Annotated in this window: 51 protein-coding genes (1 of these 51 running past the window's edge); 35 read left to right on the plus strand and 16 right to left on the minus strand. The window is 60.2% G+C overall.

What is annotated here, in order from left to right; translation table 11 throughout:
- Window positions 1-271: 271 nt before the first annotated feature.
- Window positions 272-481: a cold shock domain-containing protein gene (locus ACTJK7_RS22560; RefSeq protein WP_007954750.1), complete on the plus strand. Its 210-nt coding sequence runs from the start codon at window positions 272-274 to the stop codon at window positions 479-481.
- 123 nt (window positions 482-604) lie between these two features.
- Here the strand turns inward: ACTJK7_RS22560 and ACTJK7_RS22565 are convergent, their stop codons facing one another.
- The 4 genes from ACTJK7_RS22565 to ACTJK7_RS22580 all read right to left on the minus strand — a co-directional run bounded on the left by ACTJK7_RS22565 (window position 605) and on the right by ACTJK7_RS22580 (window position 5822).
- A complete protein-coding gene (locus ACTJK7_RS22565; RefSeq protein ID WP_236196198.1) occupies window positions 605-982 on the minus strand; it encodes a hypothetical protein in 378 nt (125 codons plus the stop codon).
- 75 nt (window positions 983-1057) lie between these two features.
- The gene (locus tag ACTJK7_RS22570; protein ID WP_064378977.1) at window positions 1058-1867 is read right to left on the minus strand and encodes a putative RNA methyltransferase; all 810 of its coding nucleotides are present in this window, start codon (window positions 1865-1867) and stop codon (window positions 1058-1060) included.
- Window positions 1867-3018 (minus strand): succinyl-diaminopimelate desuccinylase, encoded by a 1152-nt coding sequence (gene dapE / locus ACTJK7_RS22575; RefSeq protein WP_064378978.1) that lies wholly within the window; start codon window positions 3016-3018, stop codon window positions 1867-1869. The genes ACTJK7_RS22570 and dapE overlap by 1 nt, the downstream gene beginning before the upstream one ends.
- 212 nt (window positions 3019-3230) lie before the next feature.
- Complete coding sequence (locus tag ACTJK7_RS22580; protein WP_440780701.1) at window positions 3231-5822, minus strand: glycosyltransferase; 2592 nt, start codon at window positions 5820-5822, stop codon at window positions 3231-3233.
- Window positions 5823-6096: 274 nt separating this feature from the next.
- Between ACTJK7_RS22580 and tcdA the strand changes: the two genes are divergently transcribed.
- Complete coding sequence (gene tcdA, locus ACTJK7_RS22585) at window positions 6097-6915, plus strand: tRNA cyclic N6-threonylcarbamoyladenosine(37) synthase TcdA (RefSeq protein ID WP_039762445.1); 819 nt, start codon at window positions 6097-6099, stop codon at window positions 6913-6915.
- Between the two features lie 139 nt (window positions 6916-7054).
- Here tcdA and ACTJK7_RS22590 read toward each other — a convergent pair whose 3' ends face one another.
- The 4 genes from ACTJK7_RS22590 to ACTJK7_RS22605 form a co-directional block, all read right to left on the minus strand.
- Entirely contained in the window at window positions 7055-7462 is a 408-nt protein-coding gene (locus ACTJK7_RS22590) for a SufE family protein (protein ID WP_108559806.1), read from the minus strand.
- The gene (locus ACTJK7_RS22595) at window positions 7459-8664 is read right to left on the minus strand and encodes an aminotransferase class V-fold PLP-dependent enzyme (RefSeq protein ID WP_108559808.1); all 1206 of its coding nucleotides are present in this window, start codon (window positions 8662-8664) and stop codon (window positions 7459-7461) included. The genes ACTJK7_RS22590 and ACTJK7_RS22595 overlap by 4 nt, the downstream gene beginning before the upstream one ends.
- A gap of 125 nt (window positions 8665-8789) precedes the next feature.
- On the minus strand, window positions 8790-9824 hold the full coding sequence (gene dapD, locus ACTJK7_RS22600) for a 2,3,4,5-tetrahydropyridine-2,6-dicarboxylate N-succinyltransferase (protein ID WP_011332675.1): 1035 nt from the start codon (window positions 9822-9824) through the stop codon (window positions 8790-8792).
- Between the two features lie 31 nt (window positions 9825-9855).
- Window positions 9856-10218 carry an ArsC family reductase gene (locus tag ACTJK7_RS22605; protein WP_003222107.1) on the minus strand — a complete coding sequence of 121 codons (363 nt, stop codon included), beginning with the start codon at window positions 10216-10218 and terminating at the stop codon, window positions 9856-9858.
- A gap of 181 nt (window positions 10219-10399) precedes the next feature.
- Here ACTJK7_RS22605 and ACTJK7_RS22610 point away from each other — a divergent pair, with 181 nt between their 5' ends.
- The gene (locus ACTJK7_RS22610) at window positions 10400-12031 is read left to right on the plus strand and encodes a Na+/H+ antiporter (RefSeq protein WP_011332677.1); all 1632 of its coding nucleotides are present in this window, start codon (window positions 10400-10402) and stop codon (window positions 12029-12031) included.
- Between the two features lie 24 nt (window positions 12032-12055).
- Here the strand turns inward: ACTJK7_RS22610 and ACTJK7_RS22615 are convergent, their stop codons facing one another.
- From ACTJK7_RS22615 to map, 5 genes are all read right to left on the minus strand, one after another.
- Window positions 12056-12727 carry a hypothetical protein gene (locus ACTJK7_RS22615; protein ID WP_108559810.1) on the minus strand — a complete coding sequence of 224 codons (672 nt, stop codon included), beginning with the start codon at window positions 12725-12727 and terminating at the stop codon, window positions 12056-12058.
- A 182-nt stretch (window positions 12728-12909) separates the two neighbouring features.
- Window positions 12910-13644: a M12 family metallopeptidase gene (locus ACTJK7_RS22620; protein WP_108559812.1), complete on the minus strand. Its 735-nt coding sequence runs from the start codon at window positions 13642-13644 to the stop codon at window positions 12910-12912.
- 165 nt (window positions 13645-13809) lie between these two features.
- Window positions 13810-15009 carry a succinyldiaminopimelate transaminase gene (gene dapC, locus ACTJK7_RS22625; RefSeq protein ID WP_108559814.1) on the minus strand — a complete coding sequence of 400 codons (1200 nt, stop codon included), beginning with the start codon at window positions 15007-15009 and terminating at the stop codon, window positions 13810-13812.
- A gap of 43 nt (window positions 15010-15052) precedes the next feature.
- Window positions 15053-17755 carry a [protein-PII] uridylyltransferase gene (locus ACTJK7_RS22630; RefSeq protein ID WP_064379009.1) on the minus strand — a complete coding sequence of 901 codons (2703 nt, stop codon included), beginning with the start codon at window positions 17753-17755 and terminating at the stop codon, window positions 15053-15055.
- A 40-nt stretch (window positions 17756-17795) separates the two neighbouring features.
- Window positions 17796-18578, minus strand: a complete 783-nt coding sequence (gene map, locus ACTJK7_RS22635; RefSeq protein WP_039769663.1) for a type I methionyl aminopeptidase — start codon at window positions 18576-18578, stop codon at window positions 17796-17798.
- 374 nt (window positions 18579-18952) lie between these two features.
- Here map and rpsB point away from each other — a divergent pair, with 374 nt between their 5' ends.
- The 23 genes from rpsB (at window position 18953) to ispD (ending at window position 45088) form a co-directional block, all read left to right on the plus strand.
- Complete coding sequence (gene rpsB / locus ACTJK7_RS22640; protein WP_008052780.1) at window positions 18953-19690, plus strand: 30S ribosomal protein S2; 738 nt, start codon at window positions 18953-18955, stop codon at window positions 19688-19690.
- Window positions 19691-19880: 190 nt separating this feature from the next.
- A complete protein-coding gene (gene tsf / locus ACTJK7_RS22645; protein WP_108559815.1) occupies window positions 19881-20744 on the plus strand; it encodes a translation elongation factor Ts in 864 nt (287 codons plus the stop codon).
- Between the two features lie 211 nt (window positions 20745-20955).
- Entirely contained in the window at window positions 20956-21699 is a 744-nt protein-coding gene (gene pyrH / locus ACTJK7_RS22650; RefSeq protein ID WP_011332683.1) for a UMP kinase, read from the plus strand.
- Window positions 21696-22253, plus strand: coding sequence for a ribosome recycling factor (gene frr, locus ACTJK7_RS22655; RefSeq protein WP_011332684.1), 558 nt, complete (start codon window positions 21696-21698; stop codon window positions 22251-22253). The genes pyrH and frr overlap by 4 nt, the downstream gene beginning before the upstream one ends.
- A gap of 14 nt (window positions 22254-22267) precedes the next feature.
- On the plus strand, window positions 22268-23023 hold the full coding sequence (uppS, locus tag ACTJK7_RS22660) for a polyprenyl diphosphate synthase (RefSeq protein WP_064379010.1): 756 nt from the start codon (window positions 22268-22270) through the stop codon (window positions 23021-23023).
- Window positions 23023-23829, plus strand: coding sequence for a phosphatidate cytidylyltransferase (locus ACTJK7_RS22665; RefSeq protein WP_011332686.1), 807 nt, complete (start codon window positions 23023-23025; stop codon window positions 23827-23829). Before uppS ends, ACTJK7_RS22665 begins: the two co-directional genes overlap by 1 nt.
- Window positions 23826-25016, plus strand: coding sequence for a 1-deoxy-D-xylulose-5-phosphate reductoisomerase (ispC, locus tag ACTJK7_RS22670; RefSeq protein ID WP_108563649.1), 1191 nt, complete (start codon window positions 23826-23828; stop codon window positions 25014-25016). The genes ACTJK7_RS22665 and ispC overlap by 4 nt, the downstream gene beginning before the upstream one ends.
- A 53-nt stretch (window positions 25017-25069) precedes the next feature.
- Window positions 25070-26422 carry a sigma E protease regulator RseP gene (gene rseP, locus ACTJK7_RS22675; protein ID WP_323151103.1) on the plus strand — a complete coding sequence of 451 codons (1353 nt, stop codon included), beginning with the start codon at window positions 25070-25072 and terminating at the stop codon, window positions 26420-26422.
- A gap of 74 nt (window positions 26423-26496) precedes the next feature.
- Window positions 26497-28872, plus strand: a complete 2376-nt coding sequence (bamA, locus tag ACTJK7_RS22680; RefSeq protein WP_440780702.1) for an outer membrane protein assembly factor BamA — start codon at window positions 26497-26499, stop codon at window positions 28870-28872.
- Window positions 28873-28917: 45 nt separating this feature from the next.
- Window positions 28918-29421: an OmpH family outer membrane protein gene (locus ACTJK7_RS22685; RefSeq protein WP_003222140.1), complete on the plus strand. Its 504-nt coding sequence runs from the start codon at window positions 28918-28920 to the stop codon at window positions 29419-29421.
- A gap of 3 nt (window positions 29422-29424) precedes the next feature.
- On the plus strand, window positions 29425-30480 hold the full coding sequence (gene lpxD, locus ACTJK7_RS22690; RefSeq protein WP_064379013.1) for a UDP-3-O-(3-hydroxymyristoyl)glucosamine N-acyltransferase: 1056 nt from the start codon (window positions 29425-29427) through the stop codon (window positions 30478-30480).
- A gap of 106 nt (window positions 30481-30586) precedes the next feature.
- The gene (gene fabZ / locus ACTJK7_RS22695) at window positions 30587-31027 is read left to right on the plus strand and encodes a 3-hydroxyacyl-ACP dehydratase FabZ (protein WP_003222142.1); all 441 of its coding nucleotides are present in this window, start codon (window positions 30587-30589) and stop codon (window positions 31025-31027) included.
- Window positions 31024-31800, plus strand: a complete 777-nt coding sequence (gene lpxA / locus ACTJK7_RS22700) for an acyl-ACP--UDP-N-acetylglucosamine O-acyltransferase (RefSeq protein ID WP_108559817.1) — start codon at window positions 31024-31026, stop codon at window positions 31798-31800. Before fabZ ends, lpxA begins: the two co-directional genes overlap by 4 nt.
- Before the next feature lie 2 nt (window positions 31801-31802).
- Window positions 31803-32933, plus strand: coding sequence for a lipid-A-disaccharide synthase (gene lpxB / locus ACTJK7_RS22705; protein WP_108559819.1), 1131 nt, complete (start codon window positions 31803-31805; stop codon window positions 32931-32933).
- Between the two features lie 11 nt (window positions 32934-32944).
- On the plus strand, window positions 32945-33571 hold the full coding sequence (gene rnhB / locus ACTJK7_RS22710; RefSeq protein WP_064379016.1) for a ribonuclease HII: 627 nt from the start codon (window positions 32945-32947) through the stop codon (window positions 33569-33571).
- Between the two features lie 76 nt (window positions 33572-33647).
- Complete coding sequence (gene dnaE / locus ACTJK7_RS22715; RefSeq protein WP_108559821.1) at window positions 33648-37169, plus strand: DNA polymerase III subunit alpha; 3522 nt, start codon at window positions 33648-33650, stop codon at window positions 37167-37169.
- Window positions 37170-37308: 139 nt separating this feature from the next.
- The gene (locus ACTJK7_RS22720) at window positions 37309-38256 is read left to right on the plus strand and encodes an acetyl-CoA carboxylase carboxyltransferase subunit alpha (protein WP_064379018.1); all 948 of its coding nucleotides are present in this window, start codon (window positions 37309-37311) and stop codon (window positions 38254-38256) included.
- Window positions 38257-38402: 146 nt separating this feature from the next.
- Window positions 38403-39731, plus strand: coding sequence for a tRNA lysidine(34) synthetase TilS (gene tilS / locus ACTJK7_RS22725; protein ID WP_323151104.1), 1329 nt, complete (start codon window positions 38403-38405; stop codon window positions 39729-39731).
- Between the two features lie 274 nt (window positions 39732-40005).
- Window positions 40006-41637: a CTP synthase gene (locus tag ACTJK7_RS22730; RefSeq protein ID WP_011332696.1), complete on the plus strand. Its 1632-nt coding sequence runs from the start codon at window positions 40006-40008 to the stop codon at window positions 41635-41637.
- A 5-nt stretch (window positions 41638-41642) separates the two neighbouring features.
- Complete coding sequence (kdsA, locus tag ACTJK7_RS22735) at window positions 41643-42488, plus strand: 3-deoxy-8-phosphooctulonate synthase (protein ID WP_007954807.1); 846 nt, start codon at window positions 41643-41645, stop codon at window positions 42486-42488.
- A gap of 156 nt (window positions 42489-42644) precedes the next feature.
- On the plus strand, window positions 42645-43934 hold the full coding sequence (eno, locus tag ACTJK7_RS22740) for a phosphopyruvate hydratase (protein ID WP_007954808.1): 1290 nt from the start codon (window positions 42645-42647) through the stop codon (window positions 43932-43934).
- Window positions 43935-44105: 171 nt separating this feature from the next.
- A complete protein-coding gene (ftsB, locus tag ACTJK7_RS22745) occupies window positions 44106-44384 on the plus strand; it encodes a cell division protein FtsB (protein WP_003222158.1) in 279 nt (92 codons plus the stop codon).
- Window positions 44381-45088, plus strand: coding sequence for a 2-C-methyl-D-erythritol 4-phosphate cytidylyltransferase (ispD, locus tag ACTJK7_RS22750; RefSeq protein WP_440780703.1), 708 nt, complete (start codon window positions 44381-44383; stop codon window positions 45086-45088). The genes ftsB and ispD overlap by 4 nt, the downstream gene beginning before the upstream one ends.
- Here the strand turns inward: ispD and ACTJK7_RS22755 are convergent.
- A complete protein-coding gene (locus tag ACTJK7_RS22755) occupies window positions 45085-45981 on the minus strand; it encodes a LysR substrate-binding domain-containing protein (protein WP_108559828.1) in 897 nt (298 codons plus the stop codon). The two genes, ispD and ACTJK7_RS22755, sit on opposite strands and share 4 nt — an antisense overlap.
- Before the next feature lie 116 nt (window positions 45982-46097).
- On the opposite strand from ACTJK7_RS22755, the gene ACTJK7_RS22760 reads away from it, so the two are divergent.
- The 8 genes from ACTJK7_RS22760 (at window position 46098) to rpoS (ending at window position 53305) form a co-directional block, all read left to right on the plus strand.
- A complete protein-coding gene (locus ACTJK7_RS22760; RefSeq protein ID WP_440780704.1) occupies window positions 46098-47210 on the plus strand; it encodes an S-(hydroxymethyl)glutathione dehydrogenase/class III alcohol dehydrogenase in 1113 nt (370 codons plus the stop codon).
- A 55-nt stretch (window positions 47211-47265) separates the two neighbouring features.
- On the plus strand, window positions 47266-48111 hold the full coding sequence (gene fghA / locus ACTJK7_RS22765) for an S-formylglutathione hydrolase (RefSeq protein ID WP_011332701.1): 846 nt from the start codon (window positions 47266-47268) through the stop codon (window positions 48109-48111).
- Window positions 48112-48154: 43 nt separating this feature from the next.
- Window positions 48155-48628: a 2-C-methyl-D-erythritol 2,4-cyclodiphosphate synthase gene (gene ispF / locus ACTJK7_RS22770; RefSeq protein WP_007954821.1), complete on the plus strand. Its 474-nt coding sequence runs from the start codon at window positions 48155-48157 to the stop codon at window positions 48626-48628.
- Complete coding sequence (truD, locus tag ACTJK7_RS22775; protein WP_108559832.1) at window positions 48625-49683, plus strand: tRNA pseudouridine(13) synthase TruD; 1059 nt, start codon at window positions 48625-48627, stop codon at window positions 49681-49683. Before ispF ends, truD begins: the two co-directional genes overlap by 4 nt.
- A complete protein-coding gene (surE, locus tag ACTJK7_RS22780; RefSeq protein WP_108559834.1) occupies window positions 49671-50420 on the plus strand; it encodes a 5'/3'-nucleotidase SurE in 750 nt (249 codons plus the stop codon). Before truD ends, surE begins: the two co-directional genes overlap by 13 nt.
- Before the next feature lie 41 nt (window positions 50421-50461).
- Window positions 50462-51097, plus strand: a complete 636-nt coding sequence (locus ACTJK7_RS22785; protein WP_170844894.1) for a protein-L-isoaspartate(D-aspartate) O-methyltransferase — start codon at window positions 50462-50464, stop codon at window positions 51095-51097.
- A 212-nt stretch (window positions 51098-51309) separates the two neighbouring features.
- A complete protein-coding gene (locus ACTJK7_RS22790; protein WP_108559836.1) occupies window positions 51310-52191 on the plus strand; it encodes a peptidoglycan DD-metalloendopeptidase family protein in 882 nt (293 codons plus the stop codon).
- A gap of 106 nt (window positions 52192-52297) precedes the next feature.
- Complete coding sequence (gene rpoS / locus ACTJK7_RS22795; protein ID WP_007954831.1) at window positions 52298-53305, plus strand: RNA polymerase sigma factor RpoS; 1008 nt, start codon at window positions 52298-52300, stop codon at window positions 53303-53305.
- Window positions 53306-53793: 488 nt separating this feature from the next.
- Here rpoS and fdxA read toward each other — a convergent pair whose 3' ends face one another.
- Together fdxA and mutS are read right to left on the minus strand one after the other, a co-directional pair.
- A complete protein-coding gene (gene fdxA, locus ACTJK7_RS22800) occupies window positions 53794-54117 on the minus strand; it encodes a ferredoxin FdxA (protein ID WP_007908827.1) in 324 nt (107 codons plus the stop codon).
- 163 nt (window positions 54118-54280) lie between these two features.
- Window positions 54281-56863 carry a DNA mismatch repair protein MutS gene (mutS, locus tag ACTJK7_RS22805; RefSeq protein ID WP_440780705.1) on the minus strand — a complete coding sequence of 861 codons (2583 nt, stop codon included), beginning with the start codon at window positions 56861-56863 and terminating at the stop codon, window positions 54281-54283.
- Window positions 56864-57073: 210 nt separating this feature from the next.
- Between mutS and ACTJK7_RS22810 the strand changes: the two genes are divergently transcribed.
- Window positions 57074-57671, plus strand: partial view of an XRE family transcriptional regulator gene (locus tag ACTJK7_RS22810; protein ID WP_045121746.1) — the 5' portion only. 137 nt of this gene lie beyond the right edge of the window; the window shows 598 of its 735 coding nt (coding positions 1-598); its start codon is at window positions 57074-57076; its stop codon lies off the right edge, out of view.

The raw sequence follows: 57671 nt of genomic DNA on the forward strand, positions 1-57671 counted from the left end.
CAACCATTTCCAGCGGCCTGCGCCTTGCCTGGTCCGCTTTAAGGCGACAACGCGGCGCGAAAACTCATGAAGAACGCCCCCTTAGTTTGCCGTATTGGGCGAAAATCGGCAAAAAAGCGGCGAAGTAATCTCCTGTTGAGAGTTTTGCCGCCTGTCATATACTCGGCGATCTGTCGCCGGGGCCCTTTTATGGACGTCGGACGCAGGTTGACGTTCCTCAAAGGCTTTCCTGCGAAAAGCCTGTTCAATAATAAAAAAGGAGTATGAACAGATGGCAACACGTGAAACCGGCAACGTGAAGTGGTTCAACGACGCCAAGGGCTACGGCTTCATTCAGCGCGAAGACGGGGTGGACGTGTTCGTGCACTACCGCGCGATCCGCGGCGAAGGCCACCGTTCGCTGACCGAGGGTCAGCAGGTTGAATACGCGGTGGTGGAAGGGCAGAAGGGGTTGCAGGCTGAAGACGTTGTAGGCCTGTAATGATCGTTCCCACGCTCTGCGTGGGAATGCCTCAATGGACGCTCTGCGTCCGCTTTGGGACGCGGAGCGTCCCGGGCTGCATTCCCCCGCAGAGCGTGGGAACGATCAAGCTCGAAGCTTCTTTTACGCAGTTTTCCAGGTGATTTCTTCTTCACCGTCGGCGCTGATCCGGATCCAGCGATCCGCCGTCTCCTCACCTTCTTCCTCGACCCACGTCCCCGGTGCGCAGCGCACTTCAACTTTCAGCGCGGCAAAGGCTGCCCGGGCGCAGGCGATATCGTCGTCCCATGGGGTCGCGTCGCTTTCCAGGTACAGGCTGTTCCACTTGCCCACGGCTTTCGGCAGCCAGGTCACCGGGATGTTGCCGGCCTTGCACTTCCAGGTCTGGCCTTTCTGCACCCATTCGCTGCAAGGGCCGAGGGCGGCACCCAGCCAGGCGGAAATGGCCTTGTGGTCGACGTCGGCGTCTTTCAGGTAAATCTCGATGTCCGGTTGGCGCATGGATGTCCTCACTGCGGGTCTGAAAAATCCATTCGCGGATTTAGCCGGCCCCGGGTCGTTGCCCGAGACCAAAGGTTATTGAAGAACGAAATAATCGTAGCGCATCGAGACAGTGGTCACGAACGGCTCGGCCTGTTCGATGACCGCCGCGCGGCGCTCGGCACTGGCGCGCCAGCCGTGGGGTGTCATCGCCAGCAGGTTGGCGCGATCCTCGGGCTTGTCCAGCGTCAGCTTGAATTCCAGGGTTTCACTGTGCGCCAGTGCCATGCCTTCCGGCACCAGGGCCAGATGCTTGTCGTCGGTGTACTCGCGTACTTCGTCGTACAGGCGTTCGCGCAGTTCCATCAGGTGGCCGCTGGTCGGGCCGACTTTCATCAGGCCGCCGCCAACACTGAGCAGGCGCTTGGCTTCTTCCCAATCCAGCGGACTGAAAACGCTGGCCAGAAACTGGCAGCTGCCGGAGGCCAGTGGCACCCGGGCCATGCTGGCGATCAACCAGGTCAGCGCCGGATTGCGTTTGCAGGCGCGTTTGACCGCTTCCTTCGAGATGTCCAGCGCGTAACCGTCGGCGTCGGGCAAAGCCTCGGCGATCTGCGCGGTGTAGTAACCCTCGCCACAACCGATATCGACCCAGCGCGCCGGCGCGTAACCGGCTGCCAGCTCCGCCAGACGCTTGGCTACCGGCGCGTAATGTCCGGCGTTCAGAAAGTCGCGGCGGGCCTCGACCATCGCCTGATTGTCGCCGGGATCGCGGCTGTTCTTGTGCTGCACCGGCAGCAGGTTCAGGTAACCCTGGCGCGCGCGGTCAAAGCGGTGGCCGGCAGGGCAGACCACGCCGTTATCCACCGCGTTCAGCGGTTCACTGCAGATCGGGCACGCGAGCATCAGGCGAGCAACTTGATCAGGGTCTGGTAGTAGATTTCGGTCAGCACGTCGAGATCGGCCGCCAGTACGCGCTCGTTGACCTGGTGGATGGTCGCGTTGACCGGGCCCAGCTCAACAACCTGCGTACCCATGGTCGCGATGAAACGACCGTCGGAGGTGCCGCCGCTGGTGGATGCCTTGGTCTCGCGGCCGGTGATGTCCTTGATGCTCGAAGACACCGCGTCGAGCAGTGCGCCCGGTTCGGTGAGGAACGGCAGACCGGACAGCGCCCAGTCGATGTGCCAGTCCAGGCCATGCTTGTCGAGGATGTCGGCGACGCGTTTCTGCAGGCCTTCGACGGTCGATTCGGTGGAGAAGCGGAAGTTGAACACCGCCACCAGGTCGCCCGGAATCACGTTGGTCGCGCCGGTGCCGGAGTTGACGTTGGAAATCTGGAAACTGGTCGGCGGGAAGAAATCGTTGCCGTGATCCCAGTGCTCGGCAGCCAGCTCGGCCAGGGCCGGGGCAGCGAGGTGGATCGGGTTCTTCGCCAGGTGCGGATAGGCCACGTGGCCCTGCACGCCGCGCACGGTCAGTTTGGCGCCGAGGGAGCCGCGACGACCGTTCTTCACCACGTCGCCCACCAGCGTGGTGCTCGACGGTTCGCCGACGATGCACCAGTCCAGACGTTCGTTACGGGCGGCCAGACGCTCGACCACGGCCTTGGTACCGTGATGCGCCGGGCCTTCCTCGTCGCTGGTGATCAGGAACGCAACCTTGCCCTTGTGATCCGGGTAGTCGGTGACGAAACGCTCGGCCGCTACGGTCATCGAGGCCAGGCTGCCTTTCATGTCCGCCGCGCCACGGCCGCAGAGCATGCCGTGCTCGTCGATCACTGCGTTGAACGGGTCGATCTGCCAGGCAGTCACCGGGCCGGTCGGCACCACATCGGTGTGGCCGGCGAAGCACAGCACCGGGCCGTCGCCTTTGCCGTGAGTCGCCCAGAAGTTATCCACATCTTCGATGCGCATCGGTTCCAGCTGGAAACCGGCATCGCCCAGGCGCTGCATCATCTGCTTCTGGCAATCGGCGTCGACCGGCGTCACGGACGGACGGCGGATCAGGTCGATGGCGAGTTGGAGGGTCGGCGAAAGGTCGGCGTGGGCCGTCATGGAAAACTCCGAAAGCTGTAAATGTGGGAGCGAGCCTGCTCGCGATGACGATGTCCTGTTCAAAATAAGTGTTGAATGTGACGGACTCATCGCGAGCAAGCTCGCTCCCACAGGTCTAGGGGCAGGCCATCGGGGCCTTGGCCCTGCAAAATGGCGGTTATCTTAAAGCAAAACGGCGACCATTGGCCGCCGTTTAGTGCATCGGTGAGGATTTAGACCACCGGTGCCGGTTCAGGCGCCGCCGAAGGTTTCGGCAGCGACGACAGGAACGCCATGATCAGCGCCGCCACGTACGGCAGCGACTGAACCAGCAGCATGGCCACCCAGAAGCGCATGTCGTTGCTCGGAATGCCCTGCACCAGGAAGATCCCCAGCGCCGCGCCCCACAACAGCAGCATGATGAACAGCTCTTCCCGGGCCTCGGAAATCGCCACCCAGAAACCATGGTTGTCGGCGTTTTTCGGGGTGCGGAAGAACGGAATGCTGCTGGTGAAGAAGCCGTACAGCACCGCTTTGGCGATGGTGTGCGACAACGCCAGTCCGGCCAGGGCCGCGCAGAACGCATCCTTGAGGTTCACGCCCACGGCGCGACGGTAGAGGAAGATGATCTTGCCGACCTTGAACACGAACAGCGCCAACGGCGGGATCGCGAAAATCAGCAGCGGCGGATCGACCCGTTGCGGCACGATGATCATCGCCGCCGACCACAGCAGCGCGCCGATGGTGAAGAAGATGTTCATGCCGTCCGCGACCCACGGCAGCCAGCCCGCGAGGAAGTGGTAACGCTGGCCGCGCGTCAGCTCGGTGTCCTTGCCGCGCAGCAGACTGCGGGTGTGACGCTTGATGATCTGGATCGCACCGTAGGCCCAGCGGAACCGCTGCTTCTTGAAGTCGATGAAGGTGTCCGGCATCAGACCCTTGCCATAACTGTCGTGGTAATACGCCGCCGACAGTCCTTTCTCGAATACCCGCAGACCAAGCTCGGCGTCTTCACAGATGCACCAGTCGGCCCAGCCCAGTTCTTCCAGAACCGAGCGTCGGGTCATGGTCATGGTGCCGTGCTGGATGATCGCGTCGCGGTCGTTGCGGGTGACCATGCCGATGTGGAAGAAGCCTTTGTATTCGGCGTAGCAGAGCTTCTTGAAGGTGCTTTCGTTCTGGTCGCGATAGTCCTGCGGCGACTGCACCACGGCGATTTTCGGGTCGGCGAAGTGCGGCACCATGTGCTTGAGCCAGTTCGGATGCACGCAGTAGTCGGAGTCGATCACCGCGATCACTTCGGCGTCCTTGGCGGTGTGCGGGATCAGGTAGTTCAGCGCGCCGCCCTTGAAACCGGCCAGAGGCGAGACGTGGAAGAACTTGAAGCGCGGGCCGAGCGTTTCGCAGTAGTCGCGCACCGGTTCCCACACCGCCGGGTCCTTGGTGTTGTTGTCGATGATCAGGACTTCGAAGTCCGGATAGTCGAGGTTGGCCAGGGCGTTGAGGGTCTGTTTGACCATCTCCGGCGGCTCGTTGTAGCAGGGCACGTGGATCGAGACTTTCGGGCGGTAGTCGGAATCGCCGACCACCGGCAGGAATTCACGCCGGCGTTTGTGAATCCACACCGCTTCGGCCAGTTCGTGGGCCTCGGTCAGCAACACGATGAACACCCCGAGCGCACCGAGCGCCAGCAGGAAACCCACCGTCAGGCTGAACCACGTGCTGTATTGCTGGCTGTAGTCGTAGCCGATCCACACCAGCACCGAACCGCAGAGGAACGCGATAAAGGTCAGGAAGGTACGGCCGCGCTGACGCAGGGCCGAGCCGTCGATCATCAGCAGGGTCAGCGACAACAGCGCCAGCACCACCGAACCGATGGCCAGCACGCGCCATTGCGGGATCGCCACCACCGGGCCTTCGAAGTTGAATTTCTGCTGGCGCGCGGCGTTGAACACGCCCCAGTAGGCGCCGACCGAACCTTCGTCGCTGGCCTTCCACGGCTGGTCAAACGCTTCGATCACGAAGTAGTTGAAGCCCTGGCGGTTGAGCTTGTTGACCAGTGTGCGCAGGTAGATCGCCTGATCTGCCGGCGACGCATCGGCGCCACCGCGCATGCGGCCGTTGCTCGGCCAGCCCACTTCGGACAGCAGCAGCGGTTTTTTCGGGAACATCTTTTTCAGGTCGCGGGCGCGGTCGAAAACGAACTGCCCGGCCTTGTCCACCGGAATGAATTCCCAGTACGGCAGAACGTGGGCGGCGATCAGGTCGACGTGCTTGGCCAGTTCCGGGTGCTCTTCCCAGACGTGCCACTGTTCGGAGGTGGTCACCGGCACTTTCACGGCCGCGCGCACACGGTCGAGCAGCACGCTGAGTTCCTGGGCGGTGATTTCCTTGCGGAAGATCGCTTCGTTACCGACGACTACGCGAACCACGCTGCGCGAAGTGTTGGCCAGTTCGATGGCGCGGGTGATTTCCCGCTCGTTGCGTTCCTGGTCGGGGCTGATCCAGATCCCGAGGGTCACGCGAAGGCCGAATTCTTCCGCCAGTTTCGGGATGTCCTGCAGAGAGCCGTCGACCGAGTAGATGCGGATGTTGTCCGTCAGCTTGCTCATGATCTCCAGGTCGCGGCGCATTTCATCGTCGGACGGATACTGATCCTTCTGTGGGAACTGTCCCTGCTGGAACGGTGAATAGGAGAAACCGGAGATCTGCTCCGGCCAGTTCGGCGCGGAGACGGGGCGGTTGATCAGCGCCCAGAAACCGGTGAACAGGGCGGCGATTGCCAGAACCACCACCAGGTTGAGTCCAAATTTACGCGATGACATAGCTGTGTCGGGTTCCAAAGGCTGTGGAACGAAGGGTCGGCTGGTTGACGCCAAGAGGGCGCGCATCCTACACCGGCAGTTCGCTGAGTCCTACAAGAGACAGGGAAATGCCGGACGTTGGGCAATCCAACCTGACTTAAGTTCTTTCGTTTCAGCGTGTAAGACAAATCTTTGTTACGTGCAGCTTTAATTAAAGCAGGCGCGTTCGCCGTTCATAGCGCAAAGATGCTCTTGGCCGCCGACGGCCCTATAATGCGCGCCGGTTTTCAGGGTAATGGTCATGAGTACAGAAGATCCGCGGTTTGCAGGCATCGCCCGTTTGTATGGCATCGAAGGCCTCGAGCGCCTGCGTGCAGCCCATGTGGCGATTGTCGGCGTTGGCGGCGTCGGTTCCTGGGCGGCGGAAGCCATGGCCCGTTGCGGGGTGGGCGAGATTTCGCTGTTCGACCTCGACGACGTCTGCGTCAGCAACGCCAACCGCCAGCTGCACGCGCTCGACAGCACGGTCGGCAAGCCCAAGGTCGAGGTGATGGCCGAGCGTCTGCGCGGGATCAACCCGGACTGCACGGTGCACGCCGTGGCGGACTTCGTCACCCGCGACACCATGGCCGAATACATCACGCCGAACATCGACTGCGTGATCGACTGCATCGACGCGGTCAACGCAAAAGCTGCGCTGATCGCCTGGTGCAAACGGCGCAAGATCCAGATCATCACCACCGGCGGGGCCGGCGGGCAGATCGATCCGACGTTGATTCAGGTCTGCGACCTCAACCGTACGTTCAACGATCCGCTGGCTTCGAAAGTGCGTTCTACGTTGCGCCGCGATTATGGTTTCTCGCGCACCGTGACCCGCCATTACAGCGTGCCGTGCGTGTTCTCCACCGAACAACTGCGCTATCCGAAACCGGACGGCAGCATTTGCCTGCAGAAGAGTTTTGTCGGCGACGGTGTGAAGCTGGACTGCGCCGGCGGGTTTGGCGCGGTGATGATGGTCACGGCGACGTTCGGCATGGTCGCGGCGACCAAGGCGGTGGACAAGATTGTGGCGGGCGTGCGGCGCCCGGCGGATCGGGTCAAGCCTCAGGCCTGAAGCCCAGGGCTGCGTGACCGATCGTTCCCACGCTCTGCGTGGGAATGCCTCAACGGACGCTCCGCGTTCGGCTCTTGATTTGGGACGCAGAGCGTCCCGGGCTGCATTCCCACGCGGAGCGTGGGAACGATCAGTACGATCAGTCCGGGGCGAGTTCACGCATCCGCTGCAACACGGCATTCAGGCCATTGCTGCGCGACGGCGACAACTGCCGCGACAGCCCCAACTGATTGAACCAGTCCGGCAGGTCCAACTGTTGCAGCTCGCCGGCGGTCAAACCGTTGACCCGCAACAGCAGCAACGCCACCAACCCGCGAATCATCCGCGCATCGCTGCTGGCTGCGAACTGCCAGTGGCCATCGCGCAATTCGCCAACCAGCCACACCTGACTTTCACAGCCGTGTACCCGATTGGCCTCGCACTTGTCTGCATCGCTCAAAGGCGGCAGGCGATCACCAAACTGCATCAATAGCCGCGCCCGCTGTTCCCAGCCGGCGGCGTTCTGAAACGTTTGCAGCGCTTCGGCAGCCTCGACCGGCAGACTCATCGCAACAACTCCAGCGCTTGATCCAGCGCTTCAAAGAACCGCTCCAGATCCTCTGAATCGTTGTACAACGCCAGCGACACGCGAATCGCCCCGGCCAGTTCGAAGCGCTTGAGCAGCGGCATGGCGCAGTGGTGCCCGGCGCGCACGGCGATGCCCTGTTCGGTCAGCAAATGCGCCAGATCGGCGTTGTGTACGCCTTCAACGACAAAACTGGCCAGCGCCAGTTGCGGCTTGCCCAGCAGACGAATGCCGTTGCGGGCGGCGAGGCCGCGCAGCAGATAATCGTGCAGCGCCGCTTCGTGAGCGGACACGGCGTCCTGATCCAGACCGGCCAGATAGTCGAGGGTCGCACCGAGGCCGATCACGCTGGCAATCGGCGGCGTTCCCGCTTCGAAGCCCAGTGGCGCCGGGCGGAAACGGGCGTCGTGATAATTGGCTTCCAGCACCATTTCGCCACCGAATTGCCACGGGCGCAGTTGTTCGAGCGCGGCGTTGCGCCCGAACAGCACGCCAAGGCCATCGGGACCGTACAACTTGTGGCTGGAAAACACGTAAAAGTCGCAACCGAGCGCCTGCACGTCATGTCGGCCGTGAACCACGCCTTGAGCGCCATCGACCACCGTCAGTGCGTTGTGCGCCTTGGCCATCGCCAGCAGCGCCGGCAACGGTTGCCAGGCACCGAGCACGTTGGATAACTGACTGACCGCCAGCAAGCGAGTGCGCGGGCCTATCAGGTGAACGGCGGCGGCGAGGTCGATCACGCCGTCATCGTCCAGCGGCAGGATCACCAGTTTCAGGTCGCGACGTTGTGCCAGTTGCTGCCACGGCAGCAGGTTGGCGTGATGCTCCAGGGCGCTGATGACGATCTCATCGCCCGGATGGAAAAGATGTTCCAGGCCATAAGCCAGGAGATTCAGCGCACTGGTGGCGCCGTGGGTGAAGATGATCTGCCCGCTGTCACCGGCATTCAGCCACTGGGCAACCTTCAGGCGGCTGTCCTCGAACGCCTGCGTGGCATGGGCGCCGGGCAGATGCTGGGCACGATGCACGTTGGCCGCGCCATTGGCGTAGTAATGCGTCAGCGCGTCGAGCAGGGCCTGGGGTTTTTGCGTGGTGGCGGCGTTGTCCAGGTAAGTCTGGTCTTGCCGTTGCAGGGCGGCGATGGCCGGGAAATCGGCGCGCCAGGGGGAGGGAATCATCACGGTTTCAAGCCCTGGTGAAGATGGGCGGGTTAACGCCGAACCCTGTGGGAGCGGGCTTGCCCGCGATGACGATCGGTCGAACACCATCGCAAACAGGCTGGCTCCCTCAGGTGAGCTTCTGGCGCTTAGTTGTGAGCGTGCAGTGCTTCGTTCAGTTCGATCGCCGATTTGTGGGTTTTGCATTCCACAGCACCGGTTTCCGAATTGCGACGGAACAGCAGGTCGGTCTGACCGGCCAGTTCACGGGCCTTGACCACTTTGACCAGATTGTTGTTCTCGTCTAGCAGTGCGACTTTGGTGCCGGCGGTCACGTACAGGCCCGACTCGACGGTGTTGCGGTCGCCCAACGGGATACCGATACCGGCGTTGGCGCCGATCAGGCAGCCTTCGCCGACCTTGATCACGATGTTGCCGCCGCCCGACAGGGTGCCCATGGTCGAGCAGCCGCCACCCAGGTCCGAACCCTTGCCGACGAACACGCCAGCGGAAACGCGGCCTTCGATCATGCCCGGGCCTTCGGTGCCGGCGTTGAAGTTGATGAAACCTTCGTGCATCACGGTGGTGCCTTCGCCCACGTAGGCGCCCAGACGCAGACGCGCGGCGTCAGCGATACGCACGCCGGCCGGTACCACGTAGTCGGTCATTTTCGGGAATTTGTCCACCGAGAACACTTCCAGCAGTTCGCCACGCAGACGGGCTTCGAGTTGCAGCTCGGCCAGTTCGCTCAGGTCGATCGCGCCCTGGCTGGTCCAGGCCACGTTGGGCAGCAGCGGGAAGATCCCGGCCAGGCTCACGCCGTGCGGCTTGACCAGACGATGGGACAGCAGGTGCAGCTTGAGGTAGGCCTCAGGGGTGGAAGTCAGCTGAGCGTCTTCGGCCAGCAGGGTGGCGACCAGTGGCTTGTGGCTTTCAGCCAGACGGGTCAGCAGCTTGCCTTGTACGGCGTCGATGCCTTTCACGGCTTCAGCCAGCTGCGCAGCCTGTGCGGTGGTGAAGGTGATGGCCTGGTTGCCTTCGGTGTAGCCGAGGATCGGTGCAACAGCAGCGACCAGTTCGGCCGATGGATTGAGCAGCGGCTGAGCGTAGAACACTTCCAGCCACGCGCCTTGACGGTTCTGGGTGCCGACGCCGAAGGCGATACTGAACAGGGAGTTGGACATGTGAATACCTCTACAAAATGTGACGGGCTGCTTACTTGAGGGCGGCCGCGTAGATATCTGGCTTGAAGCCAATCAGGGTTCGGTCACCGAGATCGAGCACCGGGCGCTTGATCATCGAGGGTTGAGCGAGCATCAGTTCGATGGCTTTCGACTGGTCGAGATCGGCTTTGCGTTCGTCGTCGAGTTTGCGAAAGGTCGTGCCTGCGCGGTTCAACACCGTTTGCCAGCCATGTTCGTCGCACCATTGGGTCAGATGCTCGCGGTCAATGCCGGCGGTCTTGTAATCGTGGAAGTCGTAACTGACAGCGTGTTCATCGAGCCAGGTGCGCGCCTTTTTCATGGTGTCGCAGGCTTTGATGCCGAAAAGGTGCAACGTTTTGCTTGAAACGGTCAAGGAATTGCCCCCTTTACAGGTGCTGGAAAAAAATGGTGTCGGATTATGCCATGACCAGACGGTTTCGCGGCGCCGAGGTTGCTTTTGCTGAGCGGGCTGCGACATAGGTGCAACGGTCACGCACAGCCTAAGCGGCTAATATGGCGGTTCAACGCTGTCGATTGTCCGGGATTTCCGCTTTATGCAAACTGCTTATACCGTCCTGATCCTGCTGATGCTGGTCAGTGTCTCGCGCCTGGTGGGACGGGTGATTCCGCTGCCGCTGCCACTGGTACAGATCGCCGCCGGCGCCTTGCTGGCCTGGCCGACCCTCGGCCTGCACGTGGCTCTTGATCCTGAACTGTTCCTGTTTCTGTTCCTGCCGCCGCTGCTGTTTTCCGATGGCTGGCGCATGCCCAAGCGTGAATTGTGGCGCCTTCGCGGGCCGGTGCTGACGCTCGCGGTCGGGCTGGTGCTGTTTACCGTGGTCGGTGCCGGCTACTTCATTCACTGGCTGCTGCCGACGATTCCGTTACCGGTGGCCTTTGCGCTGGCGGCGGTGCTGTCGCCGACGGATGCTGTTGCAGTCTCGGCCATCTCACAGAACCGCTTGCCCACGCCGCTGATGCACATGCTGCAAGGCGAGGCGTTGATGAACGATGCCTCAGGCCTGGTGACGTTCAAGTTCGCGCTGGTCGCGGCGGTGACCGGTGCATTCTCCCTGGCCAATGCCAGCCTGACCTTCGTGCTGGTGGCCGTCGGCGGGCTGGCGGTCGGCGTGGCGCTGAGCTGGCTGGTCGGAAGGTTGCGCGCCTGGATGATTGCCCGGGGCTGGGACGATCCGGCGACCCACGTGGTGTTCATGTTGCTGCTGCCATTCGCCGCTTACGTGCTGGCCGAGCGGCTTGGCGCGTCGGGCATTCTTTCGGCAGTGGCGGCGGGGATGATGCAGAGCTGGCTCGATCTGCTGCCGCGCCAGACCAGCACCCGGTTGCTCAACCGCAGCGTCTGGTCGTTGCTGGAGTTTGCCTTCAACGGTTTGATCTTCCTGCTGCTCGGCCTGCAACTTCCGGACATCGTTAAAGCGGTGGTCAGCCACGAGACATCGTTATGGCCGACCCTGTTCTATCGCTGTCTCGATGTGGTGGCGATTTTCCTGGCGCTGGTGTTGTTGCGCTTCATCTGGGTGCAGAGCATCTGGCGGCTGTCGGTGCTGCTGCGTCGCTTGCGCGGCAAGGGTGATCTGACGCAGGTGCCGACCGCCCGTTCCTGCTGGCTGCTGACCGTCGGCGGCGTGCGCGGTGCGGTGACCCTGGCGGGCGTGATGTCGGTGCCGATGCTGATGGGGAGCGAGGCGTTCCCCGAGCGCGATCTGCTGATCTTCATCGCCGCCGGGGTGATTCTGTTATCGCTGGTGGCGGCCTGTATTGCGCTGCCGTTGCTGTTGCGCGGCATCGAAAAAAGTCCGGACGACAAGCGTCGTCAGGAAGTGCGCGACGCTTGGCGCAAGACGGCGGAAGCAGCGATCCATGCGCTGGAGACCGAGGAGGTCAACCCGCAGGACGCCGCGCAAGCCGCCCTGGCAGCGGAGCTCAAGGCGCGGATCATGTCCGAGTATCGCCATCAACTGGAGGTCTTCAACGATTCGGCCGAAGCCCAGGCGCTGGCGTTCCAGATGGATCTGCTCGAACGCCGCTTGCGCCTCAAGGCACTGCGCGCGCAACGCCTTGAGTTATACAGCCTCAGTCGTCAGCACCAGATTGGCGATGACGTTCTGCGTGAAGTGTTGGGCGAACTGGACTTGAGTGAGGCGAATCTGGGCTCGGTCAAATAATGGCGTCACTTTGGTTCGAATGGGTTATTGCGCTTGTTCGGCAGGGTAGGGGTAGGCCTTCGACATGAACGTCTTGTCCTTTTCACTGAGCGCCAGATTCAGATCAATCTTGAAGTCGCCGTGGGTCCAGTCCTGACGCACGGCGTAGTGCATGATCGATTTCGGATCGTAGGGCAAATGGTCGAAATCGCTGGCGTCGAGCAGGTTGAAGTAGCGTTCATCGACAGACCGGCGGGCGTAATCGTCTTCGTCGGCGTTTTCTTTGACCCAGTGCGCGGCATAGACCGCTGCCTTGTTCCAGGGGATGTTCGATTCCGGATGCAGGTGCTCATGCTCGGCCCCCAGCGCATGCCCGAACTCGTGCATGACGTTGGCGGCGAAAAACGCCGGTGCCTGCAGATCCGGCGACAGCCTCATGGTCGGGCCGTCCTCGATCAGCAGTGCGTGGGTGCCAATCATCGACCAGTAAATCCCGGGCTCGCTGCTGATTCGGATATCTCCCGATTCACCCTCGACGAAATCAAAGTTCAAATTGATGTACGGCAGCCATTCGCTGGCAGCAGCCTTGACCGCATCCTTGAACGGCTGGTCGCCGTTTAAGAAGGCAATGCGCAATGTTTGACCTGGAGTCCAGAAGTGAGACGGTTTGCCAATCGCACGTTTTTTACGACCGGGGGCGGTGATAGTCGGAATCATGTTCAAGTGTCCTTGCTTGTAGGATTGATAGTTGAATTTCCCGGGACTCGATGGGTTCGGGTGGTGTTGAAGTTAGTGGTAGATGTTAGTTTGTGAAAGTTGTTTGATGTAAGGTTGTGTGTTTTCAATTCAAGTTTGCCAGGCGTTGCACCTGGCAAACTTTCTAGTTTGAAATGTCCGAATTATTTTGGATAAAGCAGCTTCATCAATTGTTTGTCTTTTTTACTGATCTTGCGGTTTATCGGTACTTCCCAGTTGCCGATGGTCAAATCGTTCGATACAGGATGATGCATGATCGATCGCCTGTCGTAGTTCGTATAAATCGCATCCAGCGTATCGAAAGTCGCGAACAGGTTGCGGTCGACCTGTTCGCGAGTCAGCGGATTCATTTCCCGATTCCGGTAAAACTCGTAAACCTTGGGTTTGTCCCACGGAATATTGGCTTGAGGATGCTGATGTTCATGCAGGGCGCCCAGTGCATGGCCGAACTCGTGGATCACGATGGTCTCGAAATCGGGATGCTCTGGTTTGACGCCCAGATTCATCGTTGGATGGTCGGGATGTATCAACAGGGCATCGGTACCCAGCATTGAACTGTTGTCATTGTTTCGGGTTGCGATGCGGATATCGCCTTTCAGATCGTCGACGAATTCGAAGGTCAGGTTGATATAGGCCAGCCATTTACGAGCCGCGTTGATAATCCCTGTCTTATGATCGGCGTCGGGTGCGTCCATAAAAGCAATTTTCAATGTTCGGCCATTTGCCCAGAGTTTCGAATAATTGACCACGGAGCGTTTGCGGCGAGAGCCTGCTGTGCTTTGGGTGCCGGCATTCGCCGGGTTCTCGTTGATGGCGGCGATGTAAGCGGCCTGGTCGTCCGGCCATTGAATCAGTTGGCAATCCAGAAGTTCTTTCATTATTGACTTCGTCCATGAAGTTGCAGGTTGATTTTGGGTGTTGCGCACAATGACGCGACTCAAGACTAACGTCTGGCCAGCGTAAAGGTGGGGTAGAAAAAGCGGGGGAAGTGTTACGTCATGTTTGATCGCCCGTGCCGGATTGCCCGGCACGGGCGTGAGCGATTACTTATGGCGCAAGACGAAATCGCGAATGCGCTCGGCCGCTTCCACGCACTCCGCCAAGGGGGCTACCAGCGCCATGCGCACGCGTCCGGCGCCCGGATTGACGCCATCGACGTCCCGCGACAGATAGGAGCCCGGCACTACGGTCACGTGCTCTTCGGCAAACAGATCCCGACAGAACGCAGCGTCGTCACCTTGTACATTCGGCCATAGGTAGAAGCTGCCATCGGGGCGCTGCACATCCATCACCGGGCTGAGGATCGCCAGCACGGCATCGAATTTCTCGCGATACAGCGCACGGTTGGCGCGTACATGCACTTCGTCATTCCACGCAGCGACGCTGGCCAGTTGGGTCTGAACCGGCATCGCACAGCCGTGGTAGGTGCGGTACAGCAGGAAGCCCTTGAGGATGTCGGCATCGCCGGCGACAAAACCGGAGCGCAGGCCCGGCAGGTTCGAGCGCTTGGACAGGCTGTGGAACACCACGCAACGCTTGAAGTCCTTGCGACCCAGATCGGCGCAGGCGCTGAGCAGGCCCGGCGGCGGGGTCTGTTCGTCGAAGTACAGCTCGCTGTAGCACTCGTCAGCGGCGATCACGAAGTCGTATTCGTCGGCCAGGGCAATGAGCTTTTTCAGCACGTCGACCGGAATCAGCGCGCCGGTCGGGTTGCCCGGCGAGCACAGGAACAGGATCTGGCAGCGCTTCCAGATGTCAGGCGATACCGCGTCGAAGTCGGGGTTGAAGCCGTTCTCGTCCAGGCATGGCAGGTAGTGCGGCTTGGCGCCGGCGAGGAACGCCGCGCCTTCGTAGATCTGATAGAACGGATTCGGGCTGACCACCAGCGCGTCGTCGCCACGATTGACCACGGTCTGGGTGAAGGCGAACAGCGCTTCACGGGTGCCATTGACCGGCAGCACGTTGCGCGCCGGGTCGATCCAGCCGCTCGGCACGTTGAAACGACGTTCGCACCAAGCCGCGATGGCTTCGCGCAGGGCCGGAATGCCGAGGGTGGTCGGGTACACCGCCATCTGCTCCAGATTGTTCGCCAGCGCCTCGGCGACAAAGCTTGGCGAGCGATGCTTCGGTTCGCCAATGGACAGCGCGATCGGGCGCTTGTCGGGGTTTGGCGTGACGCTGCCGAGCAGGGCGCGGAGCTTTTCGAACGGGTAGGGCTGGAGCTGGGACAGAGCGTTGTTCATCGGTGCGGGATCTCGTGCAAAGCGGTTGAATCCGGGCGCGCAATCAAATGCTGATGCGCGACAGTTTGATATCGGGGTCCTGATTGACGCTCAACTGTTCGACGATGGCATCCTGCAAACGGCTGCACAGCAGCGGGTCGGACAGCGGTTGATTGTGGGCGTCGGTGATGAAGAACACGTCCTCCACCCGCTCGCCCAGGGTGGCGATCTTGGCGTTCTGCAGCGACAGGTCGAACTCGAGGAAAATCCCGCCGACCCGTGCCAGCAGGCCCGGGCGATCGGGTGCCGTGAGTTCCAGCACCGTCACCGGGCGCTGGGCATCGTTGTGGATCGTCACCTGCGGGGCGAACGCGAAATGCTTGAGCTGGCGCGGCACCCGACGCTGGATGATCGTCGGGTAGTCGGCCGGGTTGCGCAGGGCTTCGGTCAGGCCGTCGCGAATCTGCTTGACCCGGACCGGATTGTCGCCGATCGAATCGCCATCGGTGTCGAGCACGATGTAGGTGTCGAGGGTGAACTGGCTGCTGGACGTGATGACCCGGGCGTCGTGAATGTTCAGGTTGAGCTGGTCCATCGCGGCCACGGTCACGGCGAAGAAGTCGTGTTGGTCCGGCGCATAGATGAAGATCTGCGTGCCACCCTCGAATTCGCGCTGGGTGGTTTCCTTGATCAGCACCAGCGGACCGCCGTCAGCCGGTTGCTGGAGGATGGCGTCGGTGTGCCAGGCCACATCGCCGGCGGTGTGACGCAGGAAGTAGTCATCACCCAGTTGCGCCCACAATTGCTCGACGTCATCCGGATCGGTGCCGCCGCGTACCAGTATGTCCAGCGCTGCGCTCTGGGTCTGGCGGATCTGCTCTTCGCGATCCACCGGGTTCTCCAGGCCACGGCGCAGGGCGCGCTTGGTTTCGGTGTAGAGCTGGCGCAACAGGCTGGCACGCCACGAGTTCCAGAGGGTCGGGTTGGTCGCGTTGATGTCGGCTACGGTCAGGACGTACAGGTAGTCGAGACGGGTTTCGTCACCGACCGCCAGGGCGAAGTCATGGATCACCTGCGGGTCGGACAAATCCTTGCGCTGGGCGGTGGTCGACATCACCAGGTGGTTCTGCACCAGCCAGACGATCAGGCGGCTGTCCCAGACCGGCAGTTGGTGGCGCTGGCAGAACGCCTCGGCATCCACTGCGCCAATTTCCGAGTGATCGCCATGCCGGCCCTTGCCGATGTCGTGATACAGGCCAGCCATATAAATGAGTTCAGGCTTCGGCAGTTTGGCCATGAGCTTGGCGGCCAGCGGGAATTTCTCCGACACCTGGGTGTACTGCAACTTGCGCAGGTGTTTGATCAGGTTCAGCGTGTGCGCATCGACCGTATAGATGTGGAACAGGTCGTGCTGCATCTGCCCGACGATGAAGCCGAATTCCGGCAGGTAGCGCCCGAGAATGCCGTAGCGGTTCATCCGCCGCAGGTTGCGGTGGATGCCGATCTTGCACTTGAACAGCTCGATGAACAGGCTGGTGTTGCGGATGTCGTTGCGGAAGTTGTCGTCGATCAGGTGACGGTTTTCCCGCAGCAGACGAATGGTGTCGGCGCGTACTCCTTTGATTTCCGGCTGCTGGGCCATCAGCACGAAGATCTCGAGCATGGCGAACGGCGTGCGGCGGAACACGTTGTCGTTGCGTGCCTCGATGTAACCGTCGTGCAGCTGGAAGCGCGAGTTGATCGGCTGCGGCGGCGCTTCGTCTTCCGGGGCGAGGATGACTTCCTCGAAGTGCTGAATGATCAGGTCGCTGAGCTGGGCGATGCTCATCACCACGCGGAAATACTGCTGCATGAAGTTTTCGACGGCCTGTTTGGCGTCGTCGCCTTCAAAACCCAGCAGACCGGCAATGGTGCGCTGGTGATCGAACAGCAGGCGGTCCTCGGAGCGACCGGCCAGCATGTGCAGGGCGTAACGCACCTTCCAGAGGAATTCCTGGGAGGAGGCCAGCAGGGCGTTTTCGCTCTCGACCAGGAACCCTTCACCGGCCAGGGCGCGCAGGTTCAGGGTGCCGTACTGACGACGGGCTACCCACAGAATCGTCTGAATATCCCGTAGTCCGCCGGGCGAGCCTTTGACGTTGGGTTCCAGGTTGTATTCGGTATCGTTGTACTTGTGGTGGCGAGCCTTCTGCTCGGCGCGCTTGGCCAGGAAGAAATCCTTGCTCGGCCACATGTGCGCGGTGCTGGTGACGTCGAGCATACGCTGGCGCAGGCGCTCGGGGCCGCAGATGGTGCGGCTTTCCATCAGGTTGGTGACCACCGTCAGGTCGGCGCGGGCCTCTTCGGCGCATTCGTCGACCGAACGAACGCTCTGACCGACTTCCAGGCCGATGTCCCACAGCAGCGTCAGAAAGCGCTCGATGGAATCGCGGAAGATTTCGTGGTCGGCGCTGTCCAGCAGGATCAGCAGGTCGATGTCGGAGTAGGGGTGCAGCTCACCGCGACCGTAGCCGCCGACCGCGACCAGCGCGATGTCGGCGTCTTCGCTCCAGTCGAACTGATCCCAGGCCTTTTGCAGGATGTTGTCGACGAACCATGCCCGGTCCTCGATCAGCCGCCGAATGTCGCGCCCGGCGCGAAAGCGTGCATCGAGCACTTCGCGGGCCTGGCGGATCGCCTTCTTGAATGCCGCGATGGGACTCGCTTTCAGGGCCAGTTCAGCCTGGAACTGGCCGCGGTCGAAAAGTTCGGGATCCACCTGCGGCATCGATTGGCTTTCCTTCTATAGGCTGGGAGCGGTGTCTGGGTCAGGCCGAGATGCGCGGGATCGTGTCGTCGCTGCGCAGGGTGAAGATCTCGTAGCCGGTGTCGGTGACAAGCAAAGTGTGTTCCCACTGTGCCGACAGCTTGCGATCCTTGGTGATCGCGGTCCAGCCGTCGCCCAGTACTTTGGTGTCGGCCTTGCCCTGGTTGATCATCGGCTCGATAGTGAAGGTCATGCCGGCCTTCAGTTCCATGCCGGTGCCGGCGCGGCCGTAGTGCAGGATCTGCGGCTCTTCGTGGAACACCTTGCCGATGCCATGGCCGCAGAACTCACGCACCACCGAGAAGCCGTTCTTTTCCGCGTGCTTCTGAATGATTTCGCCGATGTCACCGAGGCGGCAGCCGGGTTTGACGATTTCGATCGCCTTGTACATGCATTCCTGGGTGACCTGCGACAGGCGCTCGGCCCAGACCGGCACGGTGCCGACGTGGAACATGCGGCTGGTGTCGCCGTGGTAGCCGTCCTTGATCACGGTGACGTCGATGTTCAGGGTGTCACCGTTTTTCAGCGGCTTGTCGTTCGGGATGCCGTGGCAGACCACGTGGTTGATCGAGGTGCAGATCGACTTCGGGTAGCCCTTGTAGTTGAGCGGGGCGGGGATGGCCTGCTGCACGTTGACGATATAGTCGTGGCAGATCTGGTTCAGCTCATCGGTGGTCACGCCCGGCTTGACGTGCTCGGCAATCATTTCCAGCACATCGGCGGCCAGTTTGCCGGCGACACGCATGCCAGCGATGTCCTCGGGGGTTTTGAGGGTGACGGTCATACAGGCTCTCTCTGCGCTCGGCGGCGCTTGCTGATACGAACAGGGGCGCAACTGTTGATTTGGCGGCCCCGAAAAACGCGATTCTAACAGACCAAAGGCGCAAATCCGCGCCTGCGTGCATCGCTTCTCTCTATACAATGCGGTGCATTGTCCCGATTCCAAGGGGCTGGCGCGCATGTCCCTGACGCGATTGCAGATTCCGGGTTCCGTTTGCGTCGTCCCTGTGGTATAAAATGCGCCGCTTTCCGGGGATAGCCCCGGGAGCATTAACCCACACACGTGTCGACACGATGGCCTGGGTGCCTTTGATCCTCGGATCAATGGTTGGTCATTGGGATACGTGGAGGCCCAACCCGACTTATCAAGGAACTATCATGTCCCAAGTCAACATGCGCGATATGCTGAAGGCCGGTGTGCACTTCGGTCACCAAACCCGTTACTGGAATCCGAAAATGGGTAAATACATTTTCGGCGCGCGTAACAAGATTCACATCATCAACCTTGAAAAAACCCTGCCAATGTTCAACGAAGCTCTGACTTTCGTAGAGCGTCTGGCCCAGGGCAAAAACAAGATTCTGTTCGTCGGCACCAAGCGTTCCGCTGGCAAGATCGTTGCTGAAGAAGCAGCACGTTGCGGTTCGCCGTACGTCGATCACCGCTGGTTGGGCGGCATGCTGACCAACTTCAAGACCATCCGTGCTTCCATCAAGCGTCTGCGTGACCTTGAAGTACAAGCCGAAGACGGTACTTTCGCCAAGCTGACCAAGAAAGAAGCGCTGATGCGCACTCGCGATCTTGAGAAGCTGGATCGCTCCCTGGGCGGCATCAAGGACATGGGCGGTCTGCCAGACGCACTGTTCGTGATCGACGTTGACCACGAGCGCATCGCGATCACCGAAGCCAACAAGCTGGGCATCCCGGTCATCGGCGTTGTCGATACCAACAGCAGCCCGGAAGGCGTTGACTACATCATCCCAGGCAACGATGACGCAATCCGCGCTATCCAGCTGTACATGGGTTCGATGGCTGACGCAGTCATCCGCGGTCGCAACAACGTTGCTGGCGGTACTGTAGAATTCGCAGCTGAAGAAACTCAGGCTGCAGCTGAGTAATTGACGCCCTGGCGTTGACTCAGTAAGCAAAAAGGGGGCTTGGCCCCCTTTTTGCCACCTCGAAAACCATCTGTCGGCAGCGCAGCTACAGCATCTGTAACGTGCAGCGGCTACAAGGTGGCTCGGGAAGAATTGAACGCCCGTTCGATCGGGTGGAATGGTTGAAAACCTATCCAAGAGGAATTTGAAAATGGCAGCAATTACTGCAGCGTTGGTCAAAGAACTGCGCGAGCGTACCGGCGAAGGCATGATGGATTGCAAGAAAGCCCTGGAAAAGGCTGGCGGCGACATCGAAAAAGCCATTGATGACATGCGTGCTTCGGGCGCCATCAAGGCTGCCAAGAAAGCTGGCAACGTTGCCGCTGAAGGCGCTATCGCCATCAAGGACGACGGCAAGGCTGCCGTTCTGATCGAAGTCAACTCGCAGACCGACTTCCTGGCTCTGCAGGACGACTTCAAAAACTTCGTTGCTGCCAGCGTCGACAAAGCATTCGCTGACAAGCTGACCGACGCTGCTCCGCTGATCGCTGCTCAAGAAGCTGCTCGCGAAGCACTGGTTGCCAAAGTAGGCGAGAACGTCAACATTCGTCGCCTGGTGCGCGTAGAAGGCGACGTCGTCGGCACCTACCTGCACGGCAACAAGATCGGTGTTGCTGTTGTCCTGAAAGGCGGCGACGTCGAGCTGGCCAAAGACATCGCGATGCACGTTGCTGCAAGCAACCCTGAGTTCCTGCTGCCTTCGCAAGTCTCCGAGGAAGCGATCGAGCGTGAAAAAGCTGTGTTCCTGCAGCTGAACGAAGAAAAAATCAAAGGCAAGCCAGAAAACATTGTTGAGAACATGGTCAAGGGCCGTATCAGCAAGTTCCTGGCAGAAGCGAGCCTGGTTGAGCAGGCGTTCGTCAAGAACCCTGAAATCAAGGTTGGCGAGCTGGCCAAGAAAGGCGGCGCTGAAATCGTTTCCTTCACCTACTTCAAAGTAGGCGAAGGCATCGAGAAGCCGGTCGACAACTTCGCTGAAGAAGTTGCTGCCCAGCTGGCTGCCGCCAAGCAATAAGACAGTTTTTCAACTGTCGCCCGAAAGAGGCTGCCCGCTCACGCGCGCAGCCTCTTTTCAGATAGGGTTATCAATTTTTAATTGGTTTCCCCTTGGAACTGACTTACAAAGCCATGTTCCGATGGCGCTGAAGCAGCGCCAAGCTAGAGTGAACGCCAGCTGTAAACAGCTCGCAAAGAATTTTTAAAATACGCCGCAGGAGAGATTCGCAATGGCTCAGCAGGGCAGTGGTTATCAGGCTCGCTATAAACGCATTCTACTCAAGCTTAGCGGCGAGGCCCTGATGGGCTCGGAAGAGTTCGGGATCGATCCGAAAGTGCTGGATCGCATGGCGCTGGAAGTCGGCCAGCTGGTCGGTATCGGCGTTCAGGTCGGTCTGGTGATTGGTGGTGGCAACCTGTTCCGCGGTGAAGCGCTGAGCAAGGCCGGCATGGATCGGGTCACGGGCGACCACATGGGCATGCTGGCCACTGTGATGAACGCCCTGGCCATGCGCGACGCGCTGGAACGTGCCAATATCTCGGCCATCGTGATGTCGGCCATTTCCATGGTTGGCGTGACCGACCACTATGACCGTCGCAAGGCCATGCGCCACCTGAACTCCAAGGACGTGGTGATTTTTGCGGCCGGTACCGGCAATCCGTTCTTTACCACGGATTCGGCAGCCTGCCTGCGCGCCATTGAAATCGACGCGGACGTCGTGCTCAAGGCGACCAAGGTCGATGGCGTCTACACCGCTGACCCGTTCAAAGACCCGCATGCCGAGAAGTTCGATCATCTGACATACGATGAAGTGCTGGATCGCAAGCTGGGTGTAATGGATCTGACGGCTATCTGTCTGTGCCGCGATCACAAGATGCCGCTGCGCGTATTTAACATGAACAAGCCGGGCGCCCTGCTGAACATCGTGCATGGTGGCGCTGAAGGCACTCTGATCGAGGAAGTCCAACAATGATCAACGAAATCAAGAAAGACGCCAAAGAGCGCATGACGAAGTCCGTTGAGTCCCTGGCTCACAACTTCGGCCGTATCCGTACCGGTCAGGCACACCCAAGCATCCTGGAAGGTGTGATGGTGCCTTACTACGGCGCTGATACCCCGATCAAGCAAGTGGCCAACATCACCGTCAAGGATGCCCGTACGCTGCAAGTCGTTGCGTTCGAGCGCAACATGCTGGGCGCCGTCGACAAGGCTATCGGTAGCGCGGGTCTGAACCTGAACCCGACCAATCTGGGTGAGCTGCTGCTGATCAGCATGCCGGCCCTGACCGAAGAAACCCGTCGCGGTTTCACCAAGCAGGCGCGTGACGTGGCAGAAGACGCCCGTGTTGCCGTGCGCAACATCCGTCGCGATGCGAACAGCTCCCTGAAGGATCTGGTCAAGGAAAAGGAAATCAGCGAAGACGAAGAGCGTCGCGCCGCAGGCGAGATCGACGATCTGACCAAGAAGTTCGTGGCTGAAATCGACGCCAAGCTGGCCGAGAAAGAAAAAGACCTGATGGCCGTATAAGGGTCGAGTTTTAAATGGACAAGACCAAGCAGACTGCGCCGTCCACGGTGCCGCGCCATGTCGCGATCATCATGGATGGCAATAATCGCTGGGCGAAAAAACGCTTTATGCCGGGTGTCGCCGGGCATAAGGCTGGCGTGGATGCTGTGCGGGCGGTGATCGAGGTGTGTGCCGAGGCCAAGGTCGAAGTGCTCACCCTGTTCGCCTTTTCCAGTGAAAACTGGCAGCGTCCGGCTGACGAGGTCAGCGCCTTGATGGATCTGTTCTTCAAGGCGCTGCGTCGTGAAGCCAAACGCCTGAACGACAACAACATCAGTCTGCGCATCATCGGCGACCGTACGCGGTTTCATCCCGAGCTTCAGGCAGCCATGCGTGAGGCTGAAGCGATGACCGCTGGTGCCAACCGCTTCATTCTGCAGATCGCCGCCAATTACGGCGGTCAGTGGGACATTGCGCAAGCGGCGCAGCGTCTGGCGCGTGAAGTTCAGGCGGGTCATCTGCGACCGGAAGACATCACGCCGGATCTGCTGCAGACCTGTCTGGTCACTGGTGATCTGCCGTTGCCCGACCTGTGCATCCGCACCGGCGGCGAGCATCGCATCAGCAACTTCCTCTTGTGGCAGTTGGCTTACGCCGAGTTGTACTTCTCCGACCTGTTCTGGCCGGACTTCAAACACGAAGCCATGCGCAATGCGCTGGCCGATTTCGCTTTGCGCCAGCGTCGCTTTGGTAAAACGAGCGAGCAGGTCGAAGCTGGAGCCCGGGTTTAATGCTTAAACAACGCATCATCACTGCACTGATTCTGTTGCCGATCGCCTTGGGCGGTTTTTTCCTGCTCGAAGGTTCCGGCTTTGCTCTGTTCATCGGGCTGGTCGTGAGTCTGGGTGCCTGGGAGTGGGCGCGTCTGGCCGGTTTCACCGCGCAGGCATTTCGTGTCGGCTACGCGGCGGTCGTCGCGCTGATGCTGTTTGTCATGTACATCCTTCCGGGGCTGGCGCCTTGGGTGCTGGGTGCTTCGGTAATCTGGTGGGCACTGGCGACCTGGCTGGTGCTGACGTATCCGCGTTCCAGCGAGCGCTGGTCCAGTGCCGCCAGCAAACTGGTGATCGGCTTGCTGATTCTGTTGCCTGCCTGGCAGGGGCTGGTGCTGATCAAGCAGTACCCGCTCGGTAACTGGCTGATCATGGCAGTGATGGTGCTGGTCTGGGGGGCTGATATCGGGGCGTACTTCTCCGGTCGTGCATTCGGCAAGCGCAAGCTGGCGCCGCAAGTCAGTCCCGGCAAAAGTTGGGAAGGCGTGTATGGCGGTCTGGCGCTGAGCCTGGTCATCACCACCCTGGTCGCACTGTTCCGTGACTGGACGGTGGCGCAACTGTTCAAGGGGTTGATCGGTGCAGCGGTGATTGTCTTCATCTCTGTGGTGGGTGATCTGACCGAAAGCATGTTCAAGCGCCAGTCCGGCATCAAGGACAGCAGTAATCTGCTGCCGGGGCATGGTGGCGTGCTGGATCGCATCGACAGCCTGACGGCGGCGATCCCGGTCTTTGCAGTGCTGTTGTGGATGGCGGCATCGTGAGTCGCCCACAGCAGATTACCGTCCTGGGCGCGACCGGATCGATCGGTCTGAGTACGCTGGACGTTATCGCTCGGCATCCGGATCGTTATCAGGCTTTCGCCCTGAGCGGTTTTACCCGTCTGAGCGAACTGTTTGCCCTGTGTGTTCGCCATCTCCCCAAATATGCGGTAGTGCCGGAGGCCGGTGCTGCCCGCAACCTGCAGGACGATTTACGAGCCGCTGGCCTGTCGACGCAGGTGCTGGTTGGCGAGGAAGGCTTGTGTCAGGTCGCTGCTGCGCCTGAGGTGGATGCCGTCATGGCGGCCATTGTCGGCGCGGCGGGTTTGCGCCCGACTCTGGCGGCTGTCGAGGCGGGCAAGAAGATTCTTCTGGCCAACAAGGAAGCGCTGGTCATGTCCGGCGCCTTGTTCATGCAGGCGGTGCGCAAGAGCGGCTCGGTCCTGTTGCCGATCGACAGCGAACACAACGCAATTTTCCAGTGCATGCCGCAGGACTTTGCTCGCGGGCTGGGTAACGTCGGGGTTCGTCGGATTTTGCTGACAGCTTCCGGTGGTCCTTTCCGGCAGACGCCAATGGCCGAATTGGCGCATGTTTCACCGGACCAGGCCTGTGCCCACCCGAACTGGTCGATGGGGCGCAAGATTTCCGTGGATTCGGCCAGCATGATGAACAAAGGGCTCGAATTGATCGAAGCCTGCTGGTTGTTCGATGCCAAGCCTTCGCAAGTCGAAGTGGTGATTCATCCACAAAGCGTGATTCATTCGCTGGTCGATTATGTGGACGGTTCGGTGCTGGCGCAGTTGGGCAATCCCGACATGCGCACGCCGATTGCCAATGCCCTGGCCTGGCCTGAGCGCATTGACTCGGGCGTGGCGCCGCTGGATCTGTTCGCTGTAGCACGCCTGGATTTCGAAGCGCCCGACGAAGAGCGCTTCCCGTGCCTTCGGCTTGCGCGGCAGGCGGCCGAGGCGGGAAACAGCGCCCCGGCGATGCTCAATGCGGCGAATGAAGTGGCGGTTGCGGCGTTTCTCGACGGACGGGTTCGCTACCTGGAAATCGCGAGTATCATCGAGGAAGTCTTGAATCTGGAGCCTGTAGTGGCGCTGGATGATCTCGATGCGGTGTTCACCGCCGATGCAACTGCCCGTACATTGGCCGGGCAGTGGCTGACTCGTTACGGCCGGTAGGTTTTGCAACAGATGGCCTCACGCGGCACTGGACAGGATTGCGGAGAAAGTAGATGAGCGCGCTCTATATGATTGCCGGCACCCTGATCGCTCTGGGTGTGTTGGTCACCTTTCACGAATTCGGCCATTTCTGGGTCGCGCGTCGCTGTGGCGTCAAGGTTTTGCGTTTCTCCGTGGGCTTCGGCATGCCGCTGCTGCGCTGGCATGACAAGCAGGGCACCGAGTTCGTAGTCGCCGCGATTCCGCTGGGCGGCTATGTCAAGATGCTCGACGAGCGTGAAGGTGAAGTGCCGGCCGATCAGCTTCATCAGTCATTCAATCGCAAGTCGGTGCGTCAGCGTATCGCCATTGTAGCGGCCGGCCCTGTGGCCAACTTTCTGCTGGCGCTGGTGTTCTTCTGGGTGTTGGCGATGCTCGGCAGCGAGCAGATCCGCCCGGTCATCGGTTCTGTCGAGCCCGGCAGCATCGCCGCGACAGCTGGACTGAGCGCCGGTCAGGAAATCGTCGCGATCGACGGTGAGCCGACCTCGGGCTGGGCTGCGGTCAATCTGCAACTGGTGCGGCGTCTGGGCGAAAGCGGTTCACTGCAGTTACTGGTGCGCGAGCAGGGTTCCACGGCTGATACGCCGCGTGAGCTGGCACTCGATAAATGGCTCAAGGGGGCTGACGAGCCGGATCCGATTCGCTCCCTCGGCATTCGCCCTTGGCGTCCGGCGTTGCCGCCAGTTCTTGCCGAGCTCGACCCGAAAGGTCCGGCCCAGGCAGCCGGGCTGAAAACCGGCGACCGTCTGCTGACGCTCGATGGCAAGGCGCTGGATGACTGGCAGCAGGTGGTCGACACCGTTCGTACGCGTCCTGATACCAAAATCGTGCTGCGCGTCGAGCGCGACGGTGTTCAAATCGACGTCCCTGTGACATTGGCTGCACGTGGTGAGAAGAAGTCGCCAAGCGGTTACCTGGGGGCGGGCGTGAAGGCTGTCGACTGGCCACCGGAAATGATTCGCGAGGTCAGCTACGGTCCTTTGGCAGCGATTGGTGAGGGTGCCCGTCGTACCTGGACCATGAGCGTCCTGACGCTGGATTCACTGAAGAAAATGCTCTTCGGCGAGCTCTCGGTAAAAAACTTGAGTGGACCGATAACCATTGCTAAAGTGGCGGGCGCTTCTGCCCAGTCGGGCGTCGCTGATTTCCTGAATTTCCTTGCTTATCTGAGTATTAGCCTGGGGGTTCTGAATTTGCTGCCCATTCCTGTGCTGGATGGGGGGCATTTGTTGTTTTATCTGATCGAGTGGGCGCGTGGTCGTCCCTTGTCGGATCGGGTGCAAGGTTGGGGGATACAGATTGGTATCAGCTTGGTGGTCGGAGTGATGTTGCTTGCTCTGGTCAACGATCTGGGTCGTCTGTAACGCTTCGCTGAATTGCGAATCTGCCGCATTTTGCGGCAGTTTGTTTATTGCCAGTTGGAATAAGAAAGGACTTCATGAAACGTCTGCTGCTAACTGCGGTTCTCACCGTATTGATGATCGCCGAAGTTCACGCCGAGTCCTTCACTATCTCTGATATTCGCGTCAATGGCCTCCAGCGGGTCTCCGCGGGTAGCGTCTTTGGTGCCTTGCCGTTGAACGTCGGCGAGCAGGCGGATGATCGTCGCCTGGTGGAATCCACTCGTGCGTTGTTCAAAACCGGTTTCTTTCAAGATATCCAGCTGGGCCGCGAAGGCAACGTCCTGGTGATCACTGTCGTCGAGCGTCCCTCGGTCGCCAGCATCGAGATCGAAGGCAACAAGGCGATCTCCACCGAAGACCTGATGAAAGGCCTCAAGCAATCCGGTCTGGCCGAAGGCGAGATCTTCCAGCGCGCGACCCTTGAAGGTGTGCGTAACGAGCTGCAGCGTCAATACGTTGCACAAGGTCGTTACTCGGCTACCGTCGATACCGAAGTGGTGTCGCAGCCGCGCAACCGCGTCGGCCTGAAAGTGAAGATCAACGAAGGCACCGTCGCCGCCATTCAGCACATCAACGTGGTGGGCAACACGGTTTTCCCCGAGGAAGACCTGACCGACCTGTTCGAACTGAAAACCACCAACTGGCTGTCGTTCTTCAAGAACGACGACAAGTACGCTCGTGAAAAGCTGTCCGGTGACCTGGAGCGTCTGCGTTCCTACTACCTGGATCGCGGCTATATCAACATGGATATCGCTTCGACCCAGGTGTCCATCACCCCGGACAAGAAGCACGTCTACATCACCGTCAACGTTAACGAAGGCGAGAAGTACACTGTTCGTGACGTCAAGCTCAGCGGTGACCTGAAAGTCCCTGAGGACCAGGTCAAATCCCTGTTGCTGGTGCAGAAAGGCCAGGTGTTCTCGCGCAAGCTGATGACCACCACGTCCGAACTGATCACCCGTCGTCTGGGCAACGAGGGTTACACCTTCGCCAACGTCAACGGCGTGCCACAACCGCACGACGAAGATCACACCGTCGATATCCTGTTTGCCGTCGATCCGGGCAAGCGTGCCTACGTCAACCGCATCAACTTCCGTGGCAACACCAAGTCCGAGGACGAAGTGCTGCGCCGTGAAATGCGTCAGATGGAAGGTGGCTGGGCTTCGACTTACCTGATCGATCAGTCCAAGACCCGTCTGGAGCGTCTGGGCTTCTTTAAAGAGGTCAACGTCGAAACCCCGGCCGTGCCAGGTGTCGACGACCAGGTTGACGTGAACTACAGCGTTGAAGAGCAGGCCTCCGGTTCGATCACTGCCAGCGTCGGTTTCGCCCAGAGCGCCGGTCTGATCCTCGGTGGTTCGATCACCCAGAACAACTTCCTCGGTACCGGTAACCGCGTCAGCGTCGGTCTGACCCGCAGCGAATACCAGAGCCGCTACAACTTCGGCTACGTTGACCCCTACTGGACCGCCGATGGCGTGAGCCTGGGTTACAACGCGTTCTACCGCACCACCGACTACAAAGACCTCGACGTCGACGTAGCGAGCTATGCGGTAGACAGCCTGGGTGCCGGCGTGAACGTGGGCTACCCGATCAGCGAGACTTCACGACTGACCTTTGGTCTGTCCGCTCAACAGGACAAGATCAAGACCGGTAAGTACACCGTTGACGAGATTTTCGACTTCGTTAACAAGGAAGGTGATAACTACCTGAACTTCAAGGCATCGGCCGGCTGGTCCGAGTCGACCTTGAACAAGGGTGTATTGCCAACCCGTGGCCGTTCCCAGAGCTTGACGCTGGAAACCACGATTCCAGGCAGCGACCTGTCGTTCTACAAGCTCGACTACCGTGCTCAGTTGTTCCAGCCGATCAGCGAAAACTACACCCTGCGTCTGCACACCGAGCTGGGCTATGGTGACGGCTACGGTTCGACCGACGGCTTGCCGTTCTATGAAAACTACTATGCTGGTGGTTTCAACTCGGTACGTGGCTTTAAAGACAGCACGCTCGGTCCGCGCAGTACCCCGAGCCGTGGCACCAACCCGGGTACATCGGTAGACCCGGACCAGGACCCGCTGCCGTTCGGTGGCAATGTCCTGATTCAGGGCGGCGTGGAAGTTCTGTTCCCGCTACCGTTCGTCAAGGATCAACGCTCTCTGCGTACGTCGGTATTCTGGGATGTGGGTAACGTGTTCGATTCGCAGTGCAAGGACACTACCAACGCCAATGGCTCGTCGTCGAACACCAAGTGCAACGACATCAGTCTGAGCAACATGGCCAGCTCCGTCGGTGTCGGCGTGACCTGGGTCACCGCACTGGGCCCGCTGAGCTTTGCCCTGGCGATGCCGATCAAGAAACCGGATGAAGCTGAAACTCAAGTGTTCCAATTCTCCCTGGGCCAGACGTTCTAAGCGTCTGACCCAAGACAACGACAATGGATTTTGTAGGAGTGCATCGTGCGTAAGTTGACTCAATTGGTTCTCCTGGCCTCCGTACTGGTGGCAGGCCCGGCATTTGCCGACATGAAAATCGCCGTTCTGAACTATCAGATGGCACTGCTGGAATCCGACGCAGCCAAGAAGTACGCCGTAGATGCGGAGAAAAAGTTCGGCCCGCAACTGACCAAGCTCAAGACACTGGAAAGCAGCGCCAAGGGTATTCAGGATCGTCTGATGGCCGGTGGTGACAAGATGCAGCAGGGCGAACGCGAGCGTCTGGAGCTTGAGTTCAAGCAAAAGGCGCGTGACTTCCAGTTCCAGTCCAAGGAACTGAATGAAGCAAAAGCCGTTGCCGACCGCGAAATGCTCAAGCAACTGAAGCCGAAACTGGATAGCGCAGTGGAAGAAGTCATCAAGAAAGGTGGTTTTGACCTGGTGTTCGAGCGTGGCGCAGTGATCGATGTCAAGCCTCAGTACGACATCACGCGCCAGGTTATCGAGCGCATGAATCAGCTGAAGTAACCCATGACCGTGACTATCAAGCTCGGCCAGTTGGCCGAGTTCCTCGGCGCCACCCTGAGTGGCGACCCCGAGAAGCAAATCACTGGGCTAGCCACCTTGCAGGAGGCTGGCCCAGCTCAGTTGAGCTTTCTGGCAAACCCCCAATACCGTAAATACCTGGCTGGCTCGCAAGCCGCAGCCCTGTTGCTCAAGGCTGCCGACGCGGAAGGTTATGCCGGTAATGCGCTGGTGGTGCCTGATCCTTACCTGGCTTACGCACGCATTTCCCATCTGTTCGATCCGAAACCCAAGGCCGCTGCCGGCGTCCATCCGACGGCCGTGATCGCCGAGGATGCCGTGGTCGACCCGAGCGCCAGTATCGGTCCCTTCGTGGTGATCGAAGCCGGTGCGCGAATCGGTGCAGACGTGACGCTCGGCGCGCATTGCGTTGTCGGAGCCCGCAGCGAAATCGGCGAGGGCGGCTGGCTGGCCCCGCGGGTCACGCTGTATCACGATGTGCGGATCGGCAAGCGGGTGGTGATCCAGTCCGGCGCCGTGCTCGGCGGTGAAGGCTTCGGTTTTGCCAACGAGAAGGGTGTTTGGCAGAAGATCGCCCAGATCGGCGGCGTGACCATCGGTGACGATGTGGAGATTGGCGTGAACACCGCCATCGACCGCGGTGCGTTGGCCGATACCGTGATCGGCAATGGCGTGAAACTCGACAACCAGATTCAGATCGCCCACAACGTGCAGGTCGGTGATCACACCGCCATGGCGGCATGCGTGGGGATTTCCGGCAGCACCAAAATCGGCAAGCACTGCATGCTCGCCGGGGGTGTTGGCCTGGTAGGGCACATCGATATTTGCGACAACGTATTCCTGACCGGAATGACCATGGTGACCCACTCGATTACCGAGCCGGGTGCCTATTCTTCCGGCACAGCCATGCAACCTGCGGCCGAATGGCGCAAAAGCGCGGCCCGTATTCGTCAGCTCGATGACATCGCGCGACGTTTGAAACAGCTGGAAAAGCGGTTCGGGGAAGTGACCCCCGACGGTAATGCTTCATCTGAAGGCTGATACCATTTCCATATCAAGTGTGCACAGCCTCTGGACTGCCTCCTTGATTTGCTAGAGGAGTGCGCGTCAGTCGCGCTCCCAATCTTTACATAGGCTTCCCCCCGAAATGATGGACATCAACGAGATTCGCGAATACCTGCCTCACCGTTACCCGTTCCTGCTGGTGGATCGGGTAGTGGAGCTGGATACGGAAGGCAAGCGCATTCGCGCCTACAAGAATGTCAGCATCAACGAGCCGTTCTTCAACGGTCACTTCCCGGCGCACCCGATCATGCCGGGTGTGCTGATCATCGAAGCCATGGCTCAGGCTGCCGGGATCCTCGGTTTCAAGATGCTTGACGTGAAACCGGCCGACGGCACCCTTTATTACTTCGTTGGCTCCGACAAACTGCGTTTCCGCCAGCCAGTGCTGCCGGGCGATCAGTTGATCCTGGAAGCCAAGTTCATCAGTTGCAAGCGTCAGATCTGGAAGTTCGAATGCCAGGCTTCGGTCGATGGCAAACCGGTCTGCTCGGCTGAAATCATCTGTGCGGAACGCAAGCTATGAGTTTGATTGACCCTCGCGCAATCATCGATCCATCGGCCGTCCTGGCTGATGGCGTCGAGGTCGGCCCGTGGTCGATCATCGGTGCAGGTGTGGAAATCGGCGAGGGTACGGTCATCGGGCCACACGTGATCCTCAAAGGTCCGACCCGTATCGGCAAGCACAACCGCATCTACCAGTTTTCCTCGGTAGGCGAAGACACGCCGGACCTGAAATACAAGGGCGAAGAAACCCGCCTGGTGATCGGTGACCACAACGTCATCCGCGAAGGCGTGACGATTCACCGTGGCACCGTTCAGGATCGTTCCGAAACGACCCTGGGTGATCACAACCTGATCATGGCCTATGCCCACATCGGACATGACAGCGTCATCGGCAACCACTGCATTCTGGTCAACAACACCGCGTTGGCCGGCCATGTGCACGTTGATGACTGGGCAATCCTCTCTGGTTTTACCCTGGTGCATCAGTATTGCCACATCGGCGCCCACAGCTTTTCCGGCATGGGCACGGCCATCGGCAAGGATGTTCCGGCGTTCGTCACCGTATTCGGCAACCCGGCCGAAGCGCGTAGCATGAACTTCGAGGGCATGCGCCGTCGCGGTTTCAGTGAAGACGCCATCCACGCCCTGCGCCGTGCGTACAAAACGGTGTATCGCCAGGGACTGACCGTTGAGCAGGCGTTGGCCGAGCTGGCCGAGCTGTCCGCCCAGTTCCCGGAGGTCGCGATGTTCCGTGACTCCATCCAGTCGTCGACCCGCGGCATCACCCGCTGACCATGGCCAATCTGCGTATTGCGCTGGTGGCGGGGGAGGCTTCCGGTGACATTCTGGGCGCAGGCCTGATGCGTGCCCTCAAGGCACAGCACCCTGCGGTGGAGTTCATCGGTGTCGGCGGCCCGCTGATGCAGGCCGAAGGCCTGACTTCCTATTTTCCGATGGAGCGTCTGTCGGTCATGGGGCTGGTGGAAGTCCTGGGACGCTTGCGTGAACTGCTCAAGCGCCGCAAGGATCTGATCGCCACGCTCATCGCTGAAAAACCGGATGTGTTCATCGGCATCGACGCACCGGATTTCAACCTCAATATCGAACTCAAGCTGCGTCAGGCCGGAATCAAGACCGTGCACTACGTCAGCCCGTCGGTGTGGGCGTGGCGGCAGAAGCGGGTGCTGAAGATCCGCGAAGGCTGCGACCTGATGCTCACGCTGCTGCCATTCGAAGCCAGATTCTACGAAGAGAAGGGCGTACCGGTGCGGTTCGTCGGTCATACACTGGCCGATACCATTCCGCTGGAAGCCGATCGCTCTGCTGCGCGGGCCGAACTCGGTCTGCCGGACGGCCCTCTGGTGGCTTTGATGCCCGGCAGCCGGGGTGGCGAGGTCAGCCGTCTGGGGGCGCTGTTCCTCGATACCGCCGAACGCCTGCGTGCCATGCGCCCGGGTGTGCGTTTCGTCATACCCTGCGCCAACCCCGAGCGTTGCGCCCAACTCGAAGAGCTGCTGGCCGGTCGTGATCTGCCGGTGACCTTGCTCAATGGCCAATCTCACCTGGCCCTGGCGGCGTGCAATGCGGTCCTGATCGCGTCAGGCACGGCGACCCTGGAAGCGCTGCTGTACAAGCGCCCGATGGTCGTGGCCTATCGTCTTGCGCCGCTGACGTTCTGGATTCTCAAACGCATGGTCAAGAGCCCGTACGTGTCCCTGCCGAACTTGCTGGCCCAGCGATTGCTGGTGCCGGAATTGTTGCAGGATGATGCGACGGTTGAGGCACTTGCCCAGACCCTGTCGCCATTGATCGATGGTGGCGAAGAGCAGACCCGTGGCTTCGACGAGATCCATCGCACCCTGCGCCTGGACGCTTCCAATCAGGCGGCTGACGCCGTTCTGAACCTGATCGGGCACACACGATGAGCAAGACAAGCATGCAGATGGGCCTGGATTTCACCCTGGTCGCCGAAGTCGAAGAGCTGGTGGCCGGCGTCGATGAAGTCGGTCGTGGCCCGCTGTGCGGCGCGGTCGTCACGGCCGCGGTTATCCTCGATCCGAACCGCCCGATTCTCGGTCTCAACGACTCGAAGAAACTCACCGAAGCCAAGCGCGAGAAACTCTACGACGAAATCTGCGAGAAGGCGCTCAGTTGGTGCATCGCCCGCGCCGAAGTCGAAGAAATCGACGAGCTGAACATCCTTCACGCCACCATGCTGGCGATGCAGCGCGCGGTCGCTGGCCTGCACATCCAGCCGAAACTGGCGATGATCGACGGCAACCGCTGTCCGAAACTGCCAATGCGTTCCGAAGCCGTGGTGCAGGGCGACGGCAAGGTGCCGGCGATTGCAGCAGCATCGATTCTGGCCAAGGTCAGCCGCGACCGCGAGATGGCGGCGTTCGAATTGATCTACCCGGGTTACGGCATCGGCGGCCATAAAGGCTATCCGACCCCCGTTCATCTGGAAGCGCTGTCACGCCTCGGGCCGACGCCGATTCACCGGCGTTCGTTTGCCCCGGTGCGGCAGGCTTATGAAGCGCTCGAAGGCCTGACGCAGGTTTAGCGGCAAGGCTGATGTTTTGTTCAGGGCCCGGTACAATCCGGGCCTTGTTGTCTCTATGTAACTGGACAGGATCACTATGCCGGCTTCATTCGTTCATCTACGCCTGCACACTGAATACTCCCTGGTCGACGGGCTGGTGCGGATCAAGCCGCTGGTCAAGGCCCTGACCGGCATGGGCATGCCGGCCGTAGCGGTGACCGACCAGAACAACATGTGTTCGCTGGTCAAATTCTATAAAAACGCCATGGGTGCCGGGATCAAGCCGATCTGCGGCGCCGACCTGTGGCTGTCGAACAAGGACCCGGACGGGCCGCTGAGCCGGATCAGCCTGCTGGTCATGAATGCCCAGGGCTATCGCAACCTGACCGAGCTGATTTCCCGTGGCTTCATCGACGGTCAGCGTAACGGCATGGTCATCATCGAGCGCGAGTGGGTCGCCGAGGCCAACGAAGGCCTGATCATGCTGTCCGCCGCCAAAGAAGGCGAGATCGGCATGGCCATGATCGGCGGCAACCCCGCCGAAGCCGAGGCGCTGGCCCGCGAATGGATGGCGGTGTTCCCGGATCGTTTCTATCTGGAAATTCAGCGTACCAACCGTCCGAACGACGAAGAGCAGTTGCACGGTGCCGTCGCCCTGGCCGACAAGCTCGGCGCGCCGTTGGTAGCTACGAACGACGTACGCTTCATCAAGCAGGAAGACTTCGCCGCCCACGAAACCCGTGTCTGCATCGGTGAGGGCCGGGCCCTCGACGACCCACGGCGATCCAAGAACTACAGCGACCAGCAGTACCTGAAAAGCGCCGAGGAAATGGCCGAGCTGTTCAGCGACCTGCCCGATGCGATCGAGAACACCGTCGAGATCGCCAAGCGATGCAACATCGACGTGAAACTGGGCAAGCACTTCCTGCCGGATTACCCGATTCCCGATGGCATGACCATTGACGAGTATTTCCGCAAGGTCTCGTTCGATGGTCTGGAAGAGCGCCTCAGCGTGTTGCTGCCCAAAGACACCACCGAGGACTACGAGGCCAAGCGTCAGGTCTACGTCGACCGGCTGAATTTCGAGCTGGATATCATCATCCAGATGGGGTTCCCCGGTTACTTCCTGATCGTGATGGACTTTATCCAGTGGGCCAAGAACAACGGTGTTCCGGTGGGCCCAGGCCGGGGGTCGGGTGCCGGATCGCTGGTGGCCTATGTACAGAAGATCACCGACCTCGACCCGCTGGAATATGACCTGCTGTTCGAACGTTTCCTCAACCCGGAACGGGTATCGATGCCCGACTTCGACGTCGACTTCTGCATGGACGGTCGCGACCGGGTGATCGATTACGTGGCCGAAAAGTACGGCCGCAACGCGGTGAGCCAGATCATCACCTTCGGTTCCATGGCGGCGAAGGCTGTGGTCCGCGACGTGGCGCGGGCCCAGGGCAAATCGTTCGGCCTGGCGGATCGCCTGTCGAAGATGATTCCGTTCGAAGTCGGCATGACCCTGGAAAAAGCCTACGAGCAGGAAGAAATCCTGCGCGACTTCATCAAGGTCGATGAGGAAGCGGCGGAAATCTGGGAGATGGCGCGCAAGCTCGAAGGCGTGGTGCGTAACGTCGGTAAACACGCCGGTGGTGTGGTGATCGCGCCGACCAAGCTGACCGACTTCTCGCCGATCTATTGCGACGAGGCCGGCGACGGTCTGGTGACCCAGTTCGACAAGGACGACGTCGAGGCGGCCGGTCTGGTGAAGTTCGACTTCCTCGGTCTGCGGACCCTGACGATCATCGACTGGGCGCTGAAGACCATCAACCGCGACCGCGCCAAGGTCAACGAGCCGCCGCTGGACATCGCGTTCATCCCGCTGGATGACAAGCCGACTTATCAGCTGCTGCAAAAAGCTGAAACCACCGCGGTGTTCCAGCTTGAATCCCGTGGGATGAAAGAGCTGATCAAAAAGCTCAAGCCCGACTGCCTCGAAGACTTGATCGCACTGGTGGCCCTGTTCCGTCCCGGGCCGCTGCAATCGGGCATGGTGGATGACTTCATCAACCGTAAGCACGGTCGCGCGGAACTTGCGTATCCGCACCCGGATTACCAGTACGAAGGCCTGCAGCCGGTACTGGCACCGACCTACGGCATCATCCTGTATCAGGAACAGGTGATGCAGATCGCCCAGGTCATGGCCGGTTATACCCTCGGTGGCGCGGACATGCTGCGTCGGGCGATGGGTAAGAAGAAGCCCGAGGAAATGGCCAAGCAGCGCGGCGGTTTCATTGAGGGTTGTGCGTCGAACAATATCGACGCGGATCTGGCCGGTAACATTTTCGACCTGGTGGAAAAGTTCGCCGGTTACGGCTTCAACAAATCCCACTCCGCCGCCTACGGCCTGGTCTCGTATCAGACTGCCTGGCTGAAGGCTCACTACCCGGCGCCGTTCATGGCTGCGGTACTGTCGGCGGACATGCACAACACCGACAAGGTCGTGACCTTGATCGAGGAAGTGCGCACGATGAAGCTGCGCCTCGACGCGCCGGACGTGAACACTTCGGAGTTCAAGTTCACGGTGAACGACGAGGGCCGCATCGTATACGGCCTGGGCGCGATCAAAGGCGTCGGTGAAGGCCCGGTGGAAGCGATCACCGAGGCCCGTCAGACCGGTCCGTTCAAGGACCTGTTCGACTTCTGCGCCCGGGTCGACCTCAAACGTATCAACAAGCGCACGCTGGACGGACTGATCCGCAGCGGTGCGCTGGATCGCCTCGGCCCGTACTTCCACGACGAGCAGAAGGCCTATCAGGCCAACATCGACCGCAACCGCGCCGTGCTGCTGGCGGCGATGGAAGAGGCGATCAAGTCGGCCGAGCAGACCGCGCGCACCCGAGACAGCGGCCACGCCGACCTGTTTGGCGGGCTGTTCGTCGAGGAAGACGCGGACGTTTACGCGGTTCATCGCAAGGCGAAAGAGCTGACCCTCAAAGAGCGGCTCAAAGGTGAAAAAGACACCTTGGGCCTGTACCTGACCGGTCACCCGATCGACGAGTACGAAGGCGAAATCCGCCGTTTCGCCCGTCAGCGCATCATCGACCTGAAACCGGCCCGTGATACACAGACCGTGGCGGGGATGATCATCGCCCTGCGGGTGATGAAGAACAAAAAGGGCGACAAGATGGGCTTCATCACCCTCGACGACCGCTCCGGGCGGATCGAGGCGTCGCTGTTTGCCGATGCGTTCCATTCTGCGCAATCGCTGTTGCAGACCGATGCGATGGTGGTGGTCGAAGGCGAGGTCAGCAACGACGACTTCTCCGGCGGCCTGCGGCTGCGGGTCAAGCGGGTGATGAGCATGGAAGATGCGCGCACCAACCTGGCCGAGAGCCTGCGCCTGAAGTTGCAGACCCAGGACCTGAAAGGCGATCAGCTACGCTGGTTGGGTGATTTGCTCAAGCGTCATCGCGGGGCGTGCCCGATCACCATGGAATACACCAGCCCCGACGCCAAGACCTTGCTGCAGTTTGGCGAGACCTGGCGGATCGACCCGGCGGATGCCTTGATTCAAGCCCTGCGTGACCAGTTCGGGCGAGACAACGTCTTCCTCCAATACCGTTGACCGGGAGGTGCCATCAAAGCGCCTGCCCACAACCTGAATTTTTAATCTCGACCTCAGCGCGCCTCTCCCTTAAGGTAGGGCGCGAATAGACAACCGGCCGGCCCAAGCTCATTTGGGACACGACCCAAGACGGACGCCTATGAACCCGAATTTTCTAGATTTCGAACAGCCGATCGCCGACCTGCAAGCCAAGATCGAAGAGTTGCGCTTGGTCGGTAATGACAATTCGCTGAATATCGGCGATGAGATCTCCCGCCTGCAGGACAAGAGCAAGACGCTCACCGAAGACATCTTCGGCAAGCTGACCAGCTGGCAGATCGCACGTCTGGCGCGTCACCCGAAACGTCCCTACACCCTGGACTACATCGACCACATCTTCACCGAGTTCGACGAACTGCACGGTGACCGTCACTTCTCCGACGACGCGGCCATTGTGGGCGGCGTGGCACGTCTGGAAGACCAGCCAGTGATGGTGATCGGTCACCAGAAGGGCCGTGAAGTACGTGAAAAGGTACGCCGCAACTTCGGCATGCCGCGTCCGGAAGGCTACCGCAAGGCTTGCCGCCTGATGGAAATGGCCGAGCGATTCAAGATGCCGATCCTGACCTTCATCGATACCCCGGGCGCCTACCCCGGGATCGACGCCGAAGAGCGCAACCAGAGCGAAGCGATCGCCTGGAACCTGCGTGTCATGGCTCGCCTGAAAACCCCGATCATCGCCACCGTGATTGGTGAAGGTGGTTCCGGCGGTGCACTGGCAATCGGTGTGTGCGACCAGTTGAACATGCTGCAGTACTCGACCTACGCGGTGATCTCGCCGGAAGGTTGCGCTTCGATTCTGTGGAAAACCGCAGAGAAGGCGCCGGATGCTGCCGAGGCGATGGGCATCACCGCCGAGCGTCTGAAAGGCCTGGGCATCGTCGACAAGGTGATCAGCGAGCCTCTGGGCGGCGCCCATCGTGATCCGGCCGCCGCTGCGGCCTCGATCCGCGCCGAGCTGAGCTCGCAACTGGCGATGCTGAAGAAGTTCGACAACGAAGCGCTGCTCAAGCGTCGTTACGATCGTCTGATGAGCTACGGTCTCTAAGTCGAGCCGTTTCGACCAGCGATGCAAAACACTGTGGGAGCGGGCTTGCCCGCGAATGCGATGTAACATTCAACGACTGTGTTGGCTGTTTCAGCGCTTTCGCGAGCAAGCCCGCTCCCACATTTGGTTTGTGAAAAGGTAGAAAAATGGGCCAGCCCTCGATTGATTTGCCTTCCAGGCTTCTGCGCAATCTCAAGCCCTGGCTCGGTGCTTCCCATTGGCGCATCGCCTTCTCCGGTGGCCTCGATTCCACCGTTCTGCTGCACCTCCTGGCCAAACTCGCCGAAACCCAATCCATTCCGGCGCTAAGCGCCATCCATGTCCATCACGGCCTTCAGGCTGTGGCCGACGCGTGGCCGGCGCATTGTCAGGCTGTCTGCGATGAACTGGCGGTGCCGTTGCAAGTGGTGCGTGTGCAGGTGCCGCCGGGGGCGAGTCTGGAGCGGGCGGCGCGGGATGCGCGCTACGCAGCGTTCATTGCGGCGACCCAGGCCGAGGATGTGCTGCTGACCGGGCAGCATCGCGACGATCAGGCTGAAACACTGTTGTTCCGGCTGTTGCGTGGCGCCGGGGTCAGAGGTCTCTCAGGCATGCCAGTCCAGCGAGCGCTGGGGCAGGGCAGTCTGGTTCGGCCGTTGCTCGACGTCACGCGTGCCGAGCTGGAAGCCTATGCGCAGGACCATGGCCTGCATTGGGTCGAGGACCCGTCGAATCAGGATCGACAGTTTTCGCGCAACTATCTACGGCATCAGGTTCTGCCGTTGCTGAGCGGTCGCTGGCCTCAGGCGCACGCCAGCATGGCCCGCAGCGCGGCGCATCTGCGTGAGGCGCAAGGTTTGCTCGATGAGCTGGCGCAAATCGATCTGGCTACTGCGAAATTGCCCGCTGAGTTCGAGTGGCCGGGATTGCCGTCACTGGAGTTTTCGGCCATCGCAGGGTTGTCCGATGCCCGTCAGCGAAATGCACTCAGCCACTGGCTTGAGCCGTTGACCCGACTGCCGGATACCGACCATTGGTCGGGTTGGACGGATCTGCGGGACGCCGGTAGCGATGCCTCGCCGATCTGGCGTCTGGCGGATGGCGAGCTGCACCGAAGCGCCGGTCGCCTGTGGTGGCTCAGCGGGCAATGGTTGCGCGCGCCGGTAGTCAGCGGCAACTGGCACGAGCCATCGCTGGCGCTACGCTTGCCCGATAACGGACGTGTCATGTTCAGCGGTCAGACTCCCGTCGGGCCGCTGCAAATCCGCTATCGGCAGGGCGGCGAGGTGATGCATCTGGCGGATCGCGGTCATCGTGATCTCAAGCGCCTGCTCAATGAGCGCGCGGTGCCGGGCTTCGTGCGTGGCAGATTGCCGCTGCTGTTTCGCGGTAAGGAATTGCTCGCCGTGGCGAACCTGCCGGGGCTCGACGGCAATGCGCTGGAGGGCTGGCGATTGCATTGGCAGCCTTCTGACGAAGATCAAGGTTTGAGATGAAGGGGGCATTCCGGTAGACTACGCTCCCTTCTTGATACAACTTCTGTGGATTCGCCTGAATTGCAGGAGTTGCCGATTACCAAGCAGTCTTTGCTGGGCGATTCCAAAAAATGTGTAGCGAGCAACGTACCGGTGTTTTCACTTCCGGTCTGTCCCAACGCGGCGGTTTTTTTGAAAGGTGCACTGTGATTAATGCAGGTGATCGGGGGCTTCGGCCTTCCTTCGCTTTCCCCGGCGGCTCGGACCGCTTTAACGCAGACTTCTAGGGTTTTTCATGACGCGCTACATATTCGTCACGGGCGGTGTTGTTTCTTCTTTGGGGAAAGGCATTGCATCGGCTTCATTGGCGGCCATCCTGGAGGCGCGGGGGCTTAAGGTCACCATGCTGAAGCTGGATCCGTACATCAACGTCGACCCGGGCACCATGAGCCCGTTCCAGCACGGTGAAGTGTTCGTCACCCACGACGGCGCCGAGACCGACCTGGACCTGGGCCACTACGAGCGGTTCATCCGCACGACCATGACCCAGAACAACAACTTCACCACCGGCCGTGTCTACGAGCACGTGCTGCGCAAAGAGCGCCGTGGTGACTACCTGGGTGCAACCATCCAGGTGATTCCGCACATCACCGACGAAATCAAGCGTCGCATCATCAAGGGCGCCGGCGATGCCGACGTGGCCCTGGTGGAAATCGGCGGTACCGTTGGCGACATCGAATCGCAACCGTTCCTCGAAGCCATCCGCCAGCTGCGTGTGGAAGTCGGTTCCAAGCGCGCGATGCTGATGCACCTGACCCTGGTTCCGTACATCGCCACTGCGGGCGAGACCAAGACCAAGCCGACCCAGCACTCCGTAAAAGAGCTGCGTTCGATCGGTCTGCAGCCAGACGTGCTGATCTGCCGCTCCGACCATCCGGTGGATGTGTCTTCGCGTCGCAAGATCGCGCTGTTCACCAACGTTGAAGAGCGTGCGGTGATCTCCCTGGAAGACGTCGACACCATCTACAAGATCCCGGCCGTGCTGCACGCTCAGGGTCTGGACGATTTCGTCGTCGAGCGTTTCGGCCTGCAATGCAATGGCGCCGACCTGTCCGAGTGGGAAAAGGTTGTCGATGCCAAGCTGAACCCGGAGCACGAAGTCACCATCGCGATGGTCGGCAAGTACATGGAGCTGCTGGACGCCTACAAGTCGCTGATCGAAGCGATGAGTCACGCCGGCATCACCAACCGCACCAAGGTCAACCTGCGCTACATCGATTCCGAAGACATCGAAAACCAGGGCACTGCCCTGCTGGAAGGCGTCGACGCGATCCTCGTACCGGGCGGCTTCGGTCTGCGTGGCGTGGAAGGCAAGATCACTGCCGTTCAATACGCTCGCGAAAACAAGGTTCCATACCTGGGTATCTGCCTGGGCATGCAAGTGGCGGTCATCGAGTTCGCCCGTAACGTGCTGGGCTGGAAAGACGCCAACTCCACCGAGTTCGATCGTGCCAGCGGCCACCCGGTTGTCGGTCTGATCACCGAGTGGGAAGACGCCACCGGTGCCGTTGAAGTGCGTACCGAAGCGTCCGACCTGGGCGGCACCATGCGCCTCGGCGCTCAGGAATGCCTGCTCGAAGCCGGCTCCAAGGTGCACGACTGCTACGGCAAGGATGTGATTGTCGAACGTCACCGTCACCGTTACGAAGTGAACAACAACCTGCTGCCGCAAATCATCGAGGCCGGCCTGAAGATTTCCGGTCGTTCTTCCGATGCAGCGCTGGTTGAAGTGGTCGAAGCACCGGATCATCCATGGTTCGTCGCTTGCCAGTTCCACCCTGAGTTCACCTCGACGCCACGCGATGGCCATCCGCTGTTCAGCGGCTTCGTCAAAGCGGCATTGGCTCAACACCAGAAGAAGGCGTAACCCCGATGGCACAGAAGATCATCCGCGTCGGCGACATCGAGATTGCCAACGACAAACCCATGGTGCTGTTCGGCGGCATGAACGTGCTGGAAAGCCGTGACATGGCCATGCAGGTTTGCGAAGAGTACGTGAAGGTCACCGAAAAACTCGGTATCCCTTATGTGTTCAAGGCCAGCTTCGACAAGGCCAACCGTTCTTCTGTGACCTCCTATCGCGGTCCTGGCCTGGAAGAGGGCATGCGCATCTTCCAGGACATCAAACAAGCCTTCGGCGTGCCGATCATCACAGACGTCCATGAGCCTGACCAGGCCGCGGTCGTCGCCGAGGTGTGCGACATCATCCAGCTGCCGGCCTTCCTGTCGCGCCAGACCGATCTGGTCGTCGCGATGGCCAAGACCAACGCAGTGATCAACATCAAGAAAGCCCAGTTCCTCGCGCCTCAGGAAATGAAACACATCCTGAACAAGTGCGTGGAAGCGGGTAACGATCAGTTGATCCTCTGCGAACGTGGTTCGAGCTTCGGCTACAACAACCTCGTGGTTGACATGCTCGGCTTCGGCATCATGAAGCAGTTCGAGTACCCGGTATTCTTCGACGTGACCCATTCGCTGCAAATGCCTGGCGGTCGTTCCGACTCCGCCGGCGGTCGCCGCGCCCAGGTCACCGACCTGGCCAAGGCTGGCATGAGCCAGTCGCTGGCGGGTCTGTTCCTCGAAGCGCACCCGGATCCGGACAACGCCAAATGCGACGGCCCTTGCGCCTTGCGTCTGGACAAACTGGAGCCATTCCTGGCCCAGCTCAAAGCCCTGGACGAACTGGTGAAGAGTTTTCCGACGGTAGAAACCGCGTAAACCTCAATTCTCCGGTAAAGTACCGCACGATTTGTCGCTCATGCCCTCGGGTATGAGCGTTGTCGTCTGCAAGCTGCCCGCTGCACACCACTTGCCGACGGTAAAAAGATTTCCTCTAGCTGCGTCGTTTTCGTCAACTTTGGAGTGTTTACAACAATGGCAAAAATCGTCGACATCAAAGGTCGTGAAGTTCTCGACTCCCGTGGCAATCCCACCGTGGAAGCGGACGTGCTTCTCGACAACGGCATCATCGGCAGCGCCTGTGCGCCGTCCGGTGCATCCACTGGCTCGCGTGAAGCGCTCGAGCTGCGTGATGGCGACAAGAGCCGTTACCTGGGCAAGGGCGTGCTCAAGGCGGTAGCCAACATCAACGGTCCGATCCGCGATCTGCTGCTGGGCACCGACCCAAGCGACCAGAAAGCGCTGGATCACGCGATGATCAAGCTCGACGGTACCGAAAACAAAGCGACCCTGGGCGCCAACGCCATCCTCGCCGTGTCCCTGGCTGCGGCCAAGGCGGCTGCACAGGATCAGGACCTGCCGCTGTACGCACACATCGCCAACCTGAACGGCACCCCGGGTGTTTACTCGATGCCGGTTCCGATGATGAACATCATCAACGGTGGCGAACACGCCGACAACAACGTCGACATCCAGGAATTCATGGTTCAGCCGGTTGGCGCCAAGTCCTTCTCGGAAGGTCTGCGCATGGGCACCGAGATTTTCCATCACCTCAAAGCCGTGCTGAAGGCCCGTGGCCTGAGCACTGCCGTCGGTGACGAAGGCGGTTTCGCGCCGAACCTGGCGTCCAACGAAGACGCACTGAAAGTGATCTCCGAAGCAGTCGCCAACGCCGGTTACAAGCTGGGCACCGACGTGACTCTGGCTCTGGACTGTGCGGCCAGCGAATTCTTCGAAGACGGCAAGTACAACCTGTCCGGCGAAGGCCAGGTGTTCACCGCTGAAGGTTTCGCCGACTACCTCAAAGGTCTGACCGAGCGTTACCCGATCATCTCGATCGAAGACGGTCTGGACGAGTCCGACTGGGCTGGCTGGAAGATCCTCACCGACAAGATCGGCGAGAAGACCCAACTGGTCGGCGACGACCTGTTCGTGACCAACACCAAGATCCTCAAAGAAGGCATCGATAAAAAGATCGCCAACTCGATCCTGATCAAGTTCAACCAGATCGGTACCCTGACCGAAACCCTGGAAGCCATCCAGATGGCCAAGGCTGCCGGTTACACCGCCGTGATCTCGCACCGTTCGGGCGAAACCGAAGATTCGACCATTGCCGACCTGGCCGTGGGTACTTCGGCTGGCCAGATCAAGACCGGTTCGCTGTGCCGTTCCGACCGCGTTTCCAAGTACAACCAACTGCTGCGTATCGAAGAGCAGTTGAATGGCAAGGCCAAGTACAACGGTCGCAGCGAGTTTCGCGGCTGAGCAGTAAATGATAGAAAGACACCGGATTGTGTCGGAAAAGTCGTGACAGCGATGGATTTGCCACTAATCTGATGCCTTATATGCACAAGCCTGGATATTCCAGGCTTCGTGCTATCAGATGCTTCAAAGTTTTTGTGTGGCTGTCTTTTTTCACTGGATACCTGATATTCGATGCGCAGTCCTTACTGGTTGTTTCTCGTCTTGCTCTTGCTGCTGGCCGGTCTGCAGTACCGCCTCTGGGTGGGCAATGGCAGTCTGGCGCAAGTCGCCGAACTGAATCAGCAAATTGCTGATCAACACGCCGAGAACGAAGCCTTGCTGGAGCGCAACCGAGTGATGGACGCTGAAGTCAGCGAGTTGAAGAAAGGCATGGAGACCGTTGAAGAGCGGGCTCGTCACGAATTGGGCATGGTCAAGGACGGCGAAACCCTTTACCAGTTGGCCCAATGATCGATTCCCTGCCGGCCTTCTGGGCCGTGATTCCTGCCGCGGGCGTCGGTGCCCGTATGGCCGCGGACCGTCCCAAGCAATACCTGCAACTGGGCGGGCGCACAATTCTCGAACACAGCCTCGGCTGTTTCCTCGATCACCCGAGCCTCAAGGGCCTGGTGGTCAGTCTTGCCGTCGATGATCCTTATTGGCCGAACCTGGCCAGCGCCAGTGATTCGCGAATTCAGCGGGTCGACGGTGGTGCCGAACGCTCCGGCTCGGTGCTCAACGCCTTGCTGCATCTGCATGCGCAAGGTGCCGACGATGAAGACTGGGTGCTGGTGCACGATGCGGCGCGGCCGAACCTGAGCCGTGACGATCTCGACAAATTGCTCGCTGAGCTGGCGAACGATCCGGTTGGTGGTTTGCTGGCTGTGCCGGCGAAGGACACTCTCAAGCGGGTCGACAAGCACGGTCGGGTGGTGGAAACCGTCGATCGCAGCGTGATTTGGCAAGCGTACACGCCGCAGATGTTCCGCCTCGGTGCCTTGCACCGCGCACTGGCGGACAGTCTGGTGGCGGATGCCGTGATCACTGATGAAGCTTCGGCGATGGAGTGGGCCGGGTTGGCACCGCGCCTGATCGAAGGCCGTGCGGATAACCTGAAAGTGACCCGCCCCGAAGACCTCGAATGGTTGCGTCAGCGCTGGGCCAATCGTCGTTAAGTCCGATATTCCGGCCGTTCGGCCAAACCTTCCTTGAGAAAATCCACCAGTTTGCGCACCTTGGGCGACAGGTGCCGCTGCTGTGGGTACAGCGCCCACACCGCCGTATTCGGCGGTTGATGCGTCTCCAACAAAGAAACCAACGCACCGCTGTGCAGATGTTCCAGCACGTAATAGTCCGGCAACTGACACAGTCCGACGCCTTGTAGCGCCGCATCCAGCACCGCTTGCCCACTGTTGCAGCGCCAGTTTCCCTGTACCCGCTGGGAAAACTCCCGCCCGTTTTGTTCAAGCTGCCAGATGTCCGAGCTGCCGATCAGGCAATTGTGTCGACCCAGTTCCGACAAACTGTGTGGGCGTCCGTACCGTTCAAGGTACGAAGGCGATGCACACAGATACATGCGTCGCGGTGCAAGGCGAGTCGCCACCAGCCGGGAATCCTGAAGTCGGCCAAGACGGATCGCCAGGTCCAGGCCTTCATGCACCAGGTCGAGTTGGCGGTTGGTCAGTTCGATATCGATGCGCAGTTGCGGGTAGTGCCCCATGAACCGGGTCACCAGCGGCACAATGAAACGCTCGCCATAGGCCACGGCGCAGGTCATGCGCAGCATGCCTTTGGGTTCGCTGGTCAGATCGCCGACCGCGCGCAAGGCTTCTTCGCGTCCGTCCTGCAGACGTTGACAATGTTGCAGGAAAGTCTGGCCGGCCTCGGTCAGGGTGACGCGCCGGGTACTGCGATACAGCAAACGCGTCTGCAGACGCTCTTCCAGCCGTACGATTTGTCGACTGATGTGTGAGGAAGAAACGCCCAGGCGTTCGGCAGCCGCGGTGAACTGGCTGCATTCGGCAACGGCGACGAACTCGTCGATGCCTTCCCAGCGGTTTTCGGACATCAGGATTATCCCTGTATGGCAATAATGTTTTGCTTTTGCCCGGATTATTCATCAAGCAGCGCTGGACTACACTGACTGTCTGGTTTTTTATTCAATGGATTCACTGGAGAGTCAGCATGATCAAGTCGCGCGCCGCCGTTGCCTTCGAGGCCAAGAAGCCGCTGGAAATCGTAGAAGTCGATGTCGCCATGCCCAAGGCCGGTGAAGTATTGCTGCGCGTGGTGGCTTCCGGCGTTTGCCATACCGATGCGTACACGCTGTCCGGCGCTGACCCGGAAGGTATCTTCCCGTCGATCCTCGGCCACGAAGGCGGCGCAATCGTCGAAGCGATCGGCGAAGGCGTGACATCCGTGGCCGTCGGAGACCACGTGATTCCGCTGTACACCCCGGAATGCGGTCAGTGCAAATTCTGCAAGTCGGGCAAGACCAACCTGTGTCAGGCGATTCGCGCCACCCAGGGCAAGGGCCTGATGCCGGACGGCACTTCGCGCTTTTCCTACAAGGGCCAAACGATTTTCCACTACATGGGTACCTCGACGTTTTCCGAGTACACCGTGCTGCCGGAAATCTCCGTGGCCAGGATCTCCAAGGATGCACCGCTGGAAAAGGTCTGCCTGCTCGGTTGCGGCGTGACCACCGGTATCGGTGCGGTGATCAACACCGCCAAGGTGAAACCGGGTGACACCGTGGCGATTTTCGGCCTCGGCGGCATCGGTCTGTCGGCCGTGATCGGCGCGGTGAAGGCCAAGGCCTCACGGATCATCGCCATCGACATCAACCCGGCCAAGTTCGAAATCGCCAAACAATTGGGTGCCACCGACTGCGTGAACCCGAAAGACTTCGATCGTCCGATCCAGGAAGTGATCGTCGACATGACCGACGGCGGCGTTGATTTCTCCTTCGAATGCATCGGCAATGTGCAACTGATGCGCGCAGCGCTCGAGTGCTGCCATAAAGGCTGGGGCGAGTCGGTCATCATCGGTGTGGCCGGTGCCGGCCAGGAAATCTCCACCCGTCCGTTCCAGCTGGTGACCGGTCGCGTCTGGCGTGGTTCGGCGTTTGGTGGCGTGCGTGGTCGTACCGAATTGCCAAGCTACGTCGACATGGCGCAAAGCGGCGAAATCCCGCTGGATACTTTCATCACTCACACCATGGGCCTGGAAGACATCAACAAGGCCTTCGACCTGATGCACGAAGGCAAGAGCATCCGTACCGTCATTCATTTCTGATCAATCACGATGCCGCGACTGCCGATGTGCAGCCGTGGCTGCGTAGGAGTCCTACATGAGTCTGGAAAACATCTCCTGTCAGAAAAGTTTCGGCGGTTGGCACAAGCGCTATCGCCATCGTTCCGAAGTGCTGGGTTGCGACATGGTGTTCGCCGTGTACCTGCCGCCGCAGGCAGAGCAGGGCGGCAAGTTGCCGGTGCTGTACTGGCTGTCGGGCCTGACGTGCACGGACGAGAACTTCATGCAGAAGGCCGGTGCCATGCGCATGGCGGCTGAATTGGGGCTGATTATCGTGGCCCCGGACACCAGTCCTCGCGGCCCGGATGTACCGGGCGATCCCGACGGGGCTTGGGATTTCGGCCTCGGTGCCGGGTTCTATCTGAATGCCACGCAGGAACCCTGGTCGCGGCACTATCGGATGCATGACTACGTCGTGCAGGAATTGCCTTCACTGGTTGAAGCGCATTTCCCGGCGTCGGACAAACGCAGCATCAGCGGCCACTCGATGGGCGGTCACGGTGCATTGGTCTGTGCCTTGCGCAATCCAGGGCGTTATCAGTCAGTATCAGCGTTCTCTCCGATCAATAATCCGATGGATTGCCCGTGGGGCCAGAAAGCGTTCTCCCGCTATCTGGGCGAAGACCGTTCGAAATGGCGCGAGTGGGATGCCTGTGCGCTGATCGCCGAGACGGACGAAAAGCTGCCATTGCTGGTCGATCAGGGGGATCGCGACGACTTCCTCGCCACCCAGCTCAAACCCGAGGCCCTGCAACAAGCGGCAAAACAGGCGGGGCATCCGCTGACGTTGCGCCTGCAACCGGGCTACGATCACAGCTATTTCTTCATCGCCAGCTTCATTGACGACCACTTGCAGCATCACGCGCGCGCTCTGAAGAGTTAATGCAGGTAGAATCACGCCCTGACAAAATTCGGGGCGTTTTTTTATGCGTATTGGCCACGGCTATGATGTGCACCGTTTCGCTGAAGGCGATTTCATTACTCTGGGCGGCGTGCGAATCGCACACGGCTTCGGGCTGCTCGCTCACTCCGACGGTGACGTCCTGCTGCACGCCTTGAGCGATGCCTTGCTCGGCGCGGCGGCTCTGGGTGATATCGGCAAGCACTTCCCGGACACCGACCCGCAATTCAAGGGTGCCGACAGCCGTGTCCTGCTGCGCCATGTGGTCAGTCTGATCCACGCCAAAGGCTGGAAGGTCGGCAACGTCGACAACACCATCGTTGCCCAGGCTCCGAAAATGGCCCCCCATATCGAATCGATGCGCGCCCTGATTGCCGCGGATCTGCAAGTTGAACTGGACCAAGTGAACGTGAAAGCCACCACCACCGAGAAGCTTGGCTTCGTCGGTCGCGAAGAAGGCATCGCCGTGCATTCCGTTGCCTTGTTGCTGCGCGCATGAACGAACTGCAATTGCTCGGCCCACGGGCCTATGGCGACGCCCTCGGCACTGCGGTACTGAAAGCCATCGCCGAAGATTTTCAGGTCGATGAAGTGCTCGACATTCCGTTCAGCGGTGACGGCGAGCACCTGTGGATCTGGGTGGAAAAGCGTGGCTTGAATACAGAAGAGGCTGCACGCCGTATCGCCAAGGCGGCAGGTGTGCCGCTGCGTACGGTGAGCTATGCCGGTCTGAAGGATCGTCAGGCGCTGACCCGTCAGTGGTTCAGCGTGCAATTGCCGGGCAAGGCCGATCCGGATCTGTCGGCGTCGGAAAACGACACGCTGAAAATCCTCAAGACCACTCGCCACAAGCGCAAGTTGCAACGCGGTGCGCATTCGGCCAATGGATTCACGCTGCGCCTGACCCAGTTCAATGGCGACAAAACCGCCATCGACGAGCGTCTGCAACTGATCGCCAAACACGGAATCCCGAATTACTTCGGCGCCCAGCGTTTCGGCCATGACGGTGGCAACGTTGTCGATGCCCGCTCCTGGGCCGCGCGTAAGGCACTGCCGGAGCAGCGCAATGTGCGCTCGCGCCTGCTGTCGAGCGCGCGCAGTTTTCTGTTCAATCAGGTGCTCGCAGCACGGGTCGCCGATGGCACGTGGCAGCGCGCCCAGGTCGGCGATCTGCTGGCCTTCACCGACAGCCGCAGCTTTTTCCCGGCCGGTGAGGCCGAGTGCAGCGACCCGCGCCTGGCGATTCTCGACCTGCACCCGACCGGCCCGCAGTGGGGCGAAGGTGACTCGCCGGCGGCCGGGGTTGTCCATGATCTGGAGCAGGGGATTGCCGCACGCGAGGCGGATCTGCGCGATTGGTTGATTAATGCCGGTATGAGCCACGAACGTCGCATCCTGCGGCTGCCCATTGGCGGGTTGACGTGGCATTATCCCGAGCCTGACATTCTGCAACTGGAATTCGTCCTCCCGGCCGGATGCTTCGCCACCGTATTGGTGCGCGAACTCGTTGATCTGGTGCCGGTGGGGCAGACGGACAGCCCATGCGTATTCTGATTTCTAACGACGATGGGGTGACTGCGCCCGGTCTTGCCGCGCTTTATTCTGCGCTGGCGGATTACACCGAGTGCGTGGTTATCGCCCCGGAACAGGACAAGAGCGGTGCCAGCAGTTCGCTGACACTCGACCGTCCGCTGCACCCGCAATACCTGGCCAACGGCTTTATCAGCCTCAATGGCACACCGACCGACTGCGTCCATCTGGGGCTCAACGGTTTGCTTGAACGCGAGCCGGACATGGTGGTGTCGGGGATCAACCTTGGTGCCAACCTGGGGGATGACGTGCTGTATTCCGGGACGGTGGCAGCCGCCCTCGAGGGCCGCTTTCTCGAGCGCCCGTCGTTTGCCTTCTCGCTGGTGTCGCGGCAGGTCGACAACCTGCCCACGGCCGCCTACTTTGCGCGCAAACTGGTCGAGGCCCATGCCGGGCTCGATCTGCCACCGCGCACGGTGTTGAACGTGAACATTCCGAATCTGCCGATCGATCACATTCGCGGCATTCAATTGACCCGTCTCGGTCATCGCGCCCGTGCGGCGGCACCGATGAAAGTAGTGGACCCGCGCGGCAAGGCCGGTTACTGGATCGCTGCGGCAGGGAACGCGGAAGACGGCGGACCGGGCACCGATTTCCATGCAGTGATGCAAGGTTACGTATCCATCACTCCGTTGCAGCTCGATCGCACCTTCAATGATGCCTTCAGAAGTCTCGACGGCTGGCTGGAGGGGCTCAACTGATGGCTCGTGAACAAGACGACAGGCTGCGCAGCGGCATCGGGATGACCTCCCAGCGAACCCGTGAACGCCTGATCCAGCGTCTGTATGAAGAGGGTGTTTCCAACGCCAGCGTGCTGGAAGTGATCCGCCGCACCCCGCGACACCTGTTCGTCGATGAAGCGCTGGCGCATCGTGCCTATGAAGACACCGCGCTGCCGATCGGCAACAACCAGACCATTTCCCAGCCTTATATGGTGGCGCGCATGAGCGAGCTGCTGCTGGAAGCCGGGCCGCTGGACAAGGTGCTGGAGATCGGCACCGGTTCCGGTTACCAGACGGCGGTGCTGTCGCAACTGGTCGAGCGGGTGTTCTCGGTGGAGCGCATCAAGGTGCTGCAGGATCGGGCCAAGGAGCGTCTGGTCGAACTCAATCTGCGCAACGTGGTGTTTCGCTGGGGCGATGGCTGGGAGGGCTGGCCGGCGCTGGCGCCGTACAACGGCATTATCGTCACGGCGGTTGCCACCGATGTGCCTCAGGCTTTGCTTGATCAACTGGCACCGGGCGGGCGGATGGTGATCCCGGTCGGTTCAGGCGAAGTGCAGCAATTGATGCTGATCGTGCGCGAAGAAAACGGCTTCTCCAGACACGTTCTGGGAGCGGTGCGTTTCGTGCCGTTGCTCAACGGGCCGCTCGCCTGAGCATTTGTTCGAGGCCGCTGAATTCCTGTCGAGCGCGCCTGTCTTACAGCGGCAGCGAGTGGTTAAACAGGATGGATCGTCTACAAGCAAACGTGTGCGCCGAGCGATAGCGCTTCTATAAAAGGTAAAGCCGGTTGCGCCCGTTATACTTGCGAAGTTTCATGCCGGAATCGGCATTCCACATTTTTCAGCCACCACAAAGGGAGCGGCGGGTGAGTCTCACAGTCATTGCGCAGCGTATGGGTAACACGAGCTTTCAGCGCCTGGTGACTGGCCTTGTCTTGAGCACCTTGCTGGTCGGTTGCTCCAGCACAAAATCGAGCAACGTGCGGGTCGTTGATCGCAACAATGCGGTGGCCCAGCGTCCGGTCGTGACGACCGGGCAGTATGTAGTCCGTCCGGGCGATACCTTGTTTTCCATCGCTTTTCGCTACGGCTGGGACTACAAAGCCCTCGCTGCCCGGAACAATATTCCTACGCCATATACGATCCATCCGGGTCAGACGATTCGCTTCGATGGCCGTACCGGTTCAACGTCGACGGCAGTCGTCACCAACGCCGGTTCTTCAGCGTCTTCGTCCAGCAAAACCACGGTTATCCGGCGCCAGGCAAATGGCACGACGACCACCACAACCACGGGTTCCGGCGCGGCTTCGACGACGGTTGTACCGTCCGTCGCCAACAAGCCAACACCCGCTCCACTGCCACCACCGGGCCCGGCCCCGACCGGCTGGGGATGGCCATCTAATGGCATTCTCATTGGAAAATTCTCTTCAAACGGTAGTTTGAATAAAGGAATTGATATCGCCGGAGATTTGGGACAGCCTGTTTTAGCTGCGTCTGATGGGACGGTGGTATACGCCGGGAGTGGCTTAAGGGGCTACGGCGAATTGGTCATCATCAAACACAGCGAAACCTACGTCAGTGCTTACGGACACAACCGTCGGCTGTTGGTACGGGAGGGGCAGCAGGTCAAGGTCGGACAGACAATTGCCGAAATGGGGTCAACGGGTACAGACCGGGTGAAACTGCATTTTGAGATTCGCCGACAAGGTAAACCTGTAGATCCGCTGCAGTTCCTGCCAAGACGTTGATTTGCAGACCAGCCTGTTCCGTCACGTAGAGGGGACAGGCTCCAGCGTTGCCAAGGATAAAGGCGTCGCTTGAGCTTGGGGTCGAACTCACCAAAGGACTATAACAATGGCTCTCAGTAAAGAAGTGCCGGAGTTTGACATCGACGATGAGGTTCTCCTGATGGAGACCGGCATCGATTCGGATTCGATGTCGAATGATGAAGGGGCTGCTCCACCTTCCGTTCGTGCCAAATCCAAACACTCCGCTTCGCTTAAACAACACAAGTACATCGACTACACTCGGGCACTCGATGCCACGCAGTTGTACCTCAACGAAATCGGCTTTTCCCCTCTGCTCTCCCCGGAAGAAGAAGTTCATTTTGCGCGCTTGTCGCAAAGTGGCGACCCGGCCGGGCGCAAGCGCATGATCGAAAGTAACCTGCGGCTGGTCGTCAAGATCGCCCGGCGTTACGTCAATCGGGGGCTGTCGCTGCTGGATCTGATCGAAGAGGGCAACCTCGGACTGATCCGAGCGGTGGAAAAGTTCGATCCCGAGCGCGGCTTCCGCTTCTCGACCTACGCAACCTGGTGGATCCGTCAGACCATCGAACGCGCAATCATGAATCAGACCCGGACCATCCGGCTGCCGATTCATGTGGTCAAGGAGCTCAACGTGTACCTGCGGGCTGCACGGGAGCTGACGCAAAAGCTCGACCACGAACCTTCACCCGAAGAAATCGCCAACCTGCTGGAAAAACCGGTGGGCGAGGTCAAGCGCATGCTGGGCCTGAACGAGCGGGTTTCTTCGGTCGACGTCTCACTGGGTCCGGATTCGGATAAAACCCTGCTGGACACCCTGACGGATGACCGTCCGACCGATCCATGTGAACTGCTGCAGGATGACGATCTGTCGCAGAGCATCGATCAATGGCTCTCGGAACTGACCGACAAGCAACGCGAGGTGGTGGTACGCCGCTTCGGCCTGCGCGGCCACGAGAGCAGCACGCTGGAAGATGTAGGCCTGGAGATCGGCCTGACCCGGGAACGGGTGAGACAGATCCAGGTGGAAGGCCTTAAGCGCCTTCGGGAAATTCTCGAGAAAAACGGCCTGTCGAGCGAGTCGCTGTTTCAATAAGCCGCCCGCCTGACCGCCATGCAGAAAGCCCCGACTGGTTCGGGGCTTTTTGTTTGTGTGCTGAAAGCGCCAGGTATTCCCACCTTGTAGGTTTGCGCTGTAAGCCTTTGCTGACTGTATCGTAAGTGTTCGTGATTTTTACACTGCTGCCGAAGGCGATTGTGCTCATCGCTGATCAATAACATATTGATTTATAAGGTTATATTTTAATGTTAAGGGTTTATGACAACAGTATCATGCGCTGAGGGCCGGTTGCCCCCTGCGGGGAACTCGCTAGTATCTGGGTTGTGTCGACGGATAGACACGCCCTTCAAGGAAGAGGGGAATGGACATCGCAGGAAGCGATTCATCAGGACGATGAAAAGGAACACAGGGAATAGGGAAAAAATGTGGGCGGGTCAAACCGCCCCTTTTTTTGCCTGAAATAAAGCAAAAACCGGAAAAGCAAAAAGGCCCGCGAGGGGCCTTTTCTTCAAACGCGCGACAGATCAGCGTTCGAGGTCTTTGATCTTGCCTTTGACGCCATCCCACTCTTCGGCATCCGGCAGCGATTCTTTCTTCTCGGTGATATTCGGCCAGATTTCGGCCAATTCAACGTTCAGTTGAATGAACTCCTGCATCTCTTCCGGAACTTCGTCCTCGGAGAAAATGGCCACGGCCGGGCATTCCGGTTCGCACAGGGCGCAGTCGATGCACTCATCCGGGTGAATCACCAGGAAGTTCGGGCCTTCGTAAAAGCAGTCCACCGGACAGACTTCTACGCAGTCGGTGTACTTGCACTTGATGCAGTTGTCGGTGACGACGAAGGTCATTTCTAATTTTCTCCTCAGGCGGCGGCAGCGTTGCCCCTTCACGGTTGGGGTCGCCAGGTTCGGGAGCGATGTCTGCCGGCCAGGCTATTAGCCAGCAGCATCCCGAACCGCGCGAGATTCTAACAGCTTGAAGCCGTTTGCGTTATATCCGGTTCGTCGGTGCTTAGATCCGGTTCTTAAGTGCATATAACATTTCGAGCGCACGACGCGGTGTAACGTCATCCAGATCCAGTTTGGCCAACTCATCCAGCACCGGATGCGGGAGGCTGGCAAACATGTCGCTCTGTTGTGGCGCTGCCGGTTTGCCCTTGGCGGCCGGTTTCGGCGCCTCATGTGGCAGCGCGGTAGCTTCCAGGCGGCTCAAGTGTTCACGAGCACGCACGATCACTTCGCTTGGCACACCGGCCAGCTGCGCAACCGCAAGGCCATAACTCTGGCTCGCCGGCCCCGGCAACACATGGTGCAGGAAGACGATGCGCTCATTGTGTTCGGTGGCATTGAGGTGCACGTTGGCCACCAGCGGTTCGGCTTCCGGCAGCACGGTCAGTTCGAAATAGTGCGTCGCAAACAGAGTATAGGCCCGCAACTGCGCCAGACGCTCCGCCGCCGCCCACGCCAGGGACAGACCATCAAAGGTGCTGGTGCCGCGCCCGACTTCGTCCATCAGCACCAGGCTGCGCTCGGTAGCGTTGTGCAGAATGTTCGCGGTTTCGCTCATTTCCACCATGAAGGTCGAGCGCCCGCCGGCGAGGTCGTCGCTGGAACCGATCCGGGTGAAGATCCGGTCCACCAGCGACAGTTCGCAACTGGCTGCCGGCACGAAGCTGCCGATGTGCGCCAGCAGCACAATCAGTGCAGTCTGGCGCATATAGGTGGATTTACCGCCCATGTTCGGGCCGGTGATCACCAGCATGCGGGTGTTGTCGTCCAGGCTCAGGTCGTTGGCCACGAACGGCGTGGTCAGCACTTGCTCGACCACCGGGTGACGGCCCTGGGAGATGCGCATGCACGGTTCGCTGACGAACGTCGGGCAATTCAGGTCGAGGTTCAGCGCACGTTCGGCGAGGTTGCTCAGCACGTCCAGTTCGGCGAGAGCCGAGGCGGTGTCCTGCAATGGGGGCAACTGGCTGATCAGATCTTCCAGCAATGCTTCATAAAGCATCTTCTCGCGGGCCAGGGCACGGCTCTTGGCAGACAGTGCCTTGTCTTCAAACTCTTTCAGCTCCGGGGTGATAAAGCGCTCGGCACCTTTGAGGGTCTGGCGGCGGATGTAATCTGCCGGCGCCGATTCAGCCTGTTTGCTAGGCAACTCGATGAAGTAACCGTGGATGCGGTTGTAGCCGACTTTCAGGTTGGCGAGGCCGGTACGGGCCTTCTCCCGGGCTTCCAGATCGATCAGGAACTGGCCGGCGTTCTCGCTCAGCGATTGCAGCTCGTCGAGTTCGCTGTCGTAACCGGTTTTCAGCACGCCGCCGTCGCGGATCACCGCCGGCGGGTTGTCGATAATGGCTTTTTCCAGCAGCGCCGCCAGTTCCGGATAAGTGCTGGTGGTGGCCGCCAGTCGTTGCAGGTGCGGCGCTTCCAGGTCAGCCATTGCCACTTGCAGTTCAGGCAACGCGCCGAGTGCATCGCGCAAGCGGGCGAGGTCGCGAGGGCGGGCATTGCGCAGGCCGATCCGCGCCAGAATCCGCTCGATGTCGCCGATTTCCTTGAGCTGCGGTTGCAGTTTTTCAAAACGATAGCGGTCGAGCAGGCAAGTGATCGAACTCTGGCGAGCGAGCAGCACGGTCAGATCGCGCAACGGACGGTTGAGCCAACGGGTCAGCAAACGGCTGCCCATGGCGGTCTGGCAACGATCGACAACCGATTGCAGGGTGTTGTCGCGGCCGCCGGCCAGGTTGGTATCGAGTTCGAGGTTACGGCGGCTGGCGCCGTCCAGCACCACGGTGTCGTCCAGCCGTTCATGACGCAGGCTGCGCAGATGGGGCAGGGCGGTGCGCTGAGTTTCCTTGGCATACGCCAGCAGGCAACCGGCGGCGCCGATGGCCAGGGTCAGGGTTTCGCAGCCAAAACCTTTCAGGTCTTGGGTGGAGAATTGCTGGCAGAGACTTTTCAGCGCCGAGTCGCGCTCGAAATCCCACGGTGCACGGCGGCGAACGCCACGGCGTTTTTCCGCCGGCAGATCCTTCGGCCAGTCATCGGGGATCAGCAGCTCGACCGGGTTGACTCGCTCCAGTTCCGCCAGCAGGTTTTCCCAGCCCTTGATCTCCAGCACGGTGAAGTTGCCGCTGGTGATGTCCAGCACGGCCAGGCCGAACAGACGCTCATCGCCCAGCACCGCCGCGATCAGGTTATCGCGGCGCTCATCGAGTAGCGCCTCATCGCTGACCGTACCCGGGGTGATGATCCGCACCACCTGACGCTCCACCGGGCCCTTGCTGGTGGCCGGGTCGCCAACCTGCTCGCAGATCACGACCGACTCGCCGAGCTTGACCAGCTTCGCCAGATAACCTTCCGCCGCGTGATACGGAATCCCGCACATCGGAATCGCCTGACCCGCCGACTGCCCGCGCGCGGTCAGGGTGATGTCCAGCAACTTGGCCGCCTTCTTCGCGTCTTCGTAGAAGATCTCGTAGAAGTCGCCCATGCGGTAGAACATCAGCTGGTCCGGGTGCTGATTCTTCAGGCGCCAGTACTGCTGCATCATCGGAGTGTGGGAGGACAGGTCGGAGACGGCTTTATTCATCGGATTGTCAGGTAACTCGTTGGAATGTGTGGGGCAAAAGCGGGGCAGTCGCCGGGCTTTTCCGCGATGGGCGCAAGGTTACCATGGGCGGTCTGTCGGACGCAGGCATCGCGGCCGGGTGACATCTATCTGGTGCAAAAACGTCGACTATGCACGATTTATGCAAATCAGCATTTGTCTTCGCGAAAAACTTCAAGCACTATGCGCGTTATGCAAAAACGCAACGTATCCTCCGTCTTAAGAGCACTGCTCGATCAGCACGGGATCTCCCCCACGGAGCTCCACCGTCGCACCGGCGTGCCTCAATCCACGCTCTCGCGGATTCTCAGCGGGAAGATCGTCGATCCCTCAGATAAGCACATCTCGAAGATCGCCGAGTACTTTGCCGTGAGCACCGACCAGTTGCGCGGGCGCGCGGATGTTGCGCCCGCCGCCAACGCCGGACGCGACGAGTTGCATTCCGAACTCAAGGACATAAGCCTGTGGGACGACGACACCCCCGTCGATGACGACGAGGTGTCGGTGCCCTTTCTTCGCGAGGTTGAATTGGCTGCTGGATCAGGAAGATTCGTCATCGAAGAGAGCGAACGCTCAAGCCTGCGCTTCGGCAAGCGCAGCCTGCGCCATAACGGTGTGCAGTTCGATCAGGCCAAATGCGTGACGGTACGGGGCAACAGCATGTTGCCGGTGCTGCGCGACGGTGCCACGGTTGGGGTCAACGCGGGAAAATGCGGTATTGGCGACATCATTGATGGCGACCTTTATGCGATCAACCACAACGGTCAACTGCGGGTGAAGCAGCTTTATC

Origin of the sequence: Pseudomonas sp. 22085, assembly GCF_052045815.1 — a bacterium.
Lineage (GTDB): Bacteria > Pseudomonadota > Gammaproteobacteria > Pseudomonadales > Pseudomonadaceae > Aquipseudomonas > Aquipseudomonas glycinae.

Coding starts and splice junctions, on each gene's coding strand:
- ACTJK7_RS22630 (WP_064379009.1), bottom strand. CDS start 17,755: ATGCCGCAGGTGGATCCCGAACTTTTCGACCGCGGCCAGTTCCAGGCT.
- rnhB (WP_064379016.1), top strand. CDS start 32,945: ATGCAGATGGGCCTGGATTTCACCCTGGTCGCCGAAGTCGAAGAGCTG.
- rseP (WP_323151103.1), top strand. CDS start 25,070: ATGAGCGCGCTCTATATGATTGCCGGCACCCTGATCGCTCTGGGTGTG.
- ACTJK7_RS22730 (WP_011332696.1), top strand. CDS start 40,006: ATGACGCGCTACATATTCGTCACGGGCGGTGTTGTTTCTTCTTTGGGG.
- lpxA (WP_108559817.1), top strand. CDS start 31,024: ATGAGTTTGATTGACCCTCGCGCAATCATCGATCCATCGGCCGTCCTG.
- lpxD (WP_064379013.1), top strand. CDS start 29,425: ATGACCGTGACTATCAAGCTCGGCCAGTTGGCCGAGTTCCTCGGCGCC.
- ACTJK7_RS22580 (WP_440780701.1), bottom strand. CDS start 5,822: ATGTCATCGCGTAAATTTGGACTCAACCTGGTGGTGGTTCTGGCAATC.
- ACTJK7_RS22785 (WP_170844894.1), top strand. CDS start 50,462: ATGACCTCCCAGCGAACCCGTGAACGCCTGATCCAGCGTCTGTATGAA.
- dapE (WP_064378978.1), bottom strand. CDS start 3,018: ATGACGGCCCACGCCGACCTTTCGCCGACCCTCCAACTCGCCATCGAC.
- ACTJK7_RS22565 (WP_236196198.1), bottom strand. CDS start 982: ATGCGCCAACCGGACATCGAGATTTACCTGAAAGACGCCGACGTCGAC.
- ispF (WP_007954821.1), top strand. CDS start 48,155: ATGCGTATTGGCCACGGCTATGATGTGCACCGTTTCGCTGAAGGCGAT.
- rpsB (WP_008052780.1), top strand. CDS start 18,953: ATGTCCCAAGTCAACATGCGCGATATGCTGAAGGCCGGTGTGCACTTC.
- lpxB (WP_108559819.1), top strand. CDS start 31,803: ATGGCCAATCTGCGTATTGCGCTGGTGGCGGGGGAGGCTTCCGGTGAC.
- frr (WP_011332684.1), top strand. CDS start 21,696: ATGATCAACGAAATCAAGAAAGACGCCAAAGAGCGCATGACGAAGTCC.
- pyrH (WP_011332683.1), top strand. CDS start 20,956: ATGGCTCAGCAGGGCAGTGGTTATCAGGCTCGCTATAAACGCATTCTA.
- tcdA (WP_039762445.1), top strand. CDS start 6,097: ATGGTCATGAGTACAGAAGATCCGCGGTTTGCAGGCATCGCCCGTTTG.
- ACTJK7_RS22615 (WP_108559810.1), bottom strand. CDS start 12,727: ATGATTCCGACTATCACCGCCCCCGGTCGTAAAAAACGTGCGATTGGC.
- truD (WP_108559832.1), top strand. CDS start 48,625: ATGAACGAACTGCAATTGCTCGGCCCACGGGCCTATGGCGACGCCCTC.
- map (WP_039769663.1), bottom strand. CDS start 18,578: ATGACCGTCACCCTCAAAACCCCCGAGGACATCGCTGGCATGCGTGTC.
- ACTJK7_RS22590 (WP_108559806.1), bottom strand. CDS start 7,462: ATGAGTCTGCCGGTCGAGGCTGCCGAAGCGCTGCAAACGTTTCAGAAC.
- dapC (WP_108559814.1), bottom strand. CDS start 15,009: ATGAACAACGCTCTGTCCCAGCTCCAGCCCTACCCGTTCGAAAAGCTC.
- rpoS (WP_007954831.1), top strand. CDS start 52,298: ATGGCTCTCAGTAAAGAAGTGCCGGAGTTTGACATCGACGATGAGGTT.
- ispD (WP_440780703.1), top strand. CDS start 44,381: ATGATCGATTCCCTGCCGGCCTTCTGGGCCGTGATTCCTGCCGCGGGC.
- eno (WP_007954808.1), top strand. CDS start 42,645: ATGGCAAAAATCGTCGACATCAAAGGTCGTGAAGTTCTCGACTCCCGT.
- ACTJK7_RS22755 (WP_108559828.1), bottom strand. CDS start 45,981: ATGTCCGAAAACCGCTGGGAAGGCATCGACGAGTTCGTCGCCGTTGCC.
- bamA (WP_440780702.1), top strand. CDS start 26,497: ATGAAACGTCTGCTGCTAACTGCGGTTCTCACCGTATTGATGATCGCC.
- tsf (WP_108559815.1), top strand. CDS start 19,881: ATGGCAGCAATTACTGCAGCGTTGGTCAAAGAACTGCGCGAGCGTACC.
- fdxA (WP_007908827.1), bottom strand. CDS start 54,117: ATGACCTTCGTCGTCACCGACAACTGCATCAAGTGCAAGTACACCGAC.
- dnaE (WP_108559821.1), top strand. CDS start 33,648: ATGCCGGCTTCATTCGTTCATCTACGCCTGCACACTGAATACTCCCTG.
- ACTJK7_RS22720 (WP_064379018.1), top strand. CDS start 37,309: ATGAACCCGAATTTTCTAGATTTCGAACAGCCGATCGCCGACCTGCAA.
- fabZ (WP_003222142.1), top strand. CDS start 30,587: ATGATGGACATCAACGAGATTCGCGAATACCTGCCTCACCGTTACCCG.
- tilS (WP_323151104.1), top strand. CDS start 38,403: ATGGGCCAGCCCTCGATTGATTTGCCTTCCAGGCTTCTGCGCAATCTC.
- ftsB (WP_003222158.1), top strand. CDS start 44,106: ATGCGCAGTCCTTACTGGTTGTTTCTCGTCTTGCTCTTGCTGCTGGCC.
- uppS (WP_064379010.1), top strand. CDS start 22,268: ATGGACAAGACCAAGCAGACTGCGCCGTCCACGGTGCCGCGCCATGTC.
- fghA (WP_011332701.1), top strand. CDS start 47,266: ATGAGTCTGGAAAACATCTCCTGTCAGAAAAGTTTCGGCGGTTGGCAC.
- ACTJK7_RS22610 (WP_011332677.1), top strand. CDS start 10,400: ATGCAAACTGCTTATACCGTCCTGATCCTGCTGATGCTGGTCAGTGTC.
- ACTJK7_RS22760 (WP_440780704.1), top strand. CDS start 46,098: ATGATCAAGTCGCGCGCCGCCGTTGCCTTCGAGGCCAAGAAGCCGCTG.
- ACTJK7_RS22665 (WP_011332686.1), top strand. CDS start 23,023: ATGCTTAAACAACGCATCATCACTGCACTGATTCTGTTGCCGATCGCC.
- ACTJK7_RS22560 (WP_007954750.1), top strand. CDS start 272: ATGGCAACACGTGAAACCGGCAACGTGAAGTGGTTCAACGACGCCAAG.
- ACTJK7_RS22570 (WP_064378977.1), bottom strand. CDS start 1,867: ATGCTCGCGTGCCCGATCTGCAGTGAACCGCTGAACGCGGTGGATAAC.
- dapD (WP_011332675.1), bottom strand. CDS start 9,824: ATGTCCAACTCCCTGTTCAGTATCGCCTTCGGCGTCGGCACCCAGAAC.
- ACTJK7_RS22620 (WP_108559812.1), bottom strand. CDS start 13,644: ATGAAAGAACTTCTGGATTGCCAACTGATTCAATGGCCGGACGACCAG.
- surE (WP_108559834.1), top strand. CDS start 49,671: ATGCGTATTCTGATTTCTAACGACGATGGGGTGACTGCGCCCGGTCTT.
- kdsA (WP_007954807.1), top strand. CDS start 41,643: ATGGCACAGAAGATCATCCGCGTCGGCGACATCGAGATTGCCAACGAC.
- mutS (WP_440780705.1), bottom strand. CDS start 56,863: ATGAATAAAGCCGTCTCCGACCTGTCCTCCCACACTCCGATGATGCAG.